This window comes from Nitrosomonas aestuarii, assembly GCF_003046585.1.
Lineage (GTDB): Bacteria > Pseudomonadota > Gammaproteobacteria > Burkholderiales > Nitrosomonadaceae > Nitrosomonas > Nitrosomonas aestuarii.
The window spans coordinates 1-52134 of sequence record NZ_QAAE01000020.1; the positions used below are offsets into that span (position 1 = coordinate 1).

The following is a 52134-nucleotide window of genomic DNA, read 5'->3' on the forward strand; positions in this document are numbered from 1 at the left end:
TTGTTCTCAGGTGGTATTGCAGCACAGATTATCACCCGTTACTCTAACCTGACAGACGTGATCTGGAATGGTCAAAGTAAAGAAATACTCAACAATCGGATTGTTCCTTAATTTTACTTTCATATTTCAATAATTCGCCCCATGGTTCGCGCATGTAGACCATGGGGTTTAAAAAATATAACAATACTCAGGGGTTATAGGGTAGTAACTGAAGGAGACTTGAATGACTCAATATGTCAAAAAAATATTGACTTTGGGAGTGATACTTTCCACATTTTTTTATACAGGATTAGTAACAGCTCATGGCAACGTTACGTTGGAATCAGATGTTTGTGTGCGTAATATGTCCGGCAGCATGGTGCATTTGAGCACATATCAGCCCCAGTATGACCCGCAGGCAGAATACTGCACTGAAATTCCACATGAAGGTGAAACTTTCTGGGTGCTGGATCTCATAGATCATGCACTGCGCAGTATGCCAATTGATATAAAAGTCGTGCGGGGCAACGGTGATTCATCAAGCGATACAGTCGCATCCCTGTACTCCACTGATCATTCAGATGGAGTCATTAAAGGCGCATTCAACCTGAAAAAAGGAGACTATACTCTATTTGTTACAGGCATAGGCATTCCTTCATTGCATTATGAATATCCATTGCATATACAAACGGCTAATTATAAAGACATGCTTGTTGCAGCTTTACCCTACATCATTGCGTTCATGTTAATCGCTTTCTTAACTGACAAGTATTTAAAACGCCGTCAATTGCTGCATTAATCGATAACTGATTAATAAACTTTCGCAATAGTGGTTAGTATGGCTTTAAATTCACGAAGGGTCTCTTTAAATATTTCCAATAACTATAACAATAAATGAATTGACATGTGTTAAACGACCTTCGGCTTAGCCGAAGGTTTTTTTGAATCACACCATCATTTACCATAACTTCAAGATCGACTACCGATCAAAACCCGGATAACTGTGTCAGTCCATCCAAATCGCGTCTGATACTGTTACCGGTGCTGGTTCGGCCGAAATCCCTTAAACATAATATGCAATCGCATCAAGTTTCGCTCTGGCATTGAATACATGAGTCCGGTAAACTTACATACACTGGCCACCTAAGATGTCTGACAAATTCTTCAATTCATTGTGCACGAATTTCACCCAACGCACTAACAAACAGGCAGCGAAAAATGAAACCCGATCCTGACAAAAATCTCCACTTATTTTCAACCTGATATTCAACAGTATATTTTGAGTACTTGCTTTATTAAATTTTTAGTGGCGACCGCTTACTAGAACTCGATAAATTAAAGCGCATATAAAAGGAAGAATAGCGATGAACGAGACCCTTACACAAAACGGAAACAGTTCAAGCGCAACTGAAAGCCGACCTGTATATATCATCGATGGTGCCCGCACACCCTTTATCAAAGCACGTGGAAAACCCGGTCCATTTACCCCGGTTGATCTTGCCGTACAATGCGGCCGTTCACTTTTACTACGCCAGCCTTTCCGGGCCAGCGATTTTGATCAGGTTATTCTGGGCTGTGTAAATGTTATTTCGAAAGAGATGAATCCCGCACGCATTGCCGCGTTGCGGCTCGGAATGGGCGTAGACATGCCGGCGTTTACGGTTCAGATTAACTGCGGATCGGGTATGCAGTCAATCGACACTGCATATAAGTATATCCGATCGGGAGAATCCAATCTGATACTGGCTGGCGGTGCAGAGGCACTCAGTCATGCCCCCCTGTTTTTTGGACAGGAAGCGGTTGCTTGGTTCGCTTCGCTAAGCCGGGGCGCCTTGATTGACAAGATAAAAAAAATGTTCCGATTTAACCCAAAATATTTCAAACCTGAGATTAGCCTGAAGCATGGTTTAACTGATCCGATTGTCGATATGAATATGGGACAGACTGCCGAAAAACTGGCGTATTTATTTAATATCACACGCGAACAGGCCGATCAGTACGCCGTATCCAGTCACAAGAGACTGCACCGGGCACAACAAGAGAATTTTCTGGCGAATGAAGTCGAACCTTTATTCAGCCGTTACGGCCAATTATATGAAAATGATGACGGCGTACGCCCCGATTCATCGCTCGAAAAACTGGCAAAACTTTCGCCCGCATTTGAACCGCCCTACGGCAAAATCACCGCGGGAAACAGCTCGCAAATTACGGATGGCGCATCATGGGTGATTCTGGCTTCTGAAGAAGCAGTAAAGCAATACAAGCTGGAGCCCAGGGCTGCTATCAAAGACAGTGAATGGTCTGCACTTGATCCATCCATTATGGGGCTGGGGCCAGTCTTATCTTCAACGGCGATCATGAAACGTCATAACCTCAGCCTTGATCATATCGATTTGTGGGAGATCAACGAAGCTTTTGCAGCACAGGTGCTGGCCTGCCTGAAAGCCTGGAACGACGTTGAATTCTGCAAAAATGTACTGGGACTGGAACAGTCAATGGGCGAAATGGATCGGGACAAACTTAATGTTGACGGCGGCGCCATCAGCATGGGTCATCCTGTCGGCACAAGCGGTAACCGTATCGTTTTGCATCTGATGAACGCAATGCATCGTTTGGACAAGAAACAAGGGATCGCCACCGAATGTATCGGCGGTGGTCAAGCTGGTGCGATGCTGATTGAGAGAGTATAACAATGACAATCAACGTACTTCAAAAAATCGAAGCGCTGGATTTCAACAAATCCTCCTACAAATCCATATCTGAAAAAACACATTGGAAAATCTTGCATGACAACGATAACGTGGTGCGCCTGTTGCTGGACAAAAAAGATAGCAGCACAAACACGTTATCGGCTGACGTACTTCAAGAACTGGATGAAATACTAAATAATATTGAAGCAACCCTTCCCCATGCACTCGTCATAAGCTCCGCAAAATCCGGCGGATTTTGCGCCGGTGCAGATATCAAAGAATTCAAGAACATTGATGAATCTGGAATGATTGACATATTAAACCGCGGACATGCTGTGCTGGACCGTTTGGCAAGCCTCAAAATTCCGACGATTGCTGTTATTCATGGCCATTGTCTTGGAGGTGGGCTCGAGCTGGCGCTGGCCTGCGATCAGCGGATTGGTGTAAAAAATGATCTGGAAATTGGTTTCCCGGAAATAAAACTCGGCGTACATCCAGGACTGGGAGGCACCTTTCGTCTAACACGTTTGATTAATCCGGTTGACGCCATGACCATGATGCTCACGGGAAAATCAGTTTATAACGGACAAGCCAAAAAACGCGGACTGATTGATGATCTGGTTGAACAAAGACATATCGAAAATGCTGTTCAGGCAGCCATTTCCGGTGATTTGAAAAAGCATAAGCACAGTTTCAAAAGCTTTATTCTAAACATATCAGCAGCGCGCAAATTTGCGTCAAAAAAAATGCGCGTATTGAGTGAAAAAAAAGCACCGTCAGACCATTATCCCGCGCCCTATGCATTGATCGATCTCTGGGAAACATTTGGTGGCAGCATAAAGAAAATGCAGGCAGAAGAAGTAAAGTCTTTTGCCAGGCTATTAAAAAGCGATACGGCACAGAATCTGATTCGTGTATTCTTCTTACATCAATCTTTAAAAAGCGCAGCAGGCAATCATTCCAGTATCAGACATGTGCATGTGATCGGTGCAGGATCGATGGGTGGTGATATTGCGGGCTGGTGTGCCATGCAGGGACTAACGGTTACTTTGTCCGATCAGAAAAAAGAACCGATCGCTAACGCTGTAAAAAATACCGAAAAGCTGTGCCTGGAAAAACACAAATCGGAAATAGAAACACGTGCCACTCTGGATCGATTAATCCCGGATTTGCAAGGCAAGGGTGTGTGCAAAGCGGATTTGATCATTGAAGCAGTGCCTGAGAACATCGAAATCAAACAACAGTTATATCAATCGATTGAATCGAAAATGAAAAATGGAGCCATTCTGGCAACCAACACATCCAGTATTTTAATAGGACAATTGGCTGAGAGTCTGGAAAATCCAGCACGATTTATGGGTTTGCATTTCTTTAATCCGGTATCCAAAATGCTGATAGTAGAAACCATTCATCATACACACACAAGCGATGATGTCATGGCGCAAATGCTTTCATTTACCCGCAGCATAGGAAAAGTACCGGTGACGGTCGCAAGCTATCCGGGCTTTCTGGTGAACCGTGCACTGACACCTTACTTATTGGAGGCCATTACAATAGTAGAAGAAGGCATTGATAAAAAACATGTTGACGCGGCCGCCAAAAAATTCGGTATGCCGATGGGACCGATCGAACTGGCTGACCAGATCGGACTGGATGTATGTGTGCATGTCGCAGATATGATGGCTGACTCGCTTGACAAGCCGATGGTCAAAATTCCCGATAGTGTGCGAAAAAAAATCAATAATGGCGAATTAGGAAAAAAATCAGGCCAGGGATTTTATCGCTGGAAAAATGGAAAAGCTGAACACGATGGCATCGTCGAACAGAATCTTGACGATCAAATAACTGACAGGCTCATCCTGCCGATGCTTGATGCCTGCGTTGAATGTCGCCGTAAGGGTGTGGTCAAAAATATCGACCATCTGGATGGTGCCATGATTTTTGCAACCGGTTTTGCCCCTTTCCGGGGAGGCCCTATCCATTATGCCCGGGCACGAGGAATTGATGACATCGTCAAAACACTTGACAAATTCTCCCATCAATACGGTGATCGTTTTTCACCCGATCCAGGCTGGAAAGATTTGTAATCTATTGACAAAAAAAACCTGTTTTCTACACCCGCGCAGAAGCAATTACTAACGCAATCATCGACGGGGTTGGCAAACATATTTACCTGGCGATGCCGCTTGAGTTGGGCAAAGCGAACCATATCGCCAACGCGTTGGTGCACGCGCGATTGAAGGCAAAACCGTTCAATTACCTATTCTCACCGCGCTGACACTCGAATATCCACTGAATTCTGAGCTGCAACGACGATTTCTGGCACCCGCACTCAAACGGCTGTTTGGTGACTATCCGGAGTTGGCGTATGCGAAATTGATAAGAACAGACAAGTTACCGCAGAACATTGTGGTGAATGAATTCTTTTTTCTGGCCGACCAATGGTTGAAAACTCCTGCAGCACAGTAAAATTATATTCCAGCTATTTTATTCACATGTTCTGGATTGCCTTATAGAAAACGGCGTCAATGTCGTAGCACAACTGGTCTGGTCACGCGCAAAGAGCATCACTACAGTTTAAGCTGCAACCCGGATATCACCGCAGACCTTTTAAAATTCAGACACAAGGAAGGCCGTACCCGTTTTATTTTCGCTGTTCAGACGAATCGTAATCTACCTTTCATGTATATATAGTGACGCCCAAGTCGTAGCAAAAGGAAATCGATCTGGTTTTTGAGCGCCCTGAATCTGAGTTTAAACTGTATAGCATTCCAGAAAGACCCGTGAGTCTTGCGGTTCAGCCAATCGGGCCACATGCTGCGCAACGGGTCCGTGATGGCGGCACATTACAAATCGGAATCGGTTCGGTGGGCGATGCGGTAACGAACGCCCTGATTCTGCACCACAAGAAAAATGCAACCTTCAAGAATCTGATTCAGCGTTTGAAGTCTGGATATTCCCCGGAACTTTCCCACAATTTTCCGTTTGAAGATGGCATTTAGGCATGAGCGAGATATTTTCGGAAGGATTTTTGAAACTGGCGGAAAATGGCATACTCAAACGAAAAATTGACGGTGCCATCATGCATTACGCCTTTTTCGTTACGGAATGCACGTTCAGTAATTACTGTAAACGCCACTCGCTGGTCTAATGGAAAAACAGTATCCAATATTGTATGGTCCTACAGTCACGAAACCATACCCCGGCATCTGCGGGATATTTTGATTACTGAATATGGCGCGGCAGACTTGCGTAACTAAAAAAACCAGACTCGTTAACAACAGCTTGCTTATTTCCTGGCAAAGAAGCTGTTGGAATAGCGATACTTGATAGCGTCTTAATGGAAAAAGAAATATGCAAATCAAGCTTTATCCGCAACCTGGTGGAGAACAACCATTGAAGGACACTTATCTGGCGCACGATCTGCGTCAATTTGCTGTTGAAAGCCGGGCGTTTGTTTACACCAATTTTGTTGCAAGCCTGGATGGCCGTATAGCTGTCAATCGGGGGACACGGAAGGGATGAAAATTCTACAATCGATTGCTAACAACCGCGACTGGTGATTATTTCAGGAACTGGCCACTCAAGCGGATGTGATGATCAGCAGTGGGCGTTATCTACAGGATTGAGATCAAGGTAATGTTCAAGAAATTTTGCAAACAGATGCCCCCCGTTTTGCCGAATTGCGCGACTGGCGCCGGGCGCGTAACCTACCACCCCATGCAGACATTGCCATCGTCAGCGCGAGCCTGGACTTTCCAATTCCCGATATACTCACGGCCGATGGAAGAAAAGTAATCGTCTATACAGCTGCGAATCCCGATCCAAAACGTGTAAGCGCAATAGAAAAAAAGCCGGTCAGGAGGTTATCAATGCAGGCGTCAGCGAAAGCGTTGATGGCGCATTATTAAAACCGGCCGTCGATCTGTCCTTGAACAGTGCTTATCTGGACCCAACGACCCCAGACGGACTCAACCAGTTATTTATGGCTTATGACCGAACCTGAGCAAGCAGTGATTGATAGCGGGTAGATCTACCCGACATATAAGATAATAGAATGATCGGGTAACATTGCAAAATCAAATATTATCAGAATCGTCAGGCATTGGCTGTTTGCTGATATCCGCTTTACGAATTACCTGAACCCGGTAACCAAAAGGATCTCTGAAATCACACTCAAATTCGGGATAAAACGTTACGTCCCATTTTGCAGCCCGCTCCCGCACTTCCTCAAGATTATCAACAACCACGCCCCAGTGGCCATCTTTTGGCACATTCGGATTGATAGACGGATCCTCAAACAAAGCCAAAAAGTCAAATCTGCCGTTTAAATCCAGCATTGCATTCTTGCCTTTGCGTTTCATCACCTGCACACCCAATATATCTGTATAAAACGCAATGGCTTTTTCAAGGTCATTGACATCCAGCGCCACGTGATTAATTCCAAAAACCTGCACCATGACTTAATCCTTTTATTTAAACAACAATTGAGTTACTACCTGAAAGGTCAGGCAATATAATAACGATAAAAAAATTGTATGCCACTTTTAATTATTTAGCTCTCCACTCTTATTGTGATGAAAATTTTATCCTTGTGCGTCAAGTTATTTGATATTTCTTTATGTGAACGTATTTGATTGTGGCGTAGAATCAAGAATAAAGGGGTTATAGTCCAAATACTGACTGATAATATATGACGATTTTGGCAGCCTGCTCAAGCATTACTGTTGTTCTGTCAATGTCAGATATGAAAAAATTTGGTTGAGCATCATGGTATCAGGATTAAAAACTGCAAGAGCCTGCAAGTGTCGATATTTCTTACTATTGTTTCATTCTAGAGCAATATAATTTCTATAACAGATTGTAATTAATATTAATATATTATACGGCATAATTCTTGCTTATTATTTTTGAACGCATGTTAATTAAATGAGGAATGAACAATGAATAACAATAAAATTACCAATCTAAAACGTTTATCGGTTGCAGTAATAGTTGGCTGCATTAGTTTTCCAGTTATGGCTGTTCCAATTAACTGGACAGACTGGACAAGTGACTCAACTGTTAATTCTGTTTATACAGCATTAGGTTCAATCACCTCGGGTAGTCAAACTGTTGGCGTTACCTATACTAATGCACAAGGTATTGGATTTTCACAGATGAATGGTGGCGGTACTGACTACTGGCAAAATAACCGCGCAGGAAGAGATCCAGCCACTTCGCCTTACACCAGCACAGGGCCTAATGGAGTCGACAACATACCCACAGGCACCGATATTCTGGCTTTAAGCCGCCAAGGCTCTCAAACACTTAACTTTACACAGGCTATTGCAAATCCCGTTTTCGCATTTGTGAGTCTAAATGGTAATGGTTATGCCTTTGATCAAGACTTTGAAATCTTAAGTCTTGGCGGTGTAGATGGTAATGACTGTGGTTATTGGGGGTGCGGCGGTGCAGAAAAAGTTGTCGTCGACCTTGGTGGCGGAAATTTCGAGTACCAACTGAATTCAAATAACAACGGTGGCACTGAGCCCCATGGTGTTATTCGATTTACCGGTGCTTTTGACGCTGTCACATGGCGCAGCTCCAGTAATGAATTCTGGAATGGGTTTACAGTTGGGATCCAAGGTACTGCCGATCAAGTCTTTCCCTGTCAGCAAAATCCAAATTTACCTGAATGTCAGCCTACCACAGTGCCGGTGACAGGCACGCTGGGTCTGGTTTTTATTGGCATACTCGCATTATTTCGTCGTTTAAGAATTGTTGGTTAAGCTCTGCCGAATGTTAAAACTCAGTCTCATCTGGAGGAAAACTCCAAGATGGGACGAGGTACTTTATCAACTTTGGCAGGAATGGGTACCGTTCACATGATGATTCGTTGTATGACGCATACATGCAGGAAATGGCTGCAGCTATTCAAATCCTGCAATGCGGTTGCAAGAGCACCCTGTGATCGCCCGACGATTTGAACTTTCAACGCCTCTCGTCGCACCAGGCTACTTGACAAGAAAAAAACCCTTATTACTGGAATCTGACTCCCGTCTCCTCAGTAACGTTGTAAAACTAACCAGTCCCATCATTCCCAGGTTGAGCGAGTACCAGTTGTGAAATGTTGAACTGAGTGCTTACTTGCGGTACGGTGTTGTATATAAGATTGTTTTAGCGATAATAACTGATCGTGGATTCGCATATAAATGACGATCGTCACAGCGACTTCAAATGTGCGGCAATGAATGAACCGAGCGTATTTATCCACTCTGCCCGCATAAAAATAAATCCGTCATTATGGCCGCCAGCTAAAGTCAGAAATTGCTTGGGCTCAGCCGCAGCATGAAACAAATGCCGTCCATGGGAAAATGGCACAATTTCGTCATGCGGACTATGCGCAACGAATACCGGACAATTAATTGATTCCAAATGTCTCAGTGTATTGTAGTCAAAGCGGGCAATCCACCTTACTGGCAACCAGGGATAAATCGTTTCTGCCAGATCGGGCACAGAAGTAAAGACGGAAGTCAGCACCAGCATAGCCGGATCTTTTTGCGCTGCAAGCCAAGCCGCCACAGCGCCGCCCAACGACTCACCGTATAAAATTATTTCTTGTGAGGCTATTCCTTTTGACTCTGTTAAAAATTGCCATACTGCAATGGCATCCTCATAAGTACCCGTCTCAGTAGGTGTACCACTGCTCTGTCCATAGCCCCGATAATCAAAAATAAATGTATTCAGCTTGAGGGCGCGAAACATCGGCAAGTAATCCAGCCGATGCGAAATATTGCCAGCATTACCGTGAAAAAATAATACTGTGCCCACCGCATCAGGTGCCGGTACAAACCAGCCGTGCAGTGTCTCTTTATCACCTGTCTCAATTTCGACCGATTCATACGCCAAGCCGGTATGTTCAGGCGTCACCGCAATATCGCGCCCTGTTTGCGGAAAATAAATCAGATACGACTGCAAGAAAAACACCAGCAGCACAATTGCCAAATATGCACTTGCAAGCATGGCAACCAGATTAAACAACATTTTCATGGGATAATACCATTGACATGACCGATAGAATAACAGAAGAGTCGATTTTTCGAGTAACAGCACGCTTTTCGTATTATACCTGCCATTTTTGCAAAAAAAGAAAGTCTATTCAATCCGGCACTTGCGCTTCAGCTTTTTCCCTGCAAAATTAATTCAATCTGGAAGTCGTCATTATTTGTTTGATTAACGGAACACCAAGCCATATGATGTTCCGTTAATTAATGCGCTGTTGTGAGGCGTGCGCAATCAACTCCACCGGCTTTGAGCACCGGATAATATTTTTGATAACACTGCCAGGCGCAATTTTGGCAACATTGGCAGCGTGATGAGCAGTAGCACAAACGCCGGGAACATAAAGGTCATTATGATTTCGGTCACTTTTAAAATATAAAGCCATATAGGCGTTGCATCCGTTCCCATACCAACATTGAGTGGCACTCTCAAGATATCATCTTCAAATAACGGCTTGTCTCCGCCAACTATAAGGTACAATGCGTAATGTCCCTTGCTTTCAATTACAGTTTGCATCTCAATAGTACCTTGTGAGTAAATTTTGGAATTGACTTCCTCAATAGTGCGGATATCTCGATAATCCGAAGCCAGATTCTCATCTTCACCGATAAATTCCTGTTCAACCAGGCGAAGTCTGATTGGAGTTTCTCTGAGATCTTCATCAACAAGATCAGCAGTAAAATAAACTGTACCCGTACTCGGAATATTTCTGCAATGCGACTTGAACAATGCTTCCCTGTTTTCAGTCGAGTCGCTGGTGTTATCTTCGGGCTCGACATAAGCACTGAAATAGATCGCATAAAAATCATTCGCAACGATGCAACCAACATTTGTACTGTAGTGATGCTGCACGGGGCTCACCCGGTTACAAGCCGTTAGCATCAGAACGCATACCATCAGGAATAACAAACGTAATTTAGCTGTCACATACAACTTGGTCATAACTTGATCCCCTTTTCTAGTTTGTTTCAATCGCGGCTGTCTCAGGAGGCGTGACGGTAAATGTAAATCTACCGGTAACAATATGGGTATCGGCTGACATCACGCGATAACGGACGGTATATTTATCAGGTAACAAACGGGGAACAGTCGCATAAATATGTGTGCGATCCAGCGCCGCCTGCTTGACATCCTGATTGTCAACGCGCTTACCTGCACTATTGATAACAGCCAGTGCTTTGAATTCACTGGCCACATTTTCATTAAACCAGATGCCGATCTGTTGGGGAGATACATCAATAGTACTGTCGACTTTTGGCTCGGATTGCGCCAGGATAGCATGTGCAGAAACCGACGAAGACACCCATAAACTGATAAAAAATATCTGCCTTAGCAAAAATAGTTTTGATGATATAACACTATGATGTTTCATTTTTTCTCCTGAATATTTCATTGCTTGTCAGCACGATAGCCCCGGAATGCAAACAATCAATAGTGGTTTATTAATCAAACTCAGTGGCAATAGCCTGCAAAACTTATCCCTAAAAATAATACATAGCATCCTCCTTTTGGACTCATTAGCAGATTAAAAAAACTATCTGCCCGTTATCGCGGCGCTAAACCGGGCTCAAAATGTGCTTGCAGCAAATTTGCCGCATATTTTTGTCTTGTATTGCCTGCCTCGAAAATGTTGTTCAACTGCCTGTTAACGATTATCCTTTGATAAAAGGATTTTCCAGGCCAGCCGGCCAGTTTCTCGGTCCATAACACCAATGCATTACTACCCGTAGTCGCGACAAGTCTGGGCTGTGTTGCCGCATTGTCCGCTTTGGCAATGCGCACCGGACTGGACCAGGTAACGCCGTTATCTTTTGTTTCAGCATATATAACACTCATTCCTACGGCTTCCATTTCATTCCAGACTGCCATAACCCCACGGCCATCATGCCCTGCTAGATCGCCATTGATAGCGGCAACACCCAATCGTTTCGGAGCAGACCAGTTGCGCCCGTTATCAGAAGAAACCAAGTAATATAAGCCCGCTTTTTCATTCATGCCCGTCCAAACCAGGCTATGCAACAGCTCAACTTTATTCTGCCGCACATAAGCAAGACTGCCTCCGGTTTGCGGGCAACCATTCAATTGCCAGCCAAATTCACCCACAGTACCGACATGCTGCCAGCTTGAACCGTTGTCTGCAGATTGAATCAATGTCATATCTCTGGGAACCATGTCGCGATAAAGTACATTTAACAGGCCCTGAGAAGAAAGCACCATGGTATTCCAACAACATGAACAGGTTGTATCGTCGAGTGTCTTAGGCTGCTGCCATTGTTTGCCACCATCGATAGATTGCGCATACCGTATACTCTGATAACCATTTTCTTCAGGATCTTCCAGCCAGACAGCATGAAAAACCCCCCTCTGATCAGCAATCAGCTCGATATGCGCCTGGTTACCGTCGTCATCGTGCGCCGGGTTGGCGCCAAGTTGCCAGGTTTTACCATGATCACTGGAATACAGACTGATTATGGGCCCCATACCCGGCAATTCACTTTTTTCCTGCATCAATGCCACCAACTGACTTCCGCTAGCCGCCAACTGAATGTCATTACCGCGTTTGGCGCTGATTGCAGTCTTTTTTTCATTGATCGTAATCGGATTCGTCCAGTTACGGCCGCCGTCTTTCGACTGCATATATTGAACGGTTAGCTGGCGGTCGCCTTTTGTTTGTTTGCCACCGGCAATAATATGAACCGTCTGCCTATCCGCATACACATCGAACGTTGAAATATCATACAAACCCAATGTCGATTTTGAATAATCCGTAACATGAGGATCAGTGGCATAAACCGGCATTACTAAAATTAAATTGAACAAACATACCTGAACAGCTACGTGAACTATCCATCGGCATGTATATCTGCGTCTATTTCTGTTCATGGATTGCAAGCCAGGAAATAATCAATTCAAAAGCACTTTAAAAATAGATTGATAATCGTCATAAGACAATGCACCACTAATACCTTGCCGATCATGATTTCCGTTCAGAAAATATGTGCGCGGCAACTCTCCAAACCATGCCGGATCAATCTCATAACGAAGCCGCTGTGCGTTGTCATCCGCAAATATCCAATTCTCGACGTCCGCCAATCTATGTTCCGCCAGAACTGCTTCTACATGCGCCTGATCTGACAAATCATCGACAGCCAGCATCACTATATTGACACCCGGCCGACTTTTTTGCAGCGCATGCAATAAAGGCATTTTTTCCATGCATGAAGCACATGTGATTGACCAAATCGCCAACATAACCGGTTTGTTTTCATGATTACTCAGTAATTGCTGGTAACTGCCTGGTGTAAAAAGCTTGAGATCGACTTTTTCCGCCTGTACAGACATGGTGATTCCGGCTGATACAAATAATGAGATTATCAATATTCTCGTGATCATCGTAGACTCCTTCTCACATTAGAAACTCAAGTCAATTGCCATCTGTTCATCAATAATTCATTACAAAACCAATCCGGAAACTCACCGGCTCAACGGGATGGAAATGAAAATCATCCACTCCCCTGTTGACTTCACCCGGCATTCTCGATGTATAAAAATAAATTATGGCATCATCTTTACGATTCAATACGTTAAAAACTTCCGCCTGAATACGCAGGGATTTATTCAATTTATAGCCCAGCATTGCTGACAGCAAAATAGTGCTGTCCGAACGTTGTGTATTATCTTCATTAAGTGCGCGCGGACCCAGATAACGTAATCGCGGGCCGCCATAAAATCCGTTAAAAACCTTATGAAAAGTTGCGCCGGTAGCGATCACCGTTTCCACTGCATTAGGAACATGATTGCCTTCTCCGGCAACGCTGTCACGAAAACGTGAATGGGAAAAGCTGAAATCTGCATCAAGTGTTAACCAGTGCACAGGATGATAATAATTGGCAAATTCCAATCCATAGCGCCGACTGGGGCGGCTGGCAACCGTAGCGCCTGCATCACCGACAAAAACAAGCTCCGATTCAAGATCCATCCACCAGACAGCCAAAGTACTCTGCAACCTGTCAACCCAGGTGGAACGAATGCCGGTTTCCGCGCTGTATGTTCTAGCCAGTGGATCAGCACGATGAACAGTCTCTCCGTTTGCAGGATCGAGTCGGGTATTAATGCCGCGCGCATCATTACTATGAAAACCCAGGCCGCCATTCAGATACAGTTCGGTATTCATCCAGGGGCCCATAACAATAGCCAGTTTGGGACTCAGCAGACCATCATAACGTGTACCGTTATTTTGATTCAAATTGCTATTACTGACTTCAAAACGAAAACCGTCAAAACGCAAACCGAGGCTGGTTCGCAACCAGCTGCTCCAGTTTGTTTTATTCTCAAAATAGGGGCTGATACTGGTTACCCAGATAGCATCGCGCCGGGTAATATCAAAGGTCTTCTGTGCATGTGTTCTTGTCAATGCATTACGGATATTATCGTTACGCATTTGTATGCCCAGTGTAGTTTCTGAATCAAAAGAGCCAATTTTATGAAACAGCGTATGGCTGCCTTTGAATCCTGTGGTCCAACGATCATCGGGCTGGCCAAACTGATCACCACAAGTATTAAACAACACTGGATCGACCCTGTTATTGACCGATAACCCGCTTAATCCTCCGCATCCAACAGGATTGACAGTTTCATTATCATCCAGAAAAAATGAAAAATTTGAATAAAGATTCAGTTTGGAGTACACCCCGTAAGCCATGAATGCAGTTAAACTGTTCTCACCTCGAAGATTCCACTCTCCTGTCAGGCTGTAGCGTTGACTGTTGCCACCATCAGTTGGATCAAGCGCATCGAAACGGCCAATCGCACCCTGTTTGAATTTACGTCTTGGGATTTGATCGGTCGACCGCCAATCAGATTGAGTCGCCATAGCCGTAACATGCCAACTGTGATTTTGGTATTCTCGACTATACCGCAACACACCATTGAGTTTCAGATAGTTATTTCCTGTCGTCCAGGGACCGTCATTATGGACTACTTCACCCGCATACAGTAATTCACCCTTCCCCGATCGGCGCGAGCCGGCAATCAATCCGCGGTAGTAATTAAAACTGCCTCCGGTAAATCGTATAATGTTTTCAGGCAGTCGATTAAAATAACGAATATTTGCCGAGCCGGCACTTGAAAAATCGCCAGTATCGGCATAATAGTTACCTTTTTTGAACTCAAGCGTTTCTATAAGCTCGGGAATCAGAAAATTAGTGTCCGTCCACCCTTGTCCATGTGAATGTGCTGTCTGGTTTACGGGCACGCCTTCAATCTGTGTCAGAAAATCAGTACCGTGGTCCAGATTAAATCCACGTAAAAAATATTGATTCGCTTTGCCTTCGCCACTATGCTGAGTAGCAATTAAACCTGGCACTGCTTCAAGCACTTCGCCCGGGCGAATTATTGGGCGGTATTTAAGTTGCGCCTGCCCCACGTTACCCTGAGAAGCACTATCTGCAATACCTACCAGGGTATCTGCACGCCCAGTAACCAGTACTTCACTGAATACAACGCGTAACTGGGTATTTTTTTAAATACTTCTTGAACCGCGATCCGATCAGGTTTGAGCGGCGTGTTTTCCGTATTCTTTGCTTGAATACTGGTACTTGCAAAAATAGCAGAAACAAACAAAGCCTTATGTGATACCAGTTTTTTGATCACATTGAAAAATATTGTGATCGGAAAAACTGATACTATGCAGAAATATTCCTCATCACCCTTTCTTCTAGATGTAATACTGGCATCTCGTTCTGACCATATTTCATGTGATTTTTCGATAACTGACGCATGGCCGAAATAAAACCACCAAGCGAATTCTGAAAAAAAGGAAGTATGGTTTTGACGAACAGCAACAATGAATTTGTGTTTTATAAGCGGCACTTTTTGCAGTCGGAATTAAATTATGCATTTATTATCCACACTGATCAAAGAATGTGAATGCGGCATATTGCCGCATATGACTGAAATAACTGAAAAACAGATGGTTTGAACTACACCAAGCTGCGAAATATCTACAAACTCAAGAGAGAAATAGACTGCCTATAAATGACAGACAGCACATAAACTATAATTCTTGGTTACTCAAATACACCAATGCGAGGAAATTTTAGCGATATTCGGTGGTTTTTATTATGCTTACAGATTTTTCAGCAGAGCAGTGAATTCATACCTGTGCTCGTGACACTGTTACAACCGCTAATGCAAGCGGTGTATCTATACAACTACGGTTGCCGCAGATTAATGATGATATCAGTACCCAAGCCCTCGGTCGTAAAAGCCGAATCACTGAATTTTGGAAAACCCATTACAGGTTTCGGATTATTGGATAGTCCGAAAGGCTCCCCCGGAAACAAGTTCCTATGCCGTTTTAACTTACGGTCTGCATTTTTGTCATGGTAGGCTGATACGGCGTATGTGCCGTGTTGGTCCAGATTAAAACAGACAGTATGTTGCGCATCGGTCGCTGGAACACGAATATGCCGTTTTCGTCCCTGTTTTATCAGAAAATGATTGGGATCATCGTATAAACCGACTGTCAGCATGCCGCCGTAACTGACGCCATTAACAGTCACTCTGATCTGTGAAATATCCGGATTGCATTCATCTGGTGCTTCATAGGGACGAATATCCAGCTGCTGCGCAGCCTCAGATGTAGTTGCGAATCCAAAAAACAAAGCACCGACCAAGGTGAAAATTTGTGTCTTAATTAATAAAAACATTTTGTTGACTAATCGATTGAAAAATATGAGCCTTAAATTGCCTGACTTATCATCCAAGGGAGGATGAGGCAATATCATATCAGATTCAGACCAACACGAGAAAGCGACACTTTGATGTGTCCACCCGCATGCAGAATCTTATAAAGTAAATCAATAAATCAAAGCTTCTACAACCACCCTACTTGATACATACAACTCTAACTTGATGAATATCAGTAATACCCTGCAGCACTTTCTCAATCCCATCCTGTTTTAATGTTCTCATGCCTTCGTCTAATGCAGTTATCAGCATTTCCGCAACCCTTGCGTGTTCCTGGATATTCTTCTTCAAAACATCCGATGCGGTCAGCAATTCATGCAAACCAACACGACCACTATAACCCGTTCCAGCACAATCATCACAACCAACCGATTTATACAAGGTAATCTGATTATTTTCATCGCCATATTGTTTTATCCAGTTGCTGCGTATTTCTGCTATGGCAGCTTCCGAATTATTTTTAAAACGATCAATATGCCTGAGTTCCTCACAATATTCTGTGAGTAGTGATTTAATCTCGCGCTCGCTGGCCACATGAGGTTCTTTACATTTGTTACATAAACGCTTGGCCAGGCGCTGCGCCAGAACCCCCAGTAGCGCATCAGCAAAATTAAACGGATCCATGCCCATATCCAATAACCGTATTATCGATTCCGGTGCACTATTGGTATGCAATGTGGCAAATACCAGGTGACCGGTTAAAGACGCCTCGATGCCAATACTGGTGGTTTCCTTGTCACGCATCTCGCCCACCATGATGATATCGGGGTCTGCACGTAAAAAAGACTTCATCACAACAGGAAAGGTCAGTCCTGCTTTGACATTCATTTGCACTTGACGTAACCCTTTCTGGGTAATTTCCACCGGGTCTTCCGCCGTCCATATTTTGGTTTCTGCACGATTAAGATGTTTCAAAATGGAGTGCAGTGTGGTAGTTTTACCTGAACCTGTCGGTCCGCAGACAAAAAACAGGCCGTAAGGCTTGCTGATAATATTTTTGAGCTCAGTCAGATTATGCGGCGTAAAACCCATCTTATCGAGTGGAATAGGTTCTCCGGCAGCCAATATACGCATCACGACATCTTCCATTCCGCCCGCTGAAGGTATCGTCGCCACCCTAAGCTCGATATCCAGTGGCGCAAACTTTCTGAATTTTATTTTACCATCCTGCGGACGCCGTTTTTCTGAAATATCCAAATCGCACATGATCTTGATTCTCGTCACCAATGGATTACGATAACTGGCTGGAATTTCGATATACGGCATCAGTGAGCCATCCTTGCGGAAGCGAATCTTGGTTCTTTCCTTACCCGGATAGGGTTCTACATGAATATCTGACACGCCTTTTTTATAAGCGTCAATAATAATTTTATTTACCAGCTTGACGAGTTCATTATCCGATGCAGCAGAAGTTTCATCTATCTCTTGAACATCTTCTTCACCTGGATCTTCCAAATCTACCAGCATTTCATTAATGTTGCCGGAATCTAATTCGCCAGGATTACCGCCGTAAAATAGATTAACTGTCTGCTGGAATTCGCGTTTAGTAGTCACCGTATAAATGACTTTATACTTGGGAAAGATGTTTTTAACAATACGAAGCGATCTGATACGCTCTGGATCAAGCGTCAACACCACAAGACCATCTTTGCTATCATCAATCGGCAACCAGGCATTCGTCTCTATATAATCTCTTTTCAGATTGCGCAGCAATTCCATCGGTCTTATACGATCCGACTTAAACGGCTCATATTTGACGTCAAAGAATGATGCCAATGCTTTACCAATCGAAGGGACAGCAATCTGAAATTCATCAATTAAAACATCTTCCAGATCACACCCTTTTTTTCGCGCAGATCGTGTTGCCAACTCAAATTCAGCGGCAGATATAATGGCATCAAAAATCAGATAATCATATTTTGACTTGAGTAGTTTGAAAGATTTTTGCCGTTGTTTAAGCGCAATTGCCAGTGTCCGTGCAACCTCCGCTGCACCATCAACCACTACTGAAGAAAAAGCGTGGTCATTCTTATTGTTGATAACCTGCATTACGCCTACCAATGCGCTATCATCGACGCTCAATATCGGGGCCACCAGCATTTGCTTTGTTCGATAACCCGTACGCTTATCAACTTCCTGCAAGAAAGTCAGTTTTTCGTCATATTGAATTAACTCACGTTTATTGTAGACATCTTCGATATTTACAATTTCTTTTTTCAAACCCACAAAACCGGCAATACTCCGTTCGTTTATCGGCAGTTTCAAATCCTGAAAAGAATCCAGGCCAGTTTTCACTCTGGAAGTCAGAAATGATTTGTCTTCACTCAAGGTATATATCGTTAATCGATCTGCATTGAATAAACCACAGATATCCTTGCTGACCTCCAGCATAATTTCATCAATGTCACTGGTCGCATGAATCTTATTGGTTACTGTTTGCAAATTTTTAGAAAAATCGAGTCTATTGCTGATGTCAGAAGACTCTATACCGGTGGGTTTAACTACAATCGTAGTATTCATTCAAAACTTCTCCAAGACATTCTAGAATTCGAATATCTGATTCTTCAATAGCCGACTGGGTTTGAATTTCCCTGCGCAGGCTAAAATTTCCCGCATCGTCAGTTCATCTTCTCCTTGCTTCAAATGCGTGATATATATTTCAGCTTTCGATGTTAGTTTTTCCAGTTCAGCACATAACAAACTGGGACAAAGATGCTTTGATCTTATCGCAATATCCCTTCTCTTTTCACTAAAGGCTGCTTCTATAATCAAATATTCCAGGTTTTCAATTGTGTTTACGACAGACCATAACGCATCATTAGTCGTTGTATCTCCTGTAAACACCAGACTTGCATTACCCGAATCAAGCTGATAACCAACTGACGGCACGACATGATTAGCGGGTAATGGTATTATTTTTCTTCCATTCAGTTCTGTTACCGTTCCTTGCGAAATCACCTCATAACGCATGTACGGATTTTTCGTGTCAGGAATTTTTGTAAAATCCGGCCAAATATGCCAGTTAAACAAATGTTGTCGTAAAATTTTAAGCGTAGCCTGAGTCGCATAAACCGTCACAGGTTTCTGGCGTATAAAACCAACAGTATCCACCAGGAAAGGAATGTATACGATGTGGTCCAGATGAGAATGTGTCACAAAAATATGATCAATTTGAATCAACTCATCCAATGTCAAATTACCCACGCCGGTTCCCGCATCAATCAAGATATCTGAATCAACTAACATTGATGTTGTATCGGAATCACTGCCGATGCCACCGCTACAGCCTAATATCCTGAGCTTCACATTTCGCCCCAAATTTACTTGCTATTTAACAAGTAACACAGGTATTGACGACAACTGCATCACTTTATTAACCACCGAGCCCAGCAGCAGATTTTTGATGACACCATGGCCGCGCGCGCTAATGACTATTAAGTCACATTGTTGGGCTGTTGCAAATCGCTCAATCATATCCGCCGGATCACCCAGCGTGATATGACAGTGATATGTAATTTTCGCCTGCTCGAATAGTTCGCATGCATTCTGCAGGCACTTCATGCCCTCTTCCTGGTGATATTGCTTGATATCACTTTGATTAATGAATAAAGAAACATTTCCATCCAGTGGAAATTGAACATTCAGCAAATGAACTTCCGGTATTTCTTTATACCAGCTCGTCATTTCAACCGTTTTTCTGACTGCTTTACTAGAACGCTCAGAGCCATCAATGGGCAATAAAATTTTCAGCATTTTTCAATTCCTCGGTTATATTTGAGCAATCAATTCAACTAACGCGTTTGCTTCTCATCATCAACGAGATCAACAACTGGCGCCATTCTCGCTTGAGCGCGGGATGCCAGTCTCTTGCCGATCATCACTACCATAAATGCGGCCAATACAGGCATTAACCACTGCAAATAAATAGCATTTTGTATTACCCACTCCCTTGTGACTTCATCAGTTACGGCCATATCTCCGGCAATCCAACCCAGCAGCCCTGCACCGATAACAATTGTTATCGGATAACGATCCATGAGTTTCATAACCAGTTTGCTACCCCATACAATAATAGGTACGCTAAAAGCTAATCCAAAAATAACCAGACCCATACTGTCCTTGGCGGCCCCGGCAATAGCAATCACATTATCCAGACTCATTACAGCATCTGCGATAATAATAGTTTTAATCGCCCCGACCAATGTCGTGCTGGCTGCAACCTCATGCCCGTCACCGACTGGCTCCGGCTGCAACAACTTGATGCCAATCCACACCAATAAACATGCGCCGACAATTTTCAAATAAGGCACGGCCAGCAGGCTCAGTGCAAAAAAGATAAGAATGACACGCAATGCAATAGCGCCAAAAACACCCCAGAAAATACCGAGATTACGTTGTTTTTCTGGTAAGCGGCGGCAAGCCAGTGCGATAACAACGGCATTATCTCCACCCAATACGATATCAATCGCAATAATTTGTACAACCGCTATCCAAAACTGCGGACTGTCAAAGCCCATTTAATATTTACCTCTTATCATTATTCGAAAATAAAAAAACATGATTTGCGCTTTGCTTTATTAGTCCCAATCAACTATTGATAAACTGCAAAATTTTTTCCTTTTGCTGTAGCGTATCATTATGACCCAATTCAATCAGTGCCTGACAAAATGGCGCTTCAAACAATACATAACTTAACAATGTCGAACCGTTTGGGCTCATCGCACCGACCGCCTTGTAGAGATAACGCATTGTCAAAGGCAATGATTTCGCATACTGCTGTGCAATCTCGTTAATTTCCACACTTGGCGAAATCATCATAGATTCAACAGGGCGCAATAAGATATTTTTCTCTTGCCGCGTCTCTGGCGGTATCAGCTTCAATGTTTCATTAATCCGCCGCAAACGTTCAAGATCCACATCCAGACTATCGACAAAAATGCTATTCATAGCATGCCCGGCGATTTGCGCAAAAGAAGGCGGATTGGATGCACTAACGCGCCCAGGTAAATCGTCAGTTTCTTTATGCATCCCAAGAATCAGCACTTTATCCGCACCCAAATGAAGCGCGGGACTAATAGGGGTCATTTGACGCATTGAACCATCGCCAAAAAACTCACGATGTAATTTGACAGGTGGAAAAAAAAATGGGATCGCTGAAGAAGCCATCAGATGTTTTACGTCAATATGCGTAGTAACGCCAACACGTTGCGCACGTTTCCACGGCGCTATTCCTTTTGCAGCCTGATAGAACGTTACAGATTGACTGGAAGTATAGCCCCATGCAGTTATGCCCAACGCATGTAATGATCCGGAGCGGATACAATGATGCAACATCCGAAAAGGAATCTTCCGGAATAATAACGATTCCAGTGGCGCATTATCTAACAAAGAAATTGCTCTATGGCGACCATACTCCTGCGAAAACAACGATATTAAACAACGAAAACTGTTTTTCAATACGCCCAGGCAATCTGAGCGATACACTTGGCCTACATGAAAGTTGGCCCATACGTCCTCCAGCTGACGTACACCTGCTTGAAAATCATTCGCAGCGACAGCCAGACTGGCAGCGTTGATCGCACCCGCCGATGTACCACAAATAACGGGAAAGGGATTGCTGGCACCGTCGGGCAACATTTGAGCTATTGCACGTAAGACACCCACCTGGTACGCTGCGCGTGCGCCGCCACCCGTCAAAACCAGTCCGACTTTAGGCTTATCATTTTTTGATTTTAGTTTAACTGTTCTTGACAACGAATTATGCCTTTACTTTTTCCAGTGCATCCTGCAGCGTATCCTCATTCAACTGATTTAAAGATTTAGATAACACCCTAGCTGTTTCACAGGCCTCTTTTGGTAATTTTCTGCTATCCAGGCAGACGACAAATCTTGCCGCGGCACCAACTGTATTCAGCAAACTCTGGCGCTCAACCATCAACATCTCGATTTCAGTGCGCAACATGGATACTTCCTGTTTTTTTAAAATTGTATGATGCATGATATTACCTTTAAATTGTAGATACAGTTAAAATATATGAATGAATATACCAGAACCCTAGATCAGACATATTTCGAACTCAGTGCTATTTATCACCTTTTTCTCTCAATTTTCAAACAAACTACGCTGACATTTAACACTATGCAAACTGACACTTCTTTCAAATTATTTCCCAGGATTGAACCCTATCAATCTGGAATGCTGCCTGTCGACTCCATCCATACGATCTACTGGGAGCAATCAGGTAACCCCGCAGGTATTCCGGTTGTTTTTTTACATGGCGGACCGGGGGCAGGTTCAACACCGACCCATCGTCGTTTTTTTGACCCGTCCTGTTACAGGATTATCATTTTTGACCAGCGTGGGGCTGGGCGATCAACGCCATTAGGTGAATTGCGTGATAATACAACCCCGCTTCTGATAAGCGATCTCGAACAATTAAGGCAACAACTCGAAATTGAAAAATGGTTAATATTCGGTGGCTCCTGGGGCAGTACACTGGGCCTTGCATATGGCGAAGCACATCCGGATCGCTGCCTTGGATTTATTTTGCGCGGAATCTTTCTATGCCGTAAAAAAGAAATCGATTGGTTTCTTTATGGATTACAAATTTTCTTTCCGGAGGCATGGCAGAAATTTATTGAAGCACTTGACGCCACAGAACGAAATGATATTTTAGCAGCGTATTATCAACGAATAAAGAACGTTGATCCGGCTATACATATGCCCGCTGCACGTAGCTGGAGCATTTATGAGGGCACTTGTTCAACGCTTCTGCCAAGCCCCGAAACAGTCAATTATTTTTCGGACGATACGGTTGCTTTGGGTTTGGCGCGCATGGAAACGCATTATTTTAGTCATGACATATTTCTGCCAGAAAACGCATTACTGGATAATGTTCAAAAACTGCACGGTATTCCAGCTACGATTGTGCAGGGCCGTTATGACGCTGTCTGCCCGATTATCAGCGCGGACGATTTACATCGAGCGTGGCCGCAAGCTGAATATATCATTATAGATGACGCAGGTCACTCGGTCTGGGAACCCGGAATTTTATCCGCACTGATTAAAACAACTGAAGAATACAAACAAAGACTTGCGCCATCATTCTAGCATCTCGTTAACTGAGAAATAATATGTTCAGTTAGTTTCTGGGCGTAACTGGCGCGGCAGTCTTCTTGCCTAAGACCACCCCAGTGCCTTCACCGCTGTGACTTATGACGCAATATTCTGTGCACGCTTTTTACGCGTCATTATCCAGTCGATAAAGACTAATCAATTGGCGTCTTTGACTACGACAATTCCAGAAAACCGTTGTAAGAACTTACAAAAATCCCAAAAAGACAGACTAGCAAATTGTTAGCATTGATCATTAAGGGATTTTTGTAATTAAATTGTCCGGAAAAGCCATTATGCAATTTTTTTCTTTTTAGCGGGCGCAGCATCCAGCCTTTCAATTACTTCAAACTTTCGTGTATCCATATCAGTAAAGCCTGTGAGTATTTGCAGGTGCGGCAAAAGATCAGGCACTTTATCCTTGATGATATTCTGTGCAAAGCCACTGAGAAACAATGCTTTCTCCCTAGCCAGATGATATTCTGGCCCTGCCTCGTCACGAAATGCTGCTGACGTCAACAAAACAATCCCATTGGGATCTACACGGCCATCATCGATATTACCCTTAAGGAGTTTTGCAGCTGTTTCAATTGCTACTGACAAATTTGGATCGAAGGGTCCGACAATAAAGGCGGTATTAATTGCATGCAACCAGTCAAAACCACGCCCAACACCTAAAACCCATTCTTTATGTTCAGCATCGGCAATAGGTCTGTTAGACGCACGAATCTCCGCAATATGTCTGATATTTCCACGTACTAATGGAATCATATCGCGCACAATTCGCTCTGGCATGGTTGGATACAAGGAAGAGAGTAATTCCTCCAGTTCTATTTGTGAAGATTGTTTGATTTTAGCCAGATCGACTACGGTGTCATCATCTTCACCGTGTAAAATCAGTGCATCAAGATCCGTTTCAATTCCACAGACAATAGGCATTACTGCACCCTTCCCATAAACACCTATAAATTGATTCTTTAATTTAATTGCGGCATCTCTGGCTGAGTTCGTCTCATAATTGTATCCTCTGCATCCACGGTGCGTATCTCCACGTGCATAGTGATACGTTACAAAAACCAGACAATGCCTGCCACGACCGATTGAATACTGCACCCATTGATCAATGATGTTCTGAAAAAATGGCCAACCCAGATCAAATTTACCCCCCAAGTTTCGAAAGGGTTGAATAATTCCGAGTGCAGTCTGTGTCATCACAGGCAAGTGTAGTCTGCCATCCATACACTTGAGCGCAGCTATCTCAGTGGGATGCTCGCCTCTGTATCTTCGGCGTTCGGATGACAGGTCCATGAAAGCCTGCGAATGGCGGGCATTCAAATCAAGTAAGTAGTCTATACCGGTATTATGCATAATAGTTATATCCAAATTATTAGAAATTTTAAGGCGATTGAATCGTTAATCTCGACAGCCAAGCTTCAGAGGCGGCTTGATTAATATTCAGTATATAGTCAGGAAACAAACCGAATATCAGAGCCAACAACGCAGGTATAAAGAGTAAAGCCATTTCTCTGGATTTTATATCAACAACCTGCTTGACATCGCTTTGAATAATAGGGCCTAAGAAAGCTTTACGTGTATAAGAAAACATATAAGCGGCACTCAAGATTGCACCGGATAAAGCTGCGAAACCAAGAATCGAATGCGTATTAAGCGCACCGACTATCATTAACAACTCTGCTGGAAAGCCACTGGTTCCTGGTAGTCCGATACTCGATAATAAAAACAAAAAATAAAAAAAAGTTAACTTAGGCATTACCTTAGCGAGCCCACCTAAATGAATAGTCTCGGTGCTGCCAATTCTATTATGAATAAAACCTGCGATCAACATCAAAGAACTTGCTATGAAAGTAAAGTTGAGCAACTGAAAAATAGCACCTTGTAAACCTTGCATCGTTAATGAAGCAATCCCAACAATCACGAGCCCCACGTGACTTACACTGGCATAAGCAAGAAGGCGCCTTAAATTTGTTTGCTGCAGTGCAATCAGTGCAGCATAAATCAGTGTAACCGCACCGATAACACTCAACAACCAGCTATAATCGACTGCCGCAGCGGGCGCCAAAGGCATCGCAAAACGCAAAATTCCATAAACACCTAATTTTAAACCCATTAATAAGGCTACCACATGAGTGGGGCCTTCCATAGAAACGGTTGGCATCCATGTATGCAGTGGAACCAAAGGTGCTTTCACAGCGAAACCAAATAACAAGAGCAGGAAAACAATGGTTTGCAAATTATCCGGGAGTGGCGTACTCAACAATACCGGCAGACTGAAAGACAGTCCATACGGTATAACTCTGTCGATATGTAACGCATGATTTGATGCCAGCAATATGAAAGCAAGCAAAATGGGCACGCCGCCTGCAATCATGTACAGAATATATTTCATGGCCGCACTTCGTCGATGAGAACCAATGCCCCAAAGACCGATTAGAAAGAAAAATGGCGGCAACGTTAACTCCCAGAACAAGTAAAACAATACTGTATCCAAAGCACAAAAAATACCAAAACTTACACCTTCCAATGCCAGCAGTAATGAAAAATAAAAACGTGGCAAATTCGAAACAGAATTCCATGAGGCTAGCATTGCAATTAAGGTTAGCAATGCGGTCATGGGCAAAAACAGGATTGAAATACCGTCAACCCCGACCAGGTATTCAATATTTAACAAAGGTATCCAGGCATAACGTTCCACTAACTGAAATGAGCTTTTGTCCGCATCAAATAGAATTAATGCAAAGATAGACAATAGTAATGTAAGTATCGCTACAAATAGTGCGATATGTTTTGCGATATCAATATTCCGTATCGAACCAGCCAGCACTGCACCAAATAGAGGAATAATAATAATAAGACTCAAAAATGGAAAACTTGCTTCGATCATGCTAATTGTCCTTTGTTATAATTTATTGCGCAGCCAACGTATCCGCTTTGATTGTTTCTATGCTGGAATAACTGCTGTTAAGCAGCTGAAGATTCTGATCAATAATGTCAATCCAAGGAGAAGTATGAATACCGGCTGAAATCAGTATGCCACAGATCACGATAGCAATAATCCATTCATTTCTTGGTGACGGTTGTGTGCTACTCACATACAACGTATTCTTATAAGGTCCCTGATGACGTTTGGGAGCAGCAATAAATATTTGTTGGAAAGCACGTAATAACAATCCAACCGCCAATACGTTACCAATTAAAATAGCAATCGAAACAATCCAGCCTTGACCTTTAATAGTGCCTTCAAGCAACAAATGAATACCATCAAAACCTGGTGTTCCCGGCATTACCATCGTACTTAGTGCACAGATAACAAATAAAACCGCAATGGCAGCATTGGCATCATACATACCACCCAAGCGCGGGATAAAGGCGGTATGTGTTCGTTTATAAATCATACCAATACTAAACAACATACCTGCCGTCGCCAGTCCATATGCGATTGAAAGCAGAATACTGCCTTCCATACCATGCTTATTAAAGTCAAATATTCCAATCACCAGCAAGCCTGTTTGGCTGATAATGGCAAATGCGAGTAAACGGCGCATATTAATCTGCATTAACGCCAGCAGCGCGCCATAGAAAATACCGATCAGTCCAAGTGTCACAACAAACCAGGCCCACTGTTCGGCAACTTCAGGAAGAAGTGGGACCAAAAAACGCATCGCCGCATAGATGCCAAGTTTTAAACTGACCAGGAATATGCCCACACTTGCAACCGTGCCTTGCTCGGCCAACACAGGTAGCCACCCGTGAAATGGAAACAAAGGCATACGTATCGCAAAACCAAAGAATAACAGAAAGAAAATAAGTGTCGCGTATTCCAGCTTTACACTACTGTCTTTCAGATCCAGCCAATCAAACGAGAGAACATCCGTTGATACCATGGTGCCAAATCCCAACATCAGGAAGCCAGCCAATACCATAAATAACCCGCTTCCCCAGTGCTGTAGCAGCAATGCAACCACCCACCGCCGATTTTGGCCTGAGCCTGCTCTAAGCGTCATCAGCACTACAGGGATCAATTCAAGAAAACACCAGAACCAAAACTGCATTGCATTCATGGCTACAAATGCGCCGACGAGTATCGCTTCATACCCAAGCAAACAAGCAATATGCGTTCTGTCTGCCACACGTCGCGTCGTTAACGTATAAACAAGTGCCAGCAGCGATAAAACTGCAGTCAGCAGCACAAATAGTATATTGGTGCCATCAACACCCACGCTATAGGTTAGTCCTATTACCTGATATCGCTCATAGAATTGAATGCCGCTTCCTACAGTATCAAAAGCCATCAACAAATAAATACTGAGCAAAAATGTCAGGATTGTGCCAATGAAACCGAGGCGCAGTGCTACAGTAGATGATTTCACCAAAATTACTAAAACCATAGCTACCAATGGCACCAGCGTGATAGCTGACAACAAAGGGATCGCTACTGTTTCAGACCACAGAGTTATATTTTCGATATTCATGAATCCCTCAAATTGAAGCAGCAAGCATTAACACAATGAATACAAACAACACGAGGTAGCGCGGCTTAAGGATGAGTTGTTCAAAGGTAATCGCGGCCTGCCCAAGCTTACCTCCTATTTCCACCATATCCATACCGATACCACGAAGCACTAACCGCTCTTCGAACCAACTCATGATATTCGCCACCCACTCCAGAAGCTTACCAACGATTCCTTTACCTCTCGCGAACTCGTCACTCATGTCGGCCAATCGATTTTTTTGCGTATCTTTCTCCAATTGTGTCAACGAAGTAATTGCTGTAAAAGATGAAGCCGGATCTCCCATTGCACGATCAATAATATTTTTATCAAAACGATCAAGATCATACCCTAGTCCGTTTACAGGCCGCACCAATGTTCTATCAGTGATCGGATCAAGCCAGAATCGTTGTAGTGAGGCCACATATAACCAACGCTTATTAACCATCGCAGCTGACACCGGTTTCATCGGATTACCATGCACATAATGTAACAATGATGGGGCTGTTAAAACTTGATAGCTCCTGACAATTGCATGCGCACACAGGTGCCACATCGCCAATTCCCATAAACCCAAACCACATTCAAGAAACATCAATCCTAGTTGTCCGGATATAGCAAAGCATAATGAGCTTTTAACGTCTGTCTGAGTCAGCCCTACAATAACGCTGTATATTGCGGTAAATAAGCCGACAACAACCAAAAGCCCCATAGTCAGTGGCGCTTGCTCGATAACTGGTCGCAATAAAATAATCAGAAAAACGCCTGCATGTATCATCACTGCACCATAAAACACGGCACTTGAAGGTGTCGGTCCCTCCATTGCTCTTGCCAGCCACGGTGTAAAGGGAAGTTGAGCTGATTTAGCCATTGCAGCAACCACAAAACATAGACTGATTACTGTAACAGTAGGTGTTGTCAAACTTTCTGCCAGATTATTCAGACTGGTCCAGTCGATAGTTCCGCCAAAATAATAAGAAAGCGCTATCCCTAAAATAAACCCGGTGTCACCAATACGATTGGTCACAAAAACGCGCGTTGCATTAATGCCTGCAATAGGCCGGTCATAGGCAAAGGAGATTAATAAATATGAGCATAAGCCAGCCACTTCCCATCCAATGAACGTTCCAGCTGCATTTCCGGATAACACCAGCAATAACATTGATGATGAAAACAGGCTTAAAACAAAAAAGAAACGATGAAATCCCGATTCCTTATGGATGTAGTTCGTTGAAAAACGTGTAATAACAACCAGAATAATCGAAAATAACGCAGCGACTATTACATTAAACCCGGTCGTTATAAAGTTGAGCTCTACAATAAGATCACCACTGTTTAACCACTTTCCTGCAATTAAAATTCCATCATTCATATCCATCCAATCTGCCACTAATAACGCAATGGATGCAACACAAGAAAGGTATATTGCATTTTTCGCAATATCAGCGCTGATCGCTTCACCTCGCTGACCACTAATCTGGTCAAACAAATGTCCAAAACCGATGATTGCAGCAGCAATAAATGGCAATAATGGTATGACAATGGCCAAATAGTCCATTCTAAACTCCTGTCATCTTGGGTTGTTTTATCAAAACAGGTGGCAACGGAACATCAATATCCTGATAGTATGTACTCGATGATTCAACCTCAGGAATCACTTTTACTTCCGGCTGCCAAGGTACAAAACCAACACCGCGTTCAAAATACGATATTTCACCTGTATCCGGATCAATCGCACTCAGCAATACCCAACCCCCGCCCACCAACTCTTGAATACTGGGTTGACGACCGTAAATTTCACCGAGAATTTCTGTTTTGGCTTCCACCAGAATTTGCAAACGCACCGCTTCATGTATCTCAACCATTTGCTTCGGCAATCCCGTTCGTATATCGCTACTGGTGCCTTCCATCACGCCGAACAAACCTGTTATATTGTGCGGAATTTTTGTACTACAACCGAAGCGCTCATTATCAATCGTGGAAAAATAATATTCCAGATTAATACCTGCACCCACCGGACCGACTGCCAGCAAAATATTTTCCAGCGCTTTTCCTTCAGGATCTTGAGTAGGATCATATGAAATCAGAAAAGCGCGTCTGTCTAGAAAAACGCCCTGAGATATTGATCGACGCCCGACAATTGCTGAAGCATTCGTCGCATGGCCGTATTCGGGCCGCACCTGACTTAAGTCATTGGATCGCAAATGTACGTGATCAATCCCACCAGACGGTGTTTTTGGATTCTTCGCTGAATAAAAACGTCGGCAGCGCTCATGCGCGGAAGCATTCCGCGCACTGATAAGATTAGCCTTAACCGATTCAAAATGCGGTTGCAGGCTTTCCGGTATATCTTCTACATCGTACCAGGTAATCACATCACTACATGTGTCATGCTCTGCACCTACAAACCAAGTGTCATCGGGAATATTTATGCCGCGTTCGGCCAGGAGCTTACGTATTTTCGGACGATTGGCCATTGCTGCAAAAAGTCGCGCATTCGGACCGCCGCGTTTACCACTGCATGCACCACAATCATGTGCTGCTTCATGCGGATTATTCTGACTTGTTGAGCCATGCGCCATTAAAGATACTATCTTAGCAAACCCATAGGTTAAACCCGTTCCTTTCATAAAAGCTGTCAGCCGGTCGACTTGCTCCTGATCCGTAAAACCTAGTCTAGGCGTCTCCGGCGTAGCCGGTTTATCAGGTTCAGGCGCATTAAATAACAGTTCTGTAGGTACTTTTTTATCAATTCTTTCCCGCAGCCCGCTGTTAAATGCCAGTATTTGTTTTGGTACAAACGTTCTGCCGAGCAGTCCAATAAAAATAATCGGTGCCAATGCATCTATCACAGCATGAGATAATACCAAACTTCGCCGCAACGATTGATTCAGTAAATACGCGAGTTTATGATAAAAACCATGTCCTTTAAGATGCTCTTCATAGATTGATTCCATTCCCTTTCTGGGCACCTCATTTACATCATGTGCAGGTACGACAACAATTGGACACAACGCTGTTCGGTGATGATCATCGAGTCCTTTGTAGTTCATCGGCAAACCATAAAAGCCTGCCGCACCCAGCGTCTCAATTGCCGGGTTAATTTCTTCAAGCTGACGGCGAATGCTTTCTTCACGTTCATCTATACAAAATACAATTTGTGCATGAGGCCGTTGATCGCGTGTAGCCCACCTGCCGCGTTTCAGATTGGCACGGATTGCTTGCAAAAAGTCTTCTCTGTAATGATGTTCATAAGCGTAAAGCCATACTTTACTTCTCTCTGTAACAGTAAACTTATCGAGTATGGATAAAATATGCAGCAAATCAGTTTTTTGCATCGCTTGAATATCGTCTGCTGTCAGTCCCAGATGTTGACTTAATCGAAATAGCCGCCAACCGCTATTGAATGCGGCATGCTCCAGATCATTCTCAACCAGCGGGCTTAACTGCCACGTCCATATCAGATCGGCCAAATCCTGCCACTCTTCCTGCTGTTGACGCTCAGACCCGGTTCGCTCTATCAAGTCGTTTGCCAGTGTCGTTAAATATTCTGGTAAATCACCCTGATACAACAGCTTTCTAACCATAAACTCAGATAAATTTTTGCGAAAATAATAATCGATAGTGCCTAGTCGGGCATCGATTTTCCAATTATCTTTACAGGCCTGATTCAACCATAATCTATCCAGAGTTAAACGGATTGCCAGATAATCCGCTAAATGAAGTTTCGCGTTATTTTCTGTTTGATACTCCGGATGATGTTGACGCCAATTGATCAATCCTGACCAGCCTGGCAACTCAAGTGCCAGACGCCGCAAATAACCCTCCCACTTCTCGTCAGGAATCTCCATATGAGTTAATTGCATCATAATGCATTCGATCGGATCTTCCGGAGTTTCACTGACTATTCGCTGCCAATCGGGCAAGTCATGCAAGAATGGATTCACATCAAACTGTACTGTTGACCGCCAGGCAGCAAAAAGTCCTAAATTTCCCCGCTCAGGCAACTGCCAGGCGGCAACGCCTTCATCCAAAACAGAAGCACAAATACGTATGATCTGCGGTCGAATGGAATACAGAATATCAATACCGCTCAATGCTTTGACAAAGCCACGCAAAGTAATCTGGTCGCCAATTTGTGACAAAAGCTCCTCGAGCTTTGCTTCTGCTTCCAAACGTGTTTTTTGGTGGACCGGCACATCTTCAGCACTTGCCAGGCTGTTATTAATCTTCTCCAACCAAAGCTTGGCCTCTTCTTCAGACAAGTCAAGCATGTTCTCCGGATGTAAATCCACCAATTCGATATCCAGTTTTTTTAAGATGCTTTCCCACAGTTGCCTGACTACAATACCTTGATCATTCGTTGTAGCAAGCATTCGAGCGCGCGATTGTTCAGTCACATCTTCCTGCACTAACTCAAGTGCGCCATTTTCTTCAATCTGCCAGTTCAATTGGCTTATTGACAGCGTTGGCAATTCATGCACCAGTGCAACACGATAGATGTCTTTATTTTTGAGCGTTAAATGTTTTGACTGAAATACGACTTGTTCAGATTGCAGATCTTTTTGATGCGAAAGCACTGCAAATAAATCTTCATCCGTAATTCTGTTCTGTTGATAAAGCGCTCGATTCTGGGATTCCGGCTGATAACCAAAAACTCCCGTCAAATCCTCGTATTCGGCCAAAGCCTGCTCGAACGGCAGGTACTGGAAACCATGTATTGTATTGTGGTGAACAAATTCATGAATGGGGCCTTGCCCTGGCAGGACATGATCCAAATGATCTATTGCTTCAATTATTCGTTCGCGTGGGTCAGTTGATTGTGAGGTCATGTGCATCAATCCTATTGAATACTTTGACTGATAATGTCGTTCATCTGAGTTATGGTCGCCACGGACAAATCTATTAAAGGTGTGGGCCACAAACCTAACAACACAATGGCCGCAACCAAGATTATGGCTGCAGTCAATTCGTATAATTGTAAATCTTCGATATCGCGCATTTGCGGCTTGACAGGACCTGTAAACAACATTCCGACTGTCCGCATTGCATAAGCCGCACTAATGAGAATACTCAAACCTAGAAACAGCATTAAATTGCCCCACTGCTGATATCCCCCGATGACTGCGTGTAATTCCGCCACGAAACCAACGGTACCCGGCAAACCCATGGCAGCAAACAAAGTAATGGTCATAAAGAGAGCAAAACGCGGCATCACTTGCACCAAAGAACTATAATCAAGTATGTTTCGAGTATGTGTGCGCTCATATAACAAGCCCACCAGCAGAAACAGCGCTCCGGCAACAAGACCGTGCGCTGTCATCTGCAGCACCGCTCCTGTCAGGCCGGTTAGATTCAAGGTGGCGATGCCGAGCAGAACGATTCCCATATGGCTCACCGATGAGTAAGCCACCATTGCTTTAAGATCGGATTGACGCCATGCAAGTACACCACCGTAAATCATGCCAAACAGTGCTATAAAAACCAGATACGGTTGCATAATTAGTGTTGCTTCAGGCAACATAACCACAACACGTATCAAGCCATACGCGCCCATTTTGAGTAAAATTCCGGACAGAAGGATACTCACCGGACTGGGCGCTTCCACGTGAGCCAGTGGCAACCATCCATGTAAAGGAAAAACAGGCATTTTAACGCCAAAGCCAATCAGAAAACCCAACAATACCCAGAGCTGTTCATCCCTCGGCATCCTTTGCGCTGCCTCGGCCATATCAGCCATCAGCGTACCGCCATGCTCGGGCATATATTGACTGATTGCCATCAAACTGATCAACATGAATATCGATCCGCCCATGGTATACAACACGAAGTTAATACTGGCGACACTGCGGCGAACACCACCCCAGCGGGCAATCAGAATAAAGAGAGGTATGAGCGTTAATTCCCAAAAAATATAAAACAACGACCAATCCTGGGAAAGGAACACACCCAACATACCTAATTCGAGTAATAAGACACTGATATAATAGCTCTTAACATTATGAACAATGCTGAAGGATGCAAGTAAGGCAATTAAGGTGAGCAAAGACGCCAAAACAACCATCGGCAACGACAATCCATCCACACCCAGGGCAAAGGCCGAGTTGAAGTTAGGGTTATAAATAAATTGTTCGTAGTATTGTATTTCGCCATAAAGCTGATTGTAGTCAACAACCAGCCAGCAACTGAATAGGAAAGCTACTGTAGCAAAAATATTTGCAGTAAAACGAATTTGACTGGTATTTCCTCCGGGCATGATGGCCAGAATCAGAATACCTAACAACGGCGTCAATAATAGTGTACTGAGTATCCCCATTATATAAATTTACCTTTATGCTAAAAGCAATTGCTCCGCTAAAGAAATTGAGATTTGAGGAATCAGCACGCCTGGATATTCAATTGCAAAGTTGCTTTGAATGAGCCAACAAACGGTTTCTGACCAATAAAAAAAACCAGACACGTTGCAAATATATTTTAGTCAGTTAAAGGCAGTTTCTCAGCAATTACAATGAGACGAGTGCTGTTTGGTAATTATCATCCAGCAACCCAACCGCTAATTACTACTAAAGACATATGCATGCAGCGCGATTAAAAACCCGGGATCTTCTTGCCATCAGGCAAGAAGTAACTAATTGGCCAAGAACATACTAACGCATGAACATTTTTCTTATTTCTTTTACGAGCTAATTACTATTTAAACAAGCGAATATTCAGTCCGTTAGCTATTTGGACGCACTAAAAGAATAGAAGCCTCGACAAGGCTGACCAATTGCTCTGCTACTGAACCAACCACAAATCGTTCAAGGCCTCTGCGATTAGCGGTCCCAACAACCAGCAAATCAGCACCCCAGTTTTTGACAGCCTCGCTGATCGCTTCTGAAATGCCATTTGTGCCATAGGCAATATTTGCTTCCAGTAAGCGGGACTCAATACTTAACGCATCAACGGATTCTTTAGCTTTCTCCAATATGGCATTACCCGCAGCCTTATCAGCCTCTTCTTCGCCTGTTATGCAATGCACAATACACAATCCTGCATTATAAGAAGTGGCAATATTTTCCGCTTCTTCCAACGCTTTCTGCGCTGTCTGACTACCGTCTACCGCTACCATGATTTTTTTATACATTATAAAATCCTTTTGATCGTGTTATTGGTCTTGAAGGGCAGACCTTCATTGGTCAAATTTGATCTAATCCGGCCTGCTCTTCGCTACTCATTTTAAATTATAAAACATCAATCTGTTATTGCAAGTTACCACTATCACGTTTTAGATTTTCGAAGTAACGTTTGATAACGTCTCTACCCGGCATATTGTCATGCTTGGTATAAACCATGTAATGAATAATCGCATGTGCAACCAGTGCAATAACCAACCCCTCGAAAATACCTAACTCAAACACCAACAGGCCTGTCGCTATCGCCAGCATCATTGCATAAGGCCCATAGTGGGTCACATGCACCAGACCGGCAATCATTTTATAGCCTGAGAACATCATAATCGCTGCCAATGCAAATTTCGGCAGGTATTCCAGATATTCGGAATTAAACAAAAAGAAACAAACCACCGACCCAATGAAGACCAGCGAGAACTTGGTGTAGGCGCCCGCCAGACGGTTAGTGGTACTTTTCGCCAGACCATCCAGATTGGTCATACCACCAAAGAAACTTGAGCCCATATTGGCAATCCAGATCGCCAGCAAACTGTTGTTACTGTTACATTTGCGCTTTAATGGGTCAATTTTTTCAATCGCGGCGTTACTCATCACCTGCTCAATGACGTCAATCGTTGCCAACATGGCGCAGAATAGTATCATCAACACCATCATCATAATGGTGACATCCGCTGAAGGCACAGGCAATCTCAGATAAAGATCGACATCTTCAACCACGATCATCGGCACCGGCACAAACAACGAAACCAAAATGCCGCCAATAATTAACACAAAATAAGGAATGGCCGGCTGTATATCCTTAAATTTGGCAAATAACACCACAAACACTCCCATACCGGCAGCTGAAATGGCGCACATTGTTATCCGCGCAGTATTCCAGAACTCTTCTGTGACGGCCGGCTCAGGTATCTCATAAGTAAATTCAAAGAATTTCAAGAAAATCTTCAGACCAATACCAGCCAACAACCCCTCAACCAGATAGACCGGCACCGCAACAAGTAAATACTTTTGCCAGTTGAAATGCCAGCAAACTGCCTGCATCGCCGCCGTCAGAAAAATACAAAACGCCATGTTTTCCATGCCAAACGAGGCCACACCCAGTGCTAACGCAGGTGCCAGGCCTGCAGCAATACCGGCACTACCGATATAGTTACCAGGCCTAAACCACGCCATGAACCAGCCAACAAAGCTGGCAAAAACCACAGTGGCCAGACCTACTTTGATGGGATAATCGGACATCATCGCGATACCGATGGACAATGGAATCGCCATCGTTCCCGTAATGGTACCCGCTGCCGCATCGCGAAGTGCATATTTCGCCTGGAATGCGGCGGCACCGAAATGCTTATCGGCAGTCTTTACAACTGATCCATCAGGCGCCAGATTCTCACCACCTGTAGCTGTCCCGCTCGATGCAGGATTATTTCCTTTTACTGCTTCTGTTTCAGAACTCATATAAAACATTCCCCTCAATTAAGAATCTAAATATATTGTTTGTTTTGATTTCGCAACGAAAATTTAACACAGCAAATGTGAAGAATCCGTGAAGAATTTATAAAGAAACTATGAAGTACTGAAACAAATCCCAATAATAAATATAAGTTATTGTAATTTATATATAAGTTATTAAAAGTTTGTTCTGGATTAGCAAAATTGATATCGTAATAACTTGCAAAAATAGTTGATTTAGTCGCGGTCTCGCGGATACGCCGCATATTTCTTTACCCTCCTCCTTTCATCATCAACACAAAACGCTTGTATCAGAATTTGCTCAGAAGGCAGCAGGAAATTACTTGGGTGAATAAAAACAAATACTGATCATCGCTTGCCCAAGCTTTCACACCTTCATCATTTATTTAGTCATCTAATTTGTAGAGCGCACTGTATTTGGTTTTGAGATAATTAATCAAATGTTGTGGATTCAATGATTCGCCCGTTACCCTTAACACTAACTCTTGCGGCGTATAGAGCCTGCCCTGGCTGTGAATTTTCTCATTTAACCAGTTTTTGACGGGTTTAAAATTTCCAGCTTCTATATTTTTATCCGTATCCGGTAATGCTTTCTGCATCGTCATAAAAAACTGGCATGCATAAATAGCACCCAGTGTATACGAAGGAAAATACCCAAAAGCACCGCTGCTCCAGTGGGAATCCTGCAACACTCCCAGCGTATCTGTGGGTGGCTTTATTCCTAAATACGTCGCCATTTTTTCATTCCAGACTTGAGGCAAATCGTCAACTGCAATGCTGCCCTCGAACAATCCCTTTTCAATCTCAAATCGCAGGATGATATGTAATGGATACGTTAATTCATCGGCCTCTACCCGGATAAACCCGGGTTTGCAGGCATTGATAGCCTGATAAAATGTATCTACCGTAGCTCTTTGCAGACTGCCTGGAAAAGTTTCACAAATCGTTTCAAAATAATGCGCACAGAATACTCTGCTTTGCGCAATCATGCGTTCCCAGAATAATGACTGCGATTCATGTATACCCATTGTCAATGACTCTGAAACTGGCAAGTCGCTGTATTCAAGCATACGCCCCTGTTCATAGAGCGCATGCCCTGTTTCATGGATGATGGCATATAATGACTCAACAAAATCATGCGTGTTGTAACGCGTTGTGATACGCACATCTGTCGGGTGGCTGCCGCCACAAAATGGATGCACAGAAATATCCATGCGCCCTTTGTCAAACTGAAAGCCAATATTTTCACTGATTTTACGCGCCAGCGCAGCCTGCCTCTCTATCGGAAAATGACCTTGCAGAAAGGAGGTATCCGGATGATAGGAATGCTGTTCTATGCGATGAATGAGCGGTATCAGGGCCGCTTTTAATTGATCAAAAATAACGGTAATTTCTGCGGTTGTTGTGCCGCGCTCGAATAGATCGATATTGGCATCATAGGCAGACATGTCCGGAAAAGCGCAGGCCGCCCATTCTTTCTTTAGCTTCAGGAACTCTTTAATAACCGGCGCAAAATCAGAAAATTTGTTTTCCTGGCGCGCCTGCACCCAGACAGCATGTCCGTGAGACCCCAGTTCAGCCAGCGCCTGGACCAATTGCCTGGGAATTTTAGTCATCAAATCGTAATTCCGGCGCGCTTCCTCAATATTGCATTGCTCAATTGCGTTAAAATGCTCAGTTTGGTCTTGCAATTGTTCCAGACATTCACCCAAAAATGGATCTGTCATGCGCGCATGAATTACACCGGATAGCGCGCCAATCTGCTTTGCCCGTGCGTGCGCAGCACCCGACGGCATCATCACTTCCTGATCCCACGCAATCGTGCTCAACACGCCGTTTAAACGTGAAATTTCTTCCAGTTTCTCTACCAGATTTTGATAATTTTTATTCATTTTTGCACCAGGTTATCCAGACAATAATCAAACAGCCTCCGGCTTTAATCAATGATTGTCCGATTGAATTGAGCGGTAATTATACAAAATGCTTCCCGAGAATACCTAGTACTCCATCAACTGAGTAATGATAAAGTGCCAGACTTATAGAAACTTACGACATACTCACAACGCCAGGCCCATCAATCCGACTTCTCCCTCCGGTCCCCGGGGTAATCTGTATCTGTGTATTGATGCGCTCCTTGAGCATTGGCACATGTGAGATTACGCCGATCAATTTGCCGTTTTGTTGTAGGCTTGCAAGTGCCTCGAGCGCTGTATCGAGCACATCTTCATCCAGCGTCCCAAAACCCTCATCCAAAAATAACGAATCAACCCGAACGTTTTTACTGGCCATATGCGATAGCCCCAATGCCAGCGACAAGCTTACGATGAAACTTTCCCCGCCCGAAAGATTCTTGGTAGATCTGATTTCACCATTCTGATAATTGTCTATTACATTTAACTCGAGTGGCTGCGCATCATCACGCATCAGCAAATAACGATCGGTTAGTTTCTGCAACTGTCGATTAGCGTGGCCGATCATGATTTCAAAAGTCAATCCTTGTGCAAAGTTACGATATTTCTTTCCGTCAGCCGAGCCAATCAGACTATGCAACTGATCCCATCGATCACATTCTGATTTTTGTGCTTCAACTAACACCTGCTTTTCCTTGATTTTTTTTATAGCTGCTCTGTTATACATCAGCTTATGGTTTAATCCGGCAATGTCTTCCCGGAGCAGCTTTAATGTTTGCTCGGATAATTTGCTTTCATGCTCCAGCGTTTCTCGTTTGGATGCCGTCATCTTCTTGCCAATTTCTATCATCAGACGATGCTCTCGATCTTTTTTTCGCGTCTGCAAATCAGCATACCGGTCATCAAGCGCCTTTGCTTCGGTCTTTATTTTCTCTCTTTCCTGTAACGTTAAGCGTTCGGCAACAAACAGCTGTTCATGATCAAATCCGGCTGATTGCAAGGTATTCAAAAACGCAGCCTCGAGCTTTTGGAGTTCGGGCTCTTTTTTATCAATTCGCGCTTTCTGCGAAGCAATATGCGTTGTGATCGTGTGGTGCAGTTGCCTGGCTTCATCCCAAGACAACCGTTCGGTTTTTTCCTTCAATTGCGCATCCAGCACAGCCTTTTCCAACCGAACTTCCTCTGCATCCGGATTCCGGATTCCAAACAAATTCTCACGCTCAACACTTAGCATCTCAAATTCCTTTTTGAGCGTCTTCAGTACAGATTGTTTTTCAAGCAGCGCTTTGTCCTGGGTGTCAATAACCGCTGTGAGCTTTTTCAGATTGCTCTCAAGCTGAGCAATTCGTTTTTCTATGACAGCTTGCTGTGCTATTCGATTCCGCCAGTTATCCAGCCGTTTTTTCAGAGATTCCAGAAACAAGGGCAAGTCTGTATCGGGCATTTCCTGAATATCCAATGGCTGCAATCTGGCCAACGCAGATCGATTCAATTCAACAAAATATTGACTGCTTTTCTCAAGCGCCAGCGTCATATCCTGCAGGCTTTTTTCGACATTTCTTTGTTCATTCGCCGCATCTGTTTCAAGTTTTTCATATACTGTCACTTCCTTAAGCGTCTGCTTCTCTGCTGCCTCCAACACCTTAATTTCAGCCTCAAGTCGCTCAGCCTTTTCGATAAACGCAGCCAGTTTCATAATTTTTTTCTCGGTTTCATCCATCTGCGGGACATTACCCGCTGCAAATGGATGCTCTGTGGATCCACAGAGTGGACAAGGTTTGCCGTCTTCGAGTCTGATTCTCTCAGATTCAAGATCAGCAATCCTGCGCAATAAAGTCATCTCGTGCAATAAAGTGTCTTTTTCTGCACGATACTCACGCAGCAATCGATTATCCAGCAATGTATTTAAATCGTTCTTGCTGCGTTCAATCTTTTTTTGTACAGCCAACAGATCCTGCCTACGAACGGTAAGTAAATCTGCTTGAACAGTGAGATTCTTTCGAGTCGATTGCAGTTGCTCTATCACTTTTTCGAGCGTTGCTTTTTTTTCAGCGATATCTTTCTGAACTGAAATCAGCGTGTTCAGCCGTTCCTCAATGCCGGTCAGATCACTGACAAGCCGCTCATCCCGGGCATTCTTTTGCAAATATTCCTGTATCTGCCTTAAATCATTTCGGGCCGCCTCCAGTTTCTTTTGTTCCTGCGTCAGAATGCGTTTGTCCAACGCAATCTGCTCTGCAATGTTTTCACGCTGTTCAGCTGCAGCTTCTATTATTTTTTTTCTGTCAAGAAGTTGCTGATCAAGGCTACGTATTTTCTGGATTAACGGTGCTGCGGCTTTCTGTGCTTTTCTGGTCTTCACGGTTATCTGTTCGGCACCTTTCAGCATCTGTTCTGTTTTCTGAACGTAGGATGCTACTTCAGGCAGTTTGGATTCCTCAGTTTTAAGCGATTGACGGTCTTCAAGCTGCTGTTGTCTGAGAGAAATCAATGTGGCGTAATGACCATCGAATTCAGCCGCTTTTTCAGCACGGCGCAATCGTTCCTGCTCCGGTTTAAAAACTGCAAACTCAACATTCAGCTTTTCAATCGCTGCAGACAAGGTGTTGACTTCCGATTGCAAGTCATCAATATTTTTTAACCAAGCAAGTGCACCAACTGTTTGCAGTATTTTTGCGGCAATTTCAGTTTCCTGTTTTTGTTTCTCATGCAGTTCACGGTTCATTTCGATTACCTGTTCACCGGTCAGAATTGTTATACATGATATTTCTGCCTGCAACAGGTTTAATTTTTCACGCTCAACACGCTGGCGTTCATGTACTTTAATGGATATCCGGCTGTAAATGTCAGTACCAGTGATTTGCTCCAGTAGTGGCGCCCGTTCGTCGGAATCTGCCTGTAAAAATGCCGCAAAACCACCCTGCGCAAGTAACATCGAACGGGTAAAACGATCAAAATCCATCCCGGTCACCTTCTCGATCTGTTTGGCGACTTCAATCATTTTTGTTTCCAGCACTTTTCCTGAATCGGCTTCGGCAATTTCATGCCGGGGCGCCTGCAATTCGCCATCCTGTTTCTTCCGGGCTCGATGCTGACTCCAGTGACACCGATAACGACCCGCCTGGGTTGCAAAAGTCACTTCGGAAAAACATTCCCCCATCTGACGGGACATGATTTCATTATTGCCTTTGGTAACTTTATTCAGCCGCGGCGTGCGTCCATAAAGTGCCAGGCATATGGCATCGAGGATTGTTGTCTTACCCGCACCGGTTGGACCGGTAATCACAAAAATCCCGTCTGATACAAATGCGGGGTGCGTAAAATCAATCGCCCATTCACCGATCAGTGAATTAAGATTTTGAAACCTTACCTGGAGAATACGCACAAGCTGCCTCTCTATCTGTGTGCGCGCTCGTCTTCATAAAGAGACATCATTACTTCCTTGTAAGCTTGAATTAATTCCGGACGTTGCGTATTTGACACATTGTTAGCAGCCAGACAACGCTCGAACACCTCATTGACATCGATATCATCCAGCGTTTCTTCATCATGTATCTGATTAAGCACCCGATCAATGATACGTGTATTTTTAACGCGCAGCACTTCCAGCTTTGATCCCGCAATGATTGCATCCAGACGCTCGCGCAGGTTCTTCTGAATTTCATTACCTTTGAATATGACTTCGAGCCAGACCTGAGATTCGGTTGCTGATAATTCCAGAATTCTGTTTGAAATGGCCTTCCAGTCGCCTTCGACACGTTCGAGCATCTGGAAAGCAGGTACTGGAATGAGCGTGATTTTTGCTTGAAGATTTTCGATTGACTGACTGCCCTGCTCTTTATGAGCATCAAATTCTACAATTACTACACTTTTTTGTTGCCTTGCCTCACCAAATCCCATCGATAACGGCGAACCGCTGTAACGTCTGATTTCAGAACCCCCCACTTTCTGCGGCACATGCAAATGCCCGAGCGCCAGATAATCCAGACTATCCGGAAAAATACCCGACGAAACATGCGCCAGTGACCCAACATACAGTTCCCGCACCCCGTCGCCTTCTACGGTTTGTCCTCCGGCAGTAAAAAGATGCCCCAAGGCAACGATTGGTATCGTCTGTTTTATCAATTGCGCACGTTTCCGCAGCTGTTTCAAAAGCTCATCTCGCTTTCGTATTGCAATGGCAACCACTTCGCTGTAATGACTGCGAATCCCTTCAATCAATTTACGTTCCTTGTCTTCAACGCTTTCGCCTACTTCCACTAAGCGAATATCGCGGTCCCGCAGATAAGGGACAGCACAAACAATCAATTCCGGTACCCCATTTTCGTTTTTGAGCACAAGCACTTCATCGTTTAGATACTCAGACACGCTGCCAACAACGTGTACATCAAGCGTTTTCAGCAGTTCTCTCGGCGCATTGAGAAACGAAGGCGAATCATGATTACCCGCAATCACCACAACATGCCGGCAACAGGAAGCCGCAACTCGGCACAGGAAACGATAATAAAGCGTCTGTGAAGCGTTACTAGGCGTAGTGGTATCAAACACATCGCCTGCGACCAGCAAAGCATCAATTTCTTCACGTTGGATTGTTTCTACCAACCAGGATAGAAATGCCTCAAATTCAGCGTAACGTTTACGGCCATATAGTGTTCGGCCGATATGCCAGTCGGAGGTATGGAGAATTTTCATGATTTAGAGTCACATAGTGGACTATGAAACGAGAAAATATGAGCGCTATTCCTACCTGTACAACCGGTTTTAATCAAAAGCTGAATAGCGTTTTGTCGGCGAAGTAGACAGACGAACACACCGTGAACCCAACAATATCGGAAACGAAATTTCTCGCGCCAATCTACAATCCCAACAGATGGTACATTTATAATTAACTGACAAACGCAAAGGCATAATGCCCCACCAGTTCTCTGTTTTTACAAGCCACCCTCGCAATGCGCAGCAACTCTTAAGCTGGAAATATTCAACCTATCACACCTATTTTCTCCATCGCGCATACTACTGCATATAATGAATTATCCTATGTAGGATTTTTATATTTCATCAAACCACGCCCGCTTCGTGTGCCTGCTGATCGGCATGATAGCTGGAGCGTACCATAGGCCCGCATGCAGCATGAGTAAATCCTATTTTAACCGCAGCCTGTTCAAATGCTTTGAATCCTTTAGGGGTAACGTAACGCAGAACCGGCAAATGACCAATACTGGGTTGCAAGTATTGACCAATGGTCAGCATTTCCACATTATGGGCACGTAAGTCGTGCAGTACTTGCAGGATTTCCTCATCGGTTTCACCGAGCCCTACCATCAATCCGGACTTTGTAGGGATCTCAGGGAACCGAGCTTTAAAATCCATCAAAAGCTTCAATGAATGCTCGTAATCAGCACCAGGGCGGCATTGTTTATACAGCCTCGGCACGGTCTCCAAATTATGATTCAACACATCAGGCGGACATGCAGCCAGTTTTTCCAGCGCAACTTCCAGCCTGCCCCTGAAATCGGGTACCAGTATTTCAATTTTTGTTTGCGGTGCATGCTGACGTATTTCATGGATGCAGTCGGCAAAATGCTGTGCACCGCCATCGCGCAAATCGTCACGATCTACACTCGTAATAACCACATACTTCAGTTTCATGGCGGAAATGGATTGCGCCAGATGCAACGGTTCCTCAGAATCCGGTGGTTTGGGCCGACCATGGGCTACATCGCAAAAAGGACAACGTCGTGTACAGAGATCACCCAGGATCATGAATGTAGCCGTTCCTTTACCAAAACATTCACCAATATTAGGACAAGAAGCCTCTTCACAAACAGTGTGCAGCTTTTGCTCTCTCAGGATGCGTTTGACTTCATAGAATGCCTGGCTGTTGGAAGATCGTACTCGAATCCAGGATGGTTTGCGCAGCAAATTCTCTCGAGATTGCGGACTGATTTTAACTGGATTACGTGCTGTTTTGTCAGCACCTTTCTGACGTATTTCAGAAGTCATATGATGTTTATTATTTCCTTTTCTTAATGAGTTAATTCATTTTGCAAATGATCGGCCAACTTTAAGCTGAGTGCCTCCAATCCATCCGTGATCCCCTGATCCTTTGTTTGCGTCACCCGCATACCCGCATAGCCACATGGGTTAATAGCAGAAAACGGCCGCAAATCCATATCAACATTCAATGCAATCCCGTGGTAACAGAAATTTTTTTTTATTTTCAACCCTAGCGATGCAATTTTAGCTTTGCCAACATAGACACCCGGTGCATCAATACGTCCATGCGCTTTGACCTGGTATTCGCCCAACAAGTTTATCACAGCGTTTTCCATTCTTCTGACCAGCTCACGTACACCCAACCTTAACCGTTTGATATCCAATAGCAAATAGGCAACTAACTGTCCTGTGCCGTGATAAGTAATCTGCCCTCCACGATCTGTTTTTATCACGGCAATATCATTTTCAATCAATAAATGTTCCGGTTTGCCAGCAACACCTTGTGTATAAACAGCAGGATGCTGTAATAACCATATTTCATCACATGTTTGTGATGTGCGCGTATCAGTAAAATCCTTCATAGCCTTCCAGGTCGAATCATAATCCGCCAGCCCCTTTTGTCTGATAATAAAACGATGACCAAGCGCAGTTTTATCATTCAGTGCCATACGTGCCGAACCTTGATTCAAGCTAATATCAGAGAACGACCGACACCATCGGATGACTGGTCAATGCACGATAAAGCGCATCCAGTTGACTGCGTGATGTCGCGTGAATAGTGCAGGTAATACTGAGATAATTGCCACTCTTGCTTGAGCGAACCTCCATGGTAGTTTCATCGAAATCAGGCGCATGATGTTTAACAATCGCCAGCGTTATCGGTGCAAAATCCTGTTCCGCTTTGCCCATAATTTTAATCGGGAAATCGCAGGGATATTCAATTAAGGAATCTTCAGACATGCAGATATTAAAAAATTGCTGTTATGATTTAATACGCAGTTTTTAATTCACTGCGCCAGCACGCATGTGCGTTGCCTTATACTGTTGATATAGCTGATGTAACTGTCTAAACTTTGGTCCGGGTTTGCCATTACCGACAGGCTGGTCATTTAAACGGGTAATCGCCATGATTTCTCTGGTAGAGGAAGTCAGCATGACTTCCTCAGCGGAAAACAATTCATTTTCAGTAATTTCTCTAACCTCATGAATGGTATTGCTGGCGACTGCCAGCTCAAGCGTCACGTCATATGTGATACCCGGGAGCATTAAATGGCTCTTGGGCGGGGTAAGCAGCACCTGATCTCTCACAACAAAAATATTGCTCGCTGATCCTTCCGTAAGAAAACCGTCCCTGATCAGAATCGTTTCAATCGCACCTGCATCAACCGCAATCTGACGCAGCAATACATTTGGCAACAAGGAAATAGACTTGATATCACAACGAATCCAGCGATTATCACTTGCAGTAACGGCTGCGACACCATTCGTTAGCCATTCCTGCGGTGGCGGCAACAATGGATTACTCATGATAAATACCGTAGGCGGCGTATCAGGGAAAGCATGATCGCGCTTGGCCACACCACGGGTGATGTGAAGGTAAACTGACTGATCCTCGCCTTTGTTCTTGGCAATGATTTGCTCGAGCAGATCATGCCATTCCTTATTCGTATACGGATTTTTTAACCGAATGCCGTCCAGACTATGCTGTAAACGATGCAAATGCTCCGTCAACCGGAAAGGCTTGTGTGAATAAACAGGAATCACTTCATACACACCATCGCCAAAAATAAAACCGCGATCCAGCACAGAGATGCAAGCTTTCTCAATTGGCATGAAATGTCCATTCAAAAATATCATAATGCCCTATCTTAAAAACGTAAATACGAAATACGATTAGTTAAAAAGCAGCATGAAGCTGTCCCAGGCGCGGCCAATGAAATTTCCCATATCCACGTTTTCCAGCGCGACCAACGGATAGCTCTCCACCAATTGACCATTTAAGGTGAATTTTACTGTTCCCACTTCTTGTCCCACGGTAATGGGCGCAATTAAAGGCTGTTTATATGCCATTGTTGCCTTGAGGTTATCAGCCTGCCCTTTGGGTATCGAAAAATAAACATCATTATTAAAACCCGCCTTAAGCACATCTTGAGCGCCCTTCCAAAGTTCAATCGAAGTCAACACTTCACCTTTTTTATATAAGTGCACGGTATCGTAAAATTGGAAACCATAATTTAACAACCGCTGACTCTCCATACTCCGCGCATTGGCTGACTTGGCGCCCATGATTACGGATATCAAACGTCTTTTATCGCGTTTTGCTGAAGTGATCAGACAATAGCCAGCCGATTTCGTCCAACCCGTTTTCATACCGTCGACATGCGGGTCGAGCCATAGCAGACGATTACGATTAGGCTGCGTAATATTATTGTATGTGTACTCCTTGAGTGAATACAAAGGATAAAACCCGGGGAAGTCGCGAATGATCGCAGCGGCAAGCAAAGTCAAGTCATGCACAGAAGTATAGTGATTAGGGTCAGGCAAGCCCGTCGTGTTCATGAAATGCGTATTTTTCATTCCCAGACGTTGCGCTTCCTGATTCATCATTTGTACGAAAATTTCTTCAGAACCGGCAATAATCTCGGCTAACGCAATGCACGCATCATTACCAGATTGCACTATCATGCCGCGAATTAGTTCTTCGACCGTTACTTCCTTGTTAGGCTCGATAAACATGCGCGAACCGATCATACGCCATGCTTTATTTGACACCGGCACAATCTGATCCAACTGTATACGATTCTGCTTTAGTGCAGAAAAAACAATATAGGCTGTCATCAGCTTGGTTAATGATGCCGGTTCAACACGCTCATGCACATTTTGACTGGCCAGCACCTGGCCGGACTGATAATCCGACAACATATACGCTTTGGCGGCAATCGATATTGCGGGTTGTTGAGCTGATACTGGCACCGGAAGCACTGGTAGTGATACAACCAGATATATCAATATTGGAAGTAAGCGTTTCATGAATATATATGGAAAATGATTATTATAGCCTGCTCTTGGCAATTCTTAAACTGGCCTTTTCTCAAAAAAAGAAGCGGTATTCACCTATTTCATTTTATGATAATTTACTGCTTTGATTTAAATGAGCAATATAATCTATATGAAAAAAAAGGCTGCGTTGTTTCATGGTCTGGGTGGTTCAAAAACGAGCTATTGGATTCCATGGTTAAAGACTTCTTTGGAGGCCGATGGATTTCACGTATGGGCGCCTTCTTTATCTGAATGCAGCAGTTTTGAAGACCTGGATAAGTGGGCACAAGAGATAGTCGCAACATCACCATCAACACATCGTGACTATGATTTGATGGTAGGCCACTCTGCGGGCGGGTCATTGATCTTCAGACTACTTTCCCGCTCAGATTTCACTGTAAAGCATGCGATTTCAGTGGCCGGATTTATCAAGCCGATACCAGGCGACCAACTGAATGATATGACTTTTCCTGTTGGATTTGACATTGGTGCAATTCAAAAGAACTGCGATGCATTCACATTCATTCATTCTGATAACGATCCATGGAGTTGCGGCCAGGAACAGGGCGAATTGATGCGACAAAATCTGGGCGGAACCCTGGTCGTCATGTCCGGAGAAGGACATTTTGGTTCGGATCATATGAAGCAACCATACGATACATTCCCGCTGTTACTCAAGCTTTGCATGCTAAATATTGAAACAGGCGAGAAGCAATCGTTACCAAATTGTTGAAGAACGTTCTCGAGGCGAGTGATACAAGAAAAAAACAGACGACAAAATTGCTGCAGGCAGGTTTTGAACAGCTGAAAGCCGGCAGCAAAGGGCGACGCGCATAATGTACCGGGTAAAAAGTGGATTTATGCAAAAAAGAGTATTTTGAATCTGTTTTTAACGCCACAACGACAATGCAGACAGTCTTTCCACAGTCTGTTAGTAAATTACGTCGATCGTCCGAACATTATATGACAGCAGGTTCAAATGCGGACGTTGGCAAAACACGCAGCAAAATGTTCTTAAAAAATGTCTGTGACATAATTTAAATTATTTCATTCAGTAAGGCTGCTTTACTATGACAAGTAAGAAGCCTAAAAGGCTTTGCCAACGGACTGAGCACAACCGCTTGAAATTTTATTTCATCGATATCTTATTTAACCATCTGAGGAATTAAAAAATGGATAATTTATTGATAACTGTTGAGCAATGGATTTCTGTTGATTTTCTATTCAAGTTGACTATTATTTCTATTATCAGTTTTGTTGCATCATTGGCTATTATTCCCGTGATCTTGGTTCGCTTACCGCACGACTATTTTGATACGCGCGCTCCCCGCAACTGGATGAAAAATCATCACCCTATTTTGAGAATTTTGGGACTAATTGCAAAAAACATTATAGGCGGGGTCTTTTTGATTGCGGGTTTTATCATGCTTTTTTTACCCGGCCAGGGCATCCTAACGATGTTAGTAGGTCTATCTTTTTTGGATTTTCCAAATAAACGTCTGCTTGAAGCCAAAATAATTAAGCAACCTATCATTCTGAGTACAATTAATACGATGCGTCAAAAATACAACAAATCGCCGTTAACTTTGTCGTAATTAAAAGAACCATTTGTTTTTATATGATTAGATGCTTTTTTCTTCATCCGGCTGAATCAAATATATCAATATGACAGACAGAATAACAACCAATCGAAAAGCAGCCTGCTGACCGTTGGCTACCTGTGACTGCCACATCAAGAACCATTCGCCACCAATTGCCATAAACCCGACAAGCCATAACAAAATACCCAAAGTTAAACCGAGAATTGCAAGTTTTTTTGCTTGGCTGAATTGCACAAGATCATGCCTGGACTTGTATAAATAAAAACCGCCCAACCAACAATATACAGCCACGGCCGCTTCGATAAAAATAATTAAATAAAAAACCAAGTGATGAACCCAGGCAGCTTCGATCGCGCGCCACATACCATTGTTATCAGGAAATGTGGTATCCATTTTGAGCACATGCCCGATAACAGTGAAATTTGAGCCATAATCCGCCACATTACTGAAGGCAGCCAATGTTGCAAAGAAGGCGACAGCCCAGACCAAGGCAATCTTTGAAAGTCTCGTATACATGAATATAAGCAATCGCTAATCTATAAATTATGCACGGTCCATTTAAGAATGAGATTCAAAAAGAAGTGAATTAAAATAAAAACCCTGGCCCAGTTGGCTTTCATACCAGGCAGGGTTTTGAATATTAACTACCTGTTAGCAGGCTGTTTAAGCACTATCTGCGGTTGCCGCTGTGGCGTTAAAAACAGATTCAAAATACTCTTTTTTGCATAAATCCACTCTTACCCGGTACATTATGCGCGTCGCCCTTTGCTGCCGGCTTTCAGCTGTTCAAAACCTGCCTGCAGCAATTTTGTCGTCTGTTTTTTTCTTGTATCACTCGCCTCGAGAACGGCTTTCAACGATCTGCTAGATCAGTATCAGAAACCTGCTGAATACCTGCCAGCAACCAGACAGAGTCTGGATCTTTCAAATTTTTCTCTACATGCCAGACTTCATCAAAAGCCTCAGGTTCTCCATCGGGCAATTCACGTATTTGACCGGTGAAACGAACACTTGCAATCGCCGAGTCATTGCTTGTTTCGACATCAAGTAAGTTTGCATCAAGAAACATGACTTCAGATTTTTGTGGCAAATCGCCGCGTTCCTGAATCTGCATACTGATTTCAGCAAACATTTCTGGCGTCGTATATTCACGTATATCATTGACATCACCAATGTCGTTCGCTGCCTGCAGTCGAATAAAAGACATTTTAGCATTGCGCAAAAATGGCTCTACCTTGAAGTCAGCGGGAATATTCGATTGATCTATATCAGCACTTTCAAACGAAGAAGCGGTTGTTTGACCGAACGGTGGAGATGTTGCCCCACCTTGCGTAGTCGTATTAACACTCGAGTATTGCATTGGTTGCGATGACGATTCAGTTCGCGGTTTACGCATCATACGAATAATGAAAAAGATAACCCCTGCAATCAGAATCAACATAACAATATCCATCATATTGATCCCTTCAAAGGCGCCACCCATAAACAGCGCGGCTAATAAACCACCAGCCGCCAAACCCGCTAATGCGCCCCCCCACTTACTGCCGCCGCCGGCTGGTGAAGCTGGCGTTTGGGCCGGGGCAGGCGCTTGCTGTTGTTGATTTGGAGTAGACTGCTGGTTCAAGGATTGACGCTGTTTACCAAAGCTTTTACCGCCCCCCATACGCCTGGCTTCTGCATCAACTGCAATTAAACTAATCGTGAAGAAAGCCAATGTCAGGAAGGTAAGCATTTTTTTCATAACTGATCTCCCAAGTTGTTGCTAAAAAGATGAGTATAGCATTGCCTTTAGCATCATAGTTAAAGTAAGAGTATGTGCTAACGCTATTATCGACTATCGAAGCAAAACTATTCGCGGGACAGCATCGCATCCAGTCCAAACAATGGCATTCTGGCTGAATTGCCGACCAAGTGCCCGAGCAGTGTCAATACTCATGCCAAAAATACATATACTTTTCTCATCTGTCCAAATTCCGGACGGATCAATATTCTTACTTTCAATAATGGATACTGCGTCGCGTCGCAGTATCTCAAGAAGCGCAGCATGCGCAGTTAAGTTTCTTTCATGGCTTTGTATTTGGCTGAAAGGATTATATGCAGAAACGATCACCGCACTGGATACATTCTTTAAAACGAGAAGTTCATGCAGAGGTTTGGAATATTGATCAATGCGCAAAATGAACGCATCAACTCCGATGCCAACTTGATAGACAGCGCGACAATAATTTGTGAAAAGATCTGGAGAAATTTCCGAGTTATTGAAAATCAATTATTAAATCTCAAGTTGTGTTATTCGGAATATCCAACCAGCTGCTGAATAACCATCTGCGCTCCCGCCAGGGCATTAAAAATGAACTCAAAAAACTCGTTTATTGTGCATAAACTCCGCCTTGGTCTTATGGCCTGTCTTTGCTTTACCTCACCTGCCTAAAAAATGTTTATCAACAGCCAGCTAAAATTTCTATGTATGCAAATGCAGCTAATTAAAATTATTTCACCAATCCAAATAACATACATGGATGCACACGCTTAAATTTCAATAATTTTCGGAACGTTACAAAAAATATTTCAAAAAAATGATTCGAAACTTTTCTAATAATTGGCCATCTTATTTATATGGTTTTTATAGAAACTGAGTACTGGATACTTTCTTCTAATACTAACCATTTAGAATTATAAAATCACAAGGAGAGATTATCATGGCAACAACAATGGGAACGAGCAGTGCGGCAAGTGCCGGCTACGACATGTCATTGTGGTACGACTCCAAGTACTACAAACTGGGCATGGGTATCATGCTGGCGGTCGCGATATTCTGGATCTGGTATCAGCGCACGTTTGCGTACTCACATGGCATGGA

At 43.7% G+C, this 52134-nt stretch carries 46 protein-coding genes and 1 pseudogene; 13 read left to right on the forward strand and 34 right to left on the reverse strand.

Annotated features, from left to right (window positions below):
• The 8 genes and pseudogenes from C8R11_RS17075 to C8R11_RS13390 all read left to right on the forward strand — a co-directional run.
• Positions 1-111: pseudogene (locus C8R11_RS17075) on the forward strand (methane monooxygenase/ammonia monooxygenase subunit C); the annotation flags it as partial.
• A gap of 112 nt (positions 112-223) precedes the next feature.
• Positions 224-778, forward strand: coding sequence for a hypothetical protein (locus C8R11_RS13365; protein WP_107796135.1), 555 nt, complete (start codon positions 224-226; stop codon positions 776-778).
• Positions 779-1343: 565 nt separating this feature from the next.
• Positions 1344-2669, forward strand: coding sequence for an acetyl-CoA C-acetyltransferase (locus tag C8R11_RS13370; RefSeq protein WP_107796136.1), 1326 nt, complete (start codon positions 1344-1346; stop codon positions 2667-2669).
• A gap of 2 nt (positions 2670-2671) precedes the next feature.
• Positions 2672-4756 carry a 3-hydroxyacyl-CoA dehydrogenase NAD-binding domain-containing protein gene (locus C8R11_RS13375; RefSeq protein ID WP_107796137.1) on the forward strand — a complete coding sequence of 695 codons (2085 nt, stop codon included), beginning with the start codon at positions 2672-2674 and terminating at the stop codon, positions 4754-4756.
• Positions 4757-5452: 696 nt separating this feature from the next.
• Positions 5453-5671 carry a hypothetical protein gene (locus C8R11_RS13380; RefSeq protein ID WP_107796138.1) on the forward strand — a complete coding sequence of 73 codons (219 nt, stop codon included), beginning with the start codon at positions 5453-5455 and terminating at the stop codon, positions 5669-5671.
• Positions 5672-5716: 45 nt separating this feature from the next.
• Positions 5717-5929: an acetyl-CoA hydrolase/transferase C-terminal domain-containing protein gene (locus C8R11_RS13385; RefSeq protein WP_107796139.1), complete on the forward strand. Its 213-nt coding sequence runs from the start codon at positions 5717-5719 to the stop codon at positions 5927-5929.
• A gap of 94 nt (positions 5930-6023) precedes the next feature.
• Complete coding sequence (locus C8R11_RS16260) at positions 6024-6194, forward strand: hypothetical protein (protein WP_181258261.1); 171 nt, start codon at positions 6024-6026, stop codon at positions 6192-6194.
• Positions 6195-6322: 128 nt separating this feature from the next.
• The gene (locus tag C8R11_RS13390) at positions 6323-6580 is read left to right on the forward strand and encodes a dihydrofolate reductase family protein (protein WP_107796140.1); all 258 of its coding nucleotides are present in this window, start codon (positions 6323-6325) and stop codon (positions 6578-6580) included.
• A gap of 168 nt (positions 6581-6748) precedes the next feature.
• Here C8R11_RS13390 and C8R11_RS13395 read toward each other — a convergent pair whose 3' ends face one another.
• Positions 6749-7129: a VOC family protein gene (locus C8R11_RS13395; RefSeq protein WP_107796141.1), complete on the reverse strand. Its 381-nt coding sequence runs from the start codon at positions 7127-7129 to the stop codon at positions 6749-6751.
• Positions 7130-7612: 483 nt separating this feature from the next.
• On the opposite strand from C8R11_RS13395, the gene C8R11_RS13400 reads away from it, so the two are divergent.
• A complete protein-coding gene (locus C8R11_RS13400) occupies positions 7613-8440 on the forward strand; it encodes a PEP-CTERM sorting domain-containing protein (protein WP_181258262.1) in 828 nt (275 codons plus the stop codon).
• 433 nt (positions 8441-8873) lie between these two features.
• Here C8R11_RS13400 and C8R11_RS13405 read toward each other — a convergent pair whose 3' ends face one another.
• From C8R11_RS13405 to C8R11_RS13470, 14 genes are all read right to left on the reverse strand, one after another.
• Positions 8874-9701, reverse strand: coding sequence for an alpha/beta hydrolase (locus C8R11_RS13405; protein ID WP_107796142.1), 828 nt, complete (start codon positions 9699-9701; stop codon positions 8874-8876).
• A gap of 246 nt (positions 9702-9947) precedes the next feature.
• Positions 9948-10655, reverse strand: coding sequence for a hypothetical protein (locus C8R11_RS13410; protein ID WP_107796143.1), 708 nt, complete (start codon positions 10653-10655; stop codon positions 9948-9950).
• Between the two features lie 16 nt (positions 10656-10671).
• Positions 10672-11085, reverse strand: a complete 414-nt coding sequence (locus C8R11_RS13415; RefSeq protein ID WP_107796144.1) for a copper resistance CopC family protein — start codon at positions 11083-11085, stop codon at positions 10672-10674.
• Between the two features lie 173 nt (positions 11086-11258).
• A complete protein-coding gene (locus C8R11_RS13420; RefSeq protein ID WP_181258263.1) occupies positions 11259-12512 on the reverse strand; it encodes a sialidase family protein in 1254 nt (417 codons plus the stop codon).
• A gap of 105 nt (positions 12513-12617) precedes the next feature.
• Positions 12618-13106: a TlpA family protein disulfide reductase gene (locus tag C8R11_RS13425; RefSeq protein WP_107796146.1), complete on the reverse strand. Its 489-nt coding sequence runs from the start codon at positions 13104-13106 to the stop codon at positions 12618-12620.
• A 49-nt stretch (positions 13107-13155) separates the two neighbouring features.
• Positions 13156-15138: a TonB-dependent receptor gene (locus tag C8R11_RS13430; RefSeq protein WP_219908612.1), complete on the reverse strand. Its 1983-nt coding sequence runs from the start codon at positions 15136-15138 to the stop codon at positions 13156-13158.
• A gap of 29 nt (positions 15139-15167) precedes the next feature.
• Positions 15168-15584 carry a hypothetical protein gene (locus tag C8R11_RS13435; protein WP_107796148.1) on the reverse strand — a complete coding sequence of 139 codons (417 nt, stop codon included), beginning with the start codon at positions 15582-15584 and terminating at the stop codon, positions 15168-15170.
• Positions 15585-15925: 341 nt separating this feature from the next.
• Positions 15926-16423, reverse strand: coding sequence for a DUF2141 domain-containing protein (locus C8R11_RS13440; protein WP_107796169.1), 498 nt, complete (start codon positions 16421-16423; stop codon positions 15926-15928).
• Between the two features lie 178 nt (positions 16424-16601).
• Positions 16602-18983: a GspE/PulE family protein gene (locus C8R11_RS13445; protein ID WP_107796149.1), complete on the reverse strand. Its 2382-nt coding sequence runs from the start codon at positions 18981-18983 to the stop codon at positions 16602-16604.
• 21 nt (positions 18984-19004) lie between these two features.
• Positions 19005-19769 (reverse strand): 3',5'-cyclic-nucleotide phosphodiesterase, encoded by a 765-nt coding sequence (locus tag C8R11_RS13450; RefSeq protein ID WP_107796170.1) that lies wholly within the window; start codon positions 19767-19769, stop codon positions 19005-19007.
• 21 nt (positions 19770-19790) lie between these two features.
• Positions 19791-20216 (reverse strand): universal stress protein, encoded by a 426-nt coding sequence (locus tag C8R11_RS13455; RefSeq protein ID WP_107796150.1) that lies wholly within the window; start codon positions 20214-20216, stop codon positions 19791-19793.
• 38 nt (positions 20217-20254) lie between these two features.
• Complete coding sequence (locus tag C8R11_RS13460; protein ID WP_107796151.1) at positions 20255-20980, reverse strand: TerC family protein; 726 nt, start codon at positions 20978-20980, stop codon at positions 20255-20257.
• A 70-nt stretch (positions 20981-21050) separates the two neighbouring features.
• The gene (locus tag C8R11_RS13465; RefSeq protein WP_090702609.1) at positions 21051-22217 is read right to left on the reverse strand and encodes a patatin-like phospholipase family protein; all 1167 of its coding nucleotides are present in this window, start codon (positions 22215-22217) and stop codon (positions 21051-21053) included.
• A 4-nt stretch (positions 22218-22221) separates the two neighbouring features.
• Complete coding sequence (locus tag C8R11_RS13470; protein WP_107796152.1) at positions 22222-22461, reverse strand: hypothetical protein; 240 nt, start codon at positions 22459-22461, stop codon at positions 22222-22224.
• 141 nt (positions 22462-22602) lie between these two features.
• Here C8R11_RS13470 and pip point away from each other — a divergent pair, with 141 nt between their 5' ends.
• On the forward strand, positions 22603-23574 hold the full coding sequence (gene pip, locus C8R11_RS13475) for a prolyl aminopeptidase (protein ID WP_107796171.1): 972 nt from the start codon (positions 22603-22605) through the stop codon (positions 23572-23574).
• A gap of 297 nt (positions 23575-23871) precedes the next feature.
• Here pip and C8R11_RS13480 read toward each other — a convergent pair whose 3' ends face one another.
• The 16 genes from C8R11_RS13480 to C8R11_RS13555 form a co-directional block, all read right to left on the reverse strand.
• Complete coding sequence (locus C8R11_RS13480; protein WP_090702613.1) at positions 23872-24945, reverse strand: hypothetical protein; 1074 nt, start codon at positions 24943-24945, stop codon at positions 23872-23874.
• A 28-nt stretch (positions 24946-24973) separates the two neighbouring features.
• Positions 24974-26479: a complex I subunit 4 family protein gene (locus C8R11_RS13485; RefSeq protein ID WP_107796153.1), complete on the reverse strand. Its 1506-nt coding sequence runs from the start codon at positions 26477-26479 to the stop codon at positions 24974-24976.
• 22 nt (positions 26480-26501) lie between these two features.
• Positions 26502-28067, reverse strand: coding sequence for a complex I subunit 4 family protein (locus tag C8R11_RS13490; RefSeq protein ID WP_090702665.1), 1566 nt, complete (start codon positions 28065-28067; stop codon positions 26502-26504).
• Between the two features lie 7 nt (positions 28068-28074).
• On the reverse strand, positions 28075-29643 hold the full coding sequence (locus C8R11_RS13495; protein ID WP_107796154.1) for a proton-conducting transporter transmembrane domain-containing protein: 1569 nt from the start codon (positions 29641-29643) through the stop codon (positions 28075-28077).
• Between the two features lies 1 nt (position 29644).
• Entirely contained in the window at positions 29645-32917 is a 3273-nt protein-coding gene (locus tag C8R11_RS13500) for a DUF2309 domain-containing protein (RefSeq protein ID WP_107796155.1), read from the reverse strand.
• 11 nt (positions 32918-32928) lie between these two features.
• Positions 32929-34401: a complex I subunit 4 family protein gene (locus tag C8R11_RS13505; protein WP_107796156.1), complete on the reverse strand. Its 1473-nt coding sequence runs from the start codon at positions 34399-34401 to the stop codon at positions 32929-32931.
• 402 nt (positions 34402-34803) lie between these two features.
• Positions 34804-35211 carry a universal stress protein gene (locus C8R11_RS13510; RefSeq protein ID WP_090702655.1) on the reverse strand — a complete coding sequence of 136 codons (408 nt, stop codon included), beginning with the start codon at positions 35209-35211 and terminating at the stop codon, positions 34804-34806.
• A gap of 115 nt (positions 35212-35326) precedes the next feature.
• A complete protein-coding gene (locus C8R11_RS13515) occupies positions 35327-36712 on the reverse strand; it encodes a SulP family inorganic anion transporter (RefSeq protein ID WP_107796172.1) in 1386 nt (461 codons plus the stop codon).
• Positions 36713-37113: 401 nt separating this feature from the next.
• A complete protein-coding gene (locus tag C8R11_RS13520) occupies positions 37114-38619 on the reverse strand; it encodes a carboxypeptidase M32 (protein ID WP_107796157.1) in 1506 nt (501 codons plus the stop codon).
• Positions 38620-38773: 154 nt separating this feature from the next.
• Positions 38774-42022: an AAA family ATPase gene (locus C8R11_RS13525; RefSeq protein ID WP_107796158.1), complete on the reverse strand. Its 3249-nt coding sequence runs from the start codon at positions 42020-42022 to the stop codon at positions 38774-38776.
• Between the two features lie 11 nt (positions 42023-42033).
• Positions 42034-43329 (reverse strand): exonuclease SbcCD subunit D C-terminal domain-containing protein, encoded by a 1296-nt coding sequence (locus C8R11_RS13530; protein ID WP_107796159.1) that lies wholly within the window; start codon positions 43327-43329, stop codon positions 42034-42036.
• A gap of 366 nt (positions 43330-43695) precedes the next feature.
• Positions 43696-44640 carry a lipoyl synthase gene (gene lipA / locus C8R11_RS13535; RefSeq protein WP_107796160.1) on the reverse strand — a complete coding sequence of 315 codons (945 nt, stop codon included), beginning with the start codon at positions 44638-44640 and terminating at the stop codon, positions 43696-43698.
• 23 nt (positions 44641-44663) lie between these two features.
• Positions 44664-45302 (reverse strand): lipoyl(octanoyl) transferase LipB, encoded by a 639-nt coding sequence (gene lipB / locus C8R11_RS13540; protein WP_107796161.1) that lies wholly within the window; start codon positions 45300-45302, stop codon positions 44664-44666.
• A 28-nt stretch (positions 45303-45330) separates the two neighbouring features.
• Positions 45331-45594, reverse strand: a complete 264-nt coding sequence (locus C8R11_RS13545; RefSeq protein WP_107796162.1) for an HP0495 family protein — start codon at positions 45592-45594, stop codon at positions 45331-45333.
• Between the two features lie 42 nt (positions 45595-45636).
• A complete protein-coding gene (locus C8R11_RS13550; RefSeq protein ID WP_107796163.1) occupies positions 45637-46491 on the reverse strand; it encodes a D-amino acid aminotransferase in 855 nt (284 codons plus the stop codon).
• A gap of 36 nt (positions 46492-46527) precedes the next feature.
• Entirely contained in the window at positions 46528-47664 is a 1137-nt protein-coding gene (locus tag C8R11_RS13555) for a D-alanyl-D-alanine carboxypeptidase family protein (RefSeq protein ID WP_090702634.1), read from the reverse strand.
• Positions 47665-47803: 139 nt separating this feature from the next.
• Here C8R11_RS13555 and C8R11_RS13560 point away from each other — a divergent pair, with 139 nt between their 5' ends.
• On the forward strand, positions 47804-48406 hold the full coding sequence (locus C8R11_RS13560; protein WP_181258264.1) for an RBBP9/YdeN family alpha/beta hydrolase: 603 nt from the start codon (positions 47804-47806) through the stop codon (positions 48404-48406).
• 439 nt (positions 48407-48845) lie between these two features.
• Positions 48846-49268: a PGPGW domain-containing protein gene (locus tag C8R11_RS13565; RefSeq protein WP_107796165.1), complete on the forward strand. Its 423-nt coding sequence runs from the start codon at positions 48846-48848 to the stop codon at positions 49266-49268.
• Positions 49269-49295: 27 nt separating this feature from the next.
• Here the strand turns inward: C8R11_RS13565 and C8R11_RS13570 are convergent, their stop codons facing one another.
• From C8R11_RS13570 to C8R11_RS16795, 3 genes are all read right to left on the reverse strand, one after another.
• Entirely contained in the window at positions 49296-49790 is a 495-nt protein-coding gene (locus C8R11_RS13570; protein WP_107796166.1) for a DUF2165 family protein, read from the reverse strand.
• A 337-nt stretch (positions 49791-50127) separates the two neighbouring features.
• The gene (locus C8R11_RS13575) at positions 50128-51015 is read right to left on the reverse strand and encodes a Tim44 domain-containing protein (RefSeq protein ID WP_107796167.1); all 888 of its coding nucleotides are present in this window, start codon (positions 51013-51015) and stop codon (positions 50128-50130) included.
• 93 nt (positions 51016-51108) lie between these two features.
• Positions 51109-51384 (reverse strand): DUF3293 domain-containing protein, encoded by a 276-nt coding sequence (locus C8R11_RS16795; protein WP_244907689.1) that lies wholly within the window; start codon positions 51382-51384, stop codon positions 51109-51111.
• A gap of 589 nt (positions 51385-51973) precedes the next feature.
• On the opposite strand from C8R11_RS16795, the gene C8R11_RS13585 reads away from it, so the two are divergent.
• A partial coding sequence (locus tag C8R11_RS13585; protein WP_280523906.1) for a methane monooxygenase/ammonia monooxygenase subunit C occupies positions 51974-52134 on the forward strand: 161 nt, incomplete at its 3' end.

What these genes read in the sequence shown, in the direction of transcription:
- C8R11_RS13445 (WP_107796149.1), bottom strand. Translation starts at nt 18,983, where the DNA reads ATGAATACTACGATTGTAGTTAAACCCACCGGTATAGAGTCTTCTGAC.
- pip (WP_107796171.1), top strand. Translation starts at nt 22,603, where the DNA reads ATGCAAACTGACACTTCTTTCAAATTATTTCCCAGGATTGAACCCTAT.
- C8R11_RS13405 (WP_107796142.1), bottom strand. Translation starts at nt 9,701, where the DNA reads ATGAAAATGTTGTTTAATCTGGTTGCCATGCTTGCAAGTGCATATTTG.
- C8R11_RS13415 (WP_107796144.1), bottom strand. Translation starts at nt 11,085, where the DNA reads ATGAAACATCATAGTGTTATATCATCAAAACTATTTTTGCTAAGGCAG.
- C8R11_RS13530 (WP_107796159.1), bottom strand. Translation starts at nt 43,329, where the DNA reads ATGAAAATTCTCCATACCTCCGACTGGCATATCGGCCGAACACTATAT.
- C8R11_RS13410 (WP_107796143.1), bottom strand. Translation starts at nt 10,655, where the DNA reads ATGACCAAGTTGTATGTGACAGCTAAATTACGTTTGTTATTCCTGATG.
- C8R11_RS13375 (WP_107796137.1), top strand. Translation starts at nt 2,672, where the DNA reads ATGACAATCAACGTACTTCAAAAAATCGAAGCGCTGGATTTCAACAAA.
- C8R11_RS13425 (WP_107796146.1), bottom strand. Translation starts at nt 13,106, where the DNA reads ATGATCACGAGAATATTGATAATCTCATTATTTGTATCAGCCGGAATC.
- C8R11_RS13560 (WP_181258264.1), top strand. Translation starts at nt 47,804, where the DNA reads ATGAAAAAAAAGGCTGCGTTGTTTCATGGTCTGGGTGGTTCAAAAACG.
- C8R11_RS13495 (WP_107796154.1), bottom strand. Translation starts at nt 29,643, where the DNA reads ATGGACTATTTGGCCATTGTCATACCATTATTGCCATTTATTGCTGCT.
- lipB (WP_107796161.1), bottom strand. Translation starts at nt 45,302, where the DNA reads ATGGCACTGAATGATAAAACTGCGCTTGGTCATCGTTTTATTATCAGA.
- C8R11_RS13545 (WP_107796162.1), bottom strand. Translation starts at nt 45,594, where the DNA reads ATGTCTGAAGATTCCTTAATTGAATATCCCTGCGATTTCCCGATTAAA.
- C8R11_RS13385 (WP_107796139.1), top strand. Translation starts at nt 5,717, where the DNA reads ATGGCATACTCAAACGAAAAATTGACGGTGCCATCATGCATTACGCCT.
- C8R11_RS13505 (WP_107796156.1), bottom strand. Translation starts at nt 34,401, where the DNA reads ATGGGGATACTCAGTACACTATTATTGACGCCGTTGTTAGGTATTCTG.
- C8R11_RS13565 (WP_107796165.1), top strand. Translation starts at nt 48,846, where the DNA reads ATGGATAATTTATTGATAACTGTTGAGCAATGGATTTCTGTTGATTTT.
- C8R11_RS13370 (WP_107796136.1), top strand. Translation starts at nt 1,344, where the DNA reads ATGAACGAGACCCTTACACAAAACGGAAACAGTTCAAGCGCAACTGAA.
- C8R11_RS13490 (WP_090702665.1), bottom strand. Translation starts at nt 28,067, where the DNA reads ATGAATATCGAAAATATAACTCTGTGGTCTGAAACAGTAGCGATCCCT.
- C8R11_RS13485 (WP_107796153.1), bottom strand. Translation starts at nt 26,479, where the DNA reads ATGATCGAAGCAAGTTTTCCATTTTTGAGTCTTATTATTATTATTCCT.
- C8R11_RS13550 (WP_107796163.1), bottom strand. Translation starts at nt 46,491, where the DNA reads ATGATATTTTTGAATGGACATTTCATGCCAATTGAGAAAGCTTGCATC.
- C8R11_RS13555 (WP_090702634.1), bottom strand. Translation starts at nt 47,664, where the DNA reads ATGAAACGCTTACTTCCAATATTGATATATCTGGTTGTATCACTACCA.
- C8R11_RS13575 (WP_107796167.1), bottom strand. Translation starts at nt 51,015, where the DNA reads ATGAAAAAAATGCTTACCTTCCTGACATTGGCTTTCTTCACGATTAGT.
- C8R11_RS13520 (WP_107796157.1), bottom strand. Translation starts at nt 38,619, where the DNA reads ATGAATAAAAATTATCAAAATCTGGTAGAGAAACTGGAAGAAATTTCA.
- C8R11_RS13460 (WP_107796151.1), bottom strand. Translation starts at nt 20,980, where the DNA reads ATGGGCTTTGACAGTCCGCAGTTTTGGATAGCGGTTGTACAAATTATT.
- C8R11_RS13395 (WP_107796141.1), bottom strand. Translation starts at nt 7,129, where the DNA reads ATGGTGCAGGTTTTTGGAATTAATCACGTGGCGCTGGATGTCAATGAC.
- C8R11_RS13515 (WP_107796172.1), bottom strand. Translation starts at nt 36,712, where the DNA reads ATGAGTTCTGAAACAGAAGCAGTAAAAGGAAATAATCCTGCATCGAGC.
- C8R11_RS13420 (WP_181258263.1), bottom strand. Translation starts at nt 12,512, where the DNA reads ATGCCGGTTTATGCCACTGATCCTCATGTTACGGATTATTCAAAATCG.
- C8R11_RS16260 (WP_181258261.1), top strand. Translation starts at nt 6,024, where the DNA reads ATGCAAATCAAGCTTTATCCGCAACCTGGTGGAGAACAACCATTGAAG.
- C8R11_RS13455 (WP_107796150.1), bottom strand. Translation starts at nt 20,216, where the DNA reads ATGCTGAAAATTTTATTGCCCATTGATGGCTCTGAGCGTTCTAGTAAA.
- C8R11_RS13570 (WP_107796166.1), bottom strand. Translation starts at nt 49,790, where the DNA reads ATGTATACGAGACTTTCAAAGATTGCCTTGGTCTGGGCTGTCGCCTTC.
- C8R11_RS13500 (WP_107796155.1), bottom strand. Translation starts at nt 32,917, where the DNA reads ATGACCTCACAATCAACTGACCCACGCGAACGAATAATTGAAGCAATA.
- C8R11_RS13400 (WP_181258262.1), top strand. Translation starts at nt 7,613, where the DNA reads ATGAATAACAATAAAATTACCAATCTAAAACGTTTATCGGTTGCAGTA.
- C8R11_RS13510 (WP_090702655.1), bottom strand. Translation starts at nt 35,211, where the DNA reads ATGTATAAAAAAATCATGGTAGCGGTAGACGGTAGTCAGACAGCGCAG.
- C8R11_RS13365 (WP_107796135.1), top strand. Translation starts at nt 224, where the DNA reads ATGACTCAATATGTCAAAAAAATATTGACTTTGGGAGTGATACTTTCC.
- C8R11_RS13480 (WP_090702613.1), bottom strand. Translation starts at nt 24,945, where the DNA reads ATGCATAATACCGGTATAGACTACTTACTTGATTTGAATGCCCGCCAT.
- C8R11_RS13470 (WP_107796152.1), bottom strand. Translation starts at nt 22,461, where the DNA reads ATGCATCATACAATTTTAAAAAAACAGGAAGTATCCATGTTGCGCACT.
- C8R11_RS13440 (WP_107796169.1), bottom strand. Translation starts at nt 16,423, where the DNA reads ATGTTTTTATTAATTAAGACACAAATTTTCACCTTGGTCGGTGCTTTG.
- lipA (WP_107796160.1), bottom strand. Translation starts at nt 44,640, where the DNA reads ATGACTTCTGAAATACGTCAGAAAGGTGCTGACAAAACAGCACGTAAT.